We start from the raw sequence: 55,409 nt of genomic DNA on the forward strand, positions 1-55,409 counted from the left end.
GGCCCCCGTACTCCACAGCGCCCAAAGCACCAGCACGGGCTGGAAGAACAGCCGGATCAGCCGGCTCTGGTCGGTGTCCAGCCCGAAGGCGTCGGTGCGGGTCAGGTACTGCGACACGTTGCCGGGAAACACGGCCACGAAGAAGGCGGCCAGCACCCAGCCCAGCGTGACCCTTTGGCGGCGCAGGAGCAGCAGCGCCAGCCCCAGGGCGATCTCCACCACGCCGGACGCGAGAACGACGAAATCTTTGTCCAGCGGGAGCCAGTCGGGCACCTGGGCCTGGAAGTCCTGGCGCAGAAAGGTGAGGTGGCCGCTGCCCGCGAAGACCAGCGCGGCGCCCAGCAACACCCGCGCGGCCGTCTGGAGAGGGGACGTGGCTGGGGCTGGGCCGGTCAGGCGGGTCATGGCTTCAGGGTAGGCGGTCAGGGGGCCCGGTGCCGCCCTACCGGTGGGGCGTTGTCTTGACCAAAGTCATGACCCGGCTTGAGTTCGTGCAAGTCGCGGAGGGTCAGGAGATCGGGTCGGCGTGCTCAGTCCTACTGCCTGAGCCCTTCGCGCGCGTGGGCCTGAGCACCGGAGTACAGGGCACCCGTCAACGGATCGACGGACTGCTCCTTGCGCTCCAGCGTGGGCCGTAGCTTCACGAACTGCCAGAGCAGCGCTGCGGGCACGCCGATCAGGGCGGCGAGGATCAGGAGGTCAGCCATCCCCGGTGGTACCGCGGCGCCTCAGCCCAATCGAAGACCAGCCTGGCTCAGCCCTTCTCCACCACGCAGAAGCGGTTGCCATCGGGATCGGCCAGAACCACGTCATCGGCATCCGGGCCGTACGTCCAGTCCACCCGCACGGCGCCCAGCGCCAGCAACCGCTCGACCTCGGCGGCCTGAGGGGTGGCATAGAGGTCGAGGTGATGCCGCCGGGCCTGGGCGGACGTCACCCGTTTGAGGGCGATCTGGACGCCGGAACCTTCGTTGGGAATCAGCACCGCCCAGTCGTCCTCGGGGTCCTCGCGCGGGCGATAGTTCAGGGCCGCCCCGGACGATGGAACCGATCCTCGGCACCGGTCGAGTCTGGCGGGGCGCCCGGAAGCCTAAGCAAGACGTGGATGTGCGCCCAGGCCCCCCTGCCCTACCCTGAACCCATGAGCGACCTCACCAGCAAAGCCCGCACCCTGCTCGACCTGCACTCCGCGCCCGAAATCCTGACCCTCGCCAACGTGTGGGACGTCGTATCGGCGCAGGTGGTGGCCGGGGTGCCCGGCGTGCGCGCCCTGGCGACCGCCAGCCACTCCATCGCCTCGACCTTCGGCTACAAGGACGGCGAGAACATCCCGCTGGAGCTGCACCTGGACATGGTGCGGCGGATCGTGGAGGCGGTCGATCTGCCGGTGAGCATGGACTTCGAGGCCGGCTACGGCAACGCGGGCGACACCGCGCGGCGGGCCATCGAGGCCGGCGTGGTGGGCGGCAACCTCGAAGACCAGATGAAACCGCTGGACGAGGCGGTGGCCGCCGTGAAGGCCGTCATGGAAGCGGGGCGCGCGGCGGGCATCGAATTCGTCCTGAACGCCCGCACGGACGCCCTGGTGCGGGCGGAGGCGGGCACGCCCAGAGCGCAGGTGCTGGACGAGGCGATCCGCCGGGGCCGGGCCTTCCTGGAGGCGGGCGCCCCGGTGGTCTTCGTGCCGGGTCTGGTGGCCCGCGAGGAGATCCAGCAGGTCGCGCAGGCGCTGGGGCCGCAGAAGCTGACGGTCATCAGCGTGCCGGGCGTGAGCCTGCCGGCGCGCGAGCTGCAGGCGCTGGGCGTGGCGCGGGTCTCCACCGGCCCCTTCACCCAGCGCGTGGCCCTGACCGCGCTTCAGGACGCGGCGACCGAACTCGTGGCGGGCGGCGGACTGCCGGCGGGGACGAGAGCGCTGAACTGAGGGCAGGAGAGCCGGAAGGGTCAGCCGTTCTCAGCCAGCACAGTCTCGATCTGACGCCGCGAAATGGCAGCCAGTTCTGGATTCGTGTGCTGGTAGTACGGCAGCGCCGCCAGGCCGACTGTCAGCGCCCAGCCGCGCCCGCGCGCCCAGGTGGATCCGTCCACGTTCAGGGCGGCGCGGAAGGTCGTGCGGGCCGGCGCGTCCAGCAGATTCCAGGCTGGCAGCAGATCCACCGCCGGGTCGCCCAGGGTGAGGCCGCCCCAGTCGATCACGGCGCTCAGGCGACCCTGCCGGGCCAGCAGGTTGCCGGGCTTCAGGTCGCCGTGTATCCAGACCGGCACGCCGTCCCATGCGGGCGCTGCCAGGGCCGCCGCCCAGGCGGCCGTGACCTGGGCGGGGTCGAGCAGGCCCGCACAGGCGGCGATGGACTCACGGGCGCCTTCATCGCGGTCGTGCAGCGTGCCGCTGCGTGACCCTTGCGGCCCAGGCCCGTCAGGCGTCGGCACACGGCGCAGCGCGGAAATGAAGCCGCCAAGGTCGCGCGCCAGCTCATGCCCGTCGGTCACGTTGGTCAGCGTGGCGTCCTCGCCGGGCAGCCAGCGGTAGACCGCCCACGGATACGGAAAATCCTATGTGGGCACCCCCAGCGCCAGCGGCTGGGGCACCGGCAGCGGCAGGTGGGGGGCCAGGCGGGGCAACCACGCGGCCTCCTTGTGAATATCGTCCACCGCCCAGCCGATCCGGGGCAGACGCACCACGAACGTCTCGCCAAGGCGGTACATGGCGTGATCCGTGCCGGCCGAGCGCACCCGTGTCACGGACAATCCGGCCCACCGGGGCTGTTGGGCCGCGATCAGGCGCGAGACGAGGGCCGCGTCGGTGGTCACTTCGTCGGCGTGCATCTGTACAGAAGGGTCACTCATTCCTCGCCACCGTATCCGGCCAGCCCCCGCCCGCGCATGGGCCAGAGCACCTATCGCGTCCCCGGCGGGTCAGACCTACACTGCCCACATGCTCGAACTCCGACCGATGGACGCCGCCGCCTTCGAGCGGTTTGTCGCGCATTCGGCCCCCCAGTACGCGGCCGAAAAGGTCGCCAGCGGCGAGTGGACACCTGAGGAAGCGCCGGAGCGCGGCGACCGCGAGTTCAGGGAGTTGCTGCCTCAGGGGCCGGACACGCCGGCAAATGTCCTGTACCACCTGCACGACTCGCAGGAGGGCGCGGACGTGGGTGTGCTGTGGTACGCCCTCCAGACGCGCGGGGGCGCCCGCACCGCCTTCGTCTACGAGATCGAGGTCTACGAACCCTACCGGCGGCGCAGCTACGCCACCCAGGCCTTCAGGGCGCTGGAGCACGACGCTGCCGCTCGGGGGGCCACCAACATCCAGCTCCATGTGTTCGGCCACAACACGGGCGCACGGGCGCTGTACGAGGGTCTGGGATTTCAGACCACGAACGTGATCATGAAGAAGGATCTGGGGTGAGGGATCGTCACGCCGCTCTCTTCACCCTCACCTTCAGCGCCTTCTCGCTCTCCAGCAGCCGCTTGAGGGCCGCTTCACTGCGCGTCAGGCCGTCCAGCCCGGCCTCGCCCCGGCCCAGGCGGGGTTCGTAGTCGTCGAGCACCTTGCCTTCCAGGTAGCGGTCGAAGATGACCGGGCAGATATATGAACTGCGCGTCACAGCGGGCGTGTTGCCCAGGTCGGCGGCGACGTACTTGACGCACTCGACCAGGGTTCTGCGGGCGGCGCGTTCGCTCTCAGCCACGCCGGCTTCGGCCAGGAACTCGGCGGCCAGCAGCGTGCCGCCCCAGGTGCGGAAATCCTTGGCGGTGAAGGGGCCGATAACTTCCTTCAGGTAGGCGTTCAGCTCGCCGGAGCGGATGCGGCGCCGCGCACCCTCGGCATCAACCGTCTGGAACAGGAACGGGCCGGGCAGTTCCAGCAGCCGGCCGATGTTGCCCGCCAGGGTGCGGTCGGTGGTCGCCTTGTGCTGGGAGATGCCGTGCTTGCCCCGGAAACTGAAGGTGACGGTGTTGCCCTCGACCTTCACATGCCGCTGGCGCAGGGTGCTCAGGCCATAGGTCTTGTGCTGCTGAGCGTAGATGTCGCTGCCCACCCGAAAGCGCGCGACGTGCAGCAGCCGGGTCATCAGCGCGGCGACCTTGCGGGGCGGCAGGCCGCTGGCGCGCAGGTCGGCGCCGGTCACGGTCTTGAGGGTGCCCAGTGCGCCGGCGAAGCGGGTCAGGCGCTGCCACTTCTTCAGGGCGCCGGCCTGCACGAAGTCCGGGTGGTAGCGGTACTGGAGTCGCCCGGCGGCGTCGCGCCCGAAGGCCTGCAGTTCGGCGTCGGCATCGGGCGAGACGTACACGTTCTCGTAGGCGGGCGGCACGGCTAGCCTGCCGATGCGCGTGAGGCCGGCCTCGTCCTCGTAGGGGGCGCCGTCGGGCCAGAAGTAGCTGAAGGCTTTCGGGTCGCTGCCCTCGCGGCGCAGGTACTCCTCGGCGAGCAGGTCGGTGCGGGAGGTCATTCCTGCACCTGGGCCGGCAGCTGCCAGTCGATGGCCCCGCGCCCGGCCTCCTCCAGCGCGGCGTTCACCTGCGAGAAGGGGCGGGAGCCGAAGAACTTGGCTTCACTGAGCGGACTGGGGTGCGCGGACTCGATGACCACGTGCTGCGGCCCGGTGATCAGCTTCTTCTTCTTGCGGGCGTAGGCGCCCCACAGCACGAAGACCACCCGCTCCTCCTTCGCGTTCACGGCCCGGATCACGGCGTCGGTGAACGCCTCCCACCCTTTGTTGGCGTGGCTGTTCGCCTGCCCCTCGCGCACGGTCAGCACCGCGTTCAGCAGCAGGATGCCCTGCTCCGCCCAGGCTCTCAGGTAGCCGTGACGCGGCAGCGTGAAGCCGGGGATGTCCTCGCGGAGTTCCTTGTAGATGTTCCGCAGAGAGGGCGGAATGGGCACGCCGGGCCTGACCGAGAAGCTCAGGCCGTGCGCCTGGCCGGGGCGGTGGTAGGGGTCTTGCCCCAGGATCAGCACCCTGACGTCCTCCAGCGGCGTGAAGCGCAGGGCGTTGAACACGTCGGGCGCGGGGGGGAAGATGGTCTGCTCGCGGCGCTCGGCCACCAGAAAATCCTTGAGCTGGTGGAAGGAGGGCGCGGCGAACTCGGCGCCCAGCGCCTCCTGCCAGCTCTGGGGCAGGCCGGCGGGCATGACGGCCTTTGGTGGCTCGGTCACGGGGTTGAGGCCAAACAGATCGGGCTGGTCGGACATGGGGGGTCTCCTTTTGACCTGAGTCTGAGGGGTGGGGCGCGGCGGTTTTTCAGGCAGACCCTGGGCTTTTCTTTCGGCGCGCATCGCCGCCTTCTTGCGGCTGCCGTGCCGCTCGTAGATGCGCCGCGCCTCGGCCTCGAACTCGGGCGCGGCGCGGGCAGCGGAAATCCGGGCGCGGGCCAGCCGTCCGGCCTCCTGCTCGTTCACGACCGGCGGCGGATAGTTCAGGCGGCCCGCCCCCGTCCACTCCCAGGGCGCGTGGATAAAATCGCCGGGCACGTCCCCGAGTTCGGGCACCCAGCGGCGGATGAAGTCGCCGCTCTCGTCCTGCTCGCGGGCCTGGCGGGTGGGCGAATAGATGCGGACGCGGTTGATGCCCACGGTGCTGGACTGCATCTGCATCTGCGACCAGTGGATGCCGGGCTCGTTGTCGAGCCACTCGCGCGCCAGGAACAGCCCCGGCGTGCGCCAGTGAAGCCAAAGGTGCTGCGAGGCGAAGGACACCAGCATGGCGCGCATCCGGAAGTTGAGCCAGCCAGTCTCCCGCAGCATCCGCACGCAGGCGTCCACCAGCGGAAAGCCGGTCTGGCCGTGCGCCCAGCGGTCGAAGTGCTCCTGGTTCCAGTGGTCTTCCCGCAACCCGTCCAGCGCGCGGTTCAGGTTGCGGAACTCCATCTGCGGCTCGGATTCCAGGCGCTGTAGAAAATGGCAGTGCCAGTGCAGCCGCGACTCGTAGGAACGCAGCGAGCGCACCCAGCGCGGGTCGGCGTTCGGGTCACCCTTGACCTCCGCCAGCCGCTGCCGGGTCGCCTGCACGACCTCTCTCAGCGAGACCGTGCCGTAGGCCAGCGGCGCGCTCAGGCGCGAGCAACTGGTCTCGGCGGTCACGGGGCTGCTCATCTCGCGCATGTAGTTCACGCCGCGCACGGCCAGGAAGGAGGCCAGCGTGGTCTGGGCCTCGGCCTGGCCGCCGTGGGGAATGGTCTTGGCATTCGCCGGAACGCCCAGGTCGGCGTGAGAGCGCACTCCGCCGGGCTCGGCCCCGGTGCCCTGCAGACCCTCGGGCACGGGCACGACCGGCGCGCTCAAACGCTCCTCCCAGGTCGCCGCCCAGCCGTCGCGGTTGGTCATGCGGCGGATCACGCCGTTCTGCGGCAACTCGGTCAGGGGCAGGCCGCGCTCCCGCGCCCAGGCGCGCACCCGGCGGTCGCGGGCGTAGCTCACGCCGTTACCGGTTTCCTCGTGCGCCCAGACGGCGCCCACGCCATATTCCTCGCGCAGTTCCTCCAGCACGGCCACCGCCTCGCCGTGCCGGATGACGAGCCCGGTGCCCAGCGCCCGCAGCCGGAGGTCGAGTTCGCTCAGGCAGTCGTTCAGGTAACTCAGGTGGTGGCCGGCGAATTCCTCGTGCCCCAGCTGTTCGGGCTCGTAGATGTAGAGCGGCAGCACCGGCCCGCGCCGCGCGGCCTCCAGCAGCGGGGCATGGTCGCGCACGCGCAGATCTTTCTTGAACCAGACGAGTTGAACGCCACCGAACACAGGAGGGAGTCTTCCCTACCCGGGCGCGCAGAACGGTGGGAAGTCCCGCCCACTCAAGGAAAGCTAAACGGGCTCAGCTCACCCGAACCCGGTAGGTCAGCTTCAGGGTCTCGCCCGCCTTCAGCGAGCTGATCGTCCAGCGGACGTTGGTCACGTCGGTCAGGGCCGCCGCCGCCTTCTTCACGGCCGCCTTGCCGTTCTCGGTGACGCTGCTGATGCGCTGGGGAGCGGTGGAGTAGGTTCGGCCCCCGTCAGTGCTGTAGCTCAGGCCCACGCGCTCCAGCTTCGGCGTAATGGCGCCTGTGAACACGGTGCCCTCGGGCACAGGCATACTCACCACCACCTGCGGCAGGGTCGCGGCGCCGACGTTCTGCACGGTCACCTCCTCGCTCAGCACATCGCCGGGCACCACGGTCAGCGGGCTCTCGACCAGCTCCTCGGCCGACTGGCCGTTTACCGCCGAGACCTTCACGAGCTTCTGGACGGCCGTGTATTTCACGTTCTGTTTCACGGCCGCCGTCTGGGCCAGCACGGACGAAGCCAGCACAGAGGAGGTCAGCCAGAGGGCCGTCAGCAGGCGATTCATAGAGGAACCGTAGCGCAGGGTGGTTAGAGGAGTGAAGGGCGGGGGCGGAGTTGACCATGCGGCCCCGCCGATCCCCTCCAGACCCCTAGATCCCCAGCCGACCCGCCGCCGCCTTCTGCACAGGCGAGCCGTTGCCGCCGTCGAAGGCGTCGATCTCCTCGATGAAGCGGTCGAAGAGGTAGCGGCTGTCGTGCGGGCCGGGGCTCGCCTCCGGGTGGTACTGCACGGAGAACACGGGATAGCGGCTGTGGGCCATGCCCTCCAGCGTGCCGTCGTTCAGGTTGACGTGCGTGGCGACGAAGGCGTCATTGGGAATGGACTCGATGTCCACCGCGTAGCCGTGGTTCTGGGCGGTGATCTCCACGTTGCCGGTCAGCAGGTTCTTCACCGGCTGGTTGCCGCCCCGGTGGCCGAACTTCATCTTGAAGGTCTTGCCGCCGGCCGCCAGTCCCAGGATCTGGTGCCCCAGGCAGATGCCGAAGGTGGGCAGCAGGCCCATCATCTCCCAGGCGGTCTTGTGGGCGTATTCCAGCGGCGCGGGATCGCCGGGGCCGTTCGACAGGAACAGGCCGTGCGGCTGCAGCGCCATAATCTGCGCGGGCGTGGTCTGGGCCGGCACCACGATGGGCTCGATGCCCACCTCCGAAAGCCGCTCGATGATGGTGTGCTTGATCCCGAAGTCCATCAGCACGACGCGCTTGCCGTGGCGCAGGGTCGGGAAGGCATAGGGCAGCGGCGTGGTGACCTCTCTCGTCATGTCGTGCCCGTCGATGTCCTGGTGATCCCTGGCGCGCTGCACGTAGACCTGTTCCTCGGCGGGCGTGAACTCGCCGTAGGAGTCGTCCGGGTGGGTAAACGAGCGGTGGGCGATCACGCCCTTGACCACGCCGCCCTCGCGCAGCCGCCGCACCAGCGCGCGGGTGTCGATGCCCTGGATGCTCACCACGCCGTACTGCTGCATGAACGCCTCGAGCGACTGCTGGGCGCGGTGATTGGAATAGTCGCCGGAGAATTCGCGCGAGATGAAGCCGCGCACGTACGGCTTGTTGGACTCCATGTCGTAGATCGCCACGCCGTAGTTGCCCACGTGCGGATACGTGATGGTCACGATCTGCCCGTTGTAGCTGGGATCGGTCATGATCTCCTGGTAGCCGGTCATGGACGTGTTGAACACGACCTCGCCCACCGTCTCCCCGCGGTGCCCGAAGGCGTAGCCCCGGTACACCGTGCCGTCTTCCAGCGCCAGAATCGCGCGTTCTTTCCTGATCATGGTCAACCTCCGGCCATCGCCGCCTCACGGGACGGCATTCATGGCGTGTGCAGGGTCGCCTGAGCCGGCGACCTCCTGGCCCACACAATAGCCGACGTGCGGGCCGCACAAAGAGAGGTCGTCCGCGCAGTAAGGCCGGACAACCTGAGAGTGCATGGTTATGCGGAGACCTGAATAGCCATACGGATCGACGCCCCCTTTCATGCCCTGCGTGGTGCTGGCCTTTTCCGCCGGAGGAGGCCCGAACTGATGCGGGCCAGGGCGCCCGAGCCGGTATCAGGCTGACCCGATACCCAACCAGAGGAGTTCCGAACCATGTCGTGAGGGGGCGGCCGCGCGGTTCAACCGGTCAGACGCAGTCCGTCCGATCCGCGCACCGCTGGGGGACACCAGAACCGCGTCCCTCTGCCGGGCTCAGCATCGGCAGGAGTCCTGACCGCCGCCGGATCCGCCGGGCGTGCCCGGCACTATTCCCGAGTGTTACGGTGGGCGCACACCCCATCGCGTTGTCCGGGCCTATTCGCAGGGAGGGATGAAATGACAGGACAGTTGCTTCAGTTCGGGCGCTACATGTTGACCGACGGTGGACTGGAGACCGACCTTCTCTACAACCGGGGGATCGATCTTCCCTGCTTCGCCTCGGTCGTGTTGCTGCGCACCGCAGAGGGACGAGCGGCGCTGGAGGCCTACTACCGCCCCTATCTGGAGCTGGCCCGGCGGGTCGGTGCCGGGTTCATCCTCGAGAGTGCCACGTGGCGTGCCAGCCCTGACTGGGCGGCGCCGCTCGGACTCGATCTGGCCGAGCTTGACGGACTGAATGTCGCTGCCATCGAGCTGGTGCGCCGCCTGAGAGCCGAGTATGAGAGGAGCATGCCCGAGATCGTGGTCAGCGGCTGCATCGGGCCTCGGGGCGACGGCTACGACCCCGGCGAGGTCATGAGCGCCCCGGAGGCGACCGACTACCACACCCACCAGGCGCGCGTGCTCGCCTCGGCGGGCGTCGACATGATTTCGGCCATCACCATGACGAACGTGAACGAGGCAATCGGCATCGCGCGGGCGGCACAGATGGTCGGCGTGCCGGCGGTGATCTCATTTACCGTGGAGACGGACGGGCGACTGCCGACCGGTGACACGCTGATGGACGCGGTGATGGCGGTGGAGGCGGCAGAGGGCGCCTCCGTGTCTTACTACATGGTCAACTGCGCCCATCCCGACCACTTCGCCGCCGTCCTGGGCCAGCGTGCGGCCTGGACACAGCGCATCCGTGGACTCCGCGCCAACGCCTCGCGCTGCAGCCATGAGGAGCTGAACGCCATGACGGAGCTCGACGCGGGCGACCCGGCCGAACTCGGGCAGCTCTACCGCGCCCTCCTGGCCACCCAGCCGCAGATCAGGGTGCTCGGTGGCTGCTGCGGCACCGACCTGCGCCACGTCACGGCCGTCGCTCAGGCGTGCATTCCCCCGGCGTGACCGAGCCCAGCAGGACGCGCGCACGTTCGGACCCTGAACGGTGGTGGGAAGAACTGAGCTTCAGTCGGGAGCGCGCACCTCAACACCCCTGAAGGCCGGCACCGACCGGGAGGACGCGAGGCGGACGTTGGGAGATGGACGGATTCCGGAACGGCGCTGGAGGTTTGGAGAGCGCAGGAGGAACCGCTGCCTATTCCCAGCGGTACCGGACGCTCGACTTGCTGAGGATGAGGCTGCCCTGCACGCTGCTTTGCGATGTCAGGCCGTCGTAGCGGTTGATGAGATCCGTGGTCACGGTGCCGATGGTGACCAGCGCGCCGTCCAGACCGGCCGCGCCCCCGGATGTCGTGGAGGGCAGAGCCTTGAGGGCTTCCAGCATGGCCCGTTCCTCGTCGCTCATGGTCGCGTCCGTCTCGTCCGTGCCGGCTCCCGAGTCCAGCCCCGCGCCCTTCAGGGAGTCGGCCAGCGCCGCCTGGAAGTCCTCGACGCTCAGATCCGGCAGGTTGCCCTGGTACCGCCAGCCCGCGCCGCTCATGCTCAGGCCCGCCCCCTGGAAGTCGGCGCTCTGCGCCAGGGTCTCGCCGCCCTCGGCCAGCGCCGCCTGGAGCGCCTTGTCGCTGAAGGCGGTGATCAGGTAGTCCCCCCGGAAGGCGTAGACCATCTTCATGCCGGCCAGCAGCTCCTGCAGGGGCTCCAGACTCTGCCCCAGGCCCTCTGAGAGCTGCTCGGTGCGGGCGCTGCCCAAGTCCCTCAGCTCAGCCGGCAAGGCCCCCGTCAGATCCGGCCCGCCGGCCCTGATCAGCGTGCCGAGGCTGTCCCCCAGCCCCGCGATGGCCGCGTTCACGCTCGCGGCGTACTCGGGCAGGTGCTTCTTCGCGGCGTCCATGTCCCGCACGCGCTGGTACGACACCGAGGAGTCCAGGCTCGCCAGCGGGTTGCTGCTGTCCAGGCCGGCCTTCATGCCGCCCGCCAGGGTGACCTGCGCGCACTCGCTCCCCAGGTAGGTGCCGGCGCGTTCCAGGTGGTGGGCAAGCTGGCTGTCGCTCAGGAAGCCCAGCGGATCGAAGAGATCCAGGCGGGTCAGCCAGCGGGCCGTGTAGGCGCCGGATTCCGGGGCACAGGCGCGGGCGGCCACGGCCTCGACATCGGCGGGGATGATGTCCTGCACCTTGAAATCGGTGGTGTGGGTGAGCAGGCGGTAGAGCGGCTGATCCTTGCCCTGCGCGTTCGCGGCGTGCGCCGAGGCGGCGGTCAGTCCGGCGTCCGTGGTCGTGAAGCCCGCCGCGTACTGTCCCAGCGTGTCGATGGCGTCCACGACGGGCGAGAACAGCCGGGGCAGGGCCACCCTGCCCAGATAGCCCCGGATGACCTTGGCGGTGGCCGAGAAGTTCACGAACAGCGACAGCTCCTGCGCGCCCACCGAGCGCGTGGGCCGGGTATAGGCCACCGAGTTCACCAGCCTGGGCGCGTCCTTGCCGCTCAGGCGGCCCAGGTAGCCCATCAGCAGGCCCTTGTCGGTGGAGACGTAGACCAGACCGCCCGCCATGCCCGCGAACACGTCGCCCTGCCGCGAGAAGGTGTAGACGCCGACCCGCGCCGCCGGGGCCTTCTTGAAGAGACTGCCGAAGAATTCGCCCGACAGCTCGTCCACGCGCGACACCGCCAGCACGTGCGGCGTGAAGGTCTTGCCCGCCGTACCCACCGTGAAGACGCCCAGCGCCGCCTCCTTGCCCAGCGAGCCCTTCAGGAGTTCCTGCATCCCGTCCAGCGTGCCGGTCATGTCCTCGTTCTCTTCACCCCCGACCGCGTTGACCACGTTCCCGATCAGGCCCGACAGCCGCTCCAGCGCTCCGCCCGCGTCGCGGGTCTCCAGGGTCAGGAGCGCCCCGGCGGGGAGCTGTTCGCTCAGCGAGGCGGCCCGGGCGCCCGGCGCCAGCATGGCGAGGCCCAGGGTGATGGTCAGGATCGGTTTCACTCCCAGATCATAAGGGGGCCGGATGCAGGGGGCGCCCGCAATCGCGTCCAGCATCTCTGTCCAGCATCCCGAATCGGCCGCAGGGAGAAGAGTGAGCCGACCTCGCCGCCGAGACCGGCTCCTATGGTCTTCAGCCGGGTGCTCCGGCCAGCGCCCGTTCCGCCTGGGTCAGCGCCTCCGGCGTGTCCACGTCCAGCAGCAGCGCCGCCGGGAATTGCCGCACCTGCGCCTGGTGGCGCCAGGCCTGGATCAGCTCTCGGGGGCCGTGGTCGGCGTCGGGAACGGCGCGCACGCCATCGAGCAGGTCGGCGCGCAGCAGGTGGGGTGGGGCGCGCACGGCGTCCGGCCCCGGGCCTGGCCCGTCGCCGTATGTGGCCAACACCACGGGCGCCCCGGACTCTCGGAAGGTCTGCAGCAGGGCGCGGTGAAGCTCCGCCGTCACCAGCGGCATGTCGGCCAGGGCGAAGTTCGCGCCGGCCAGCCCGGCCGGGAGCGCCGCCACGGCCACCCGGAACGAGGACGCCAGCCCGCGCGCCGGCTCCGGATTGACCACGAAGGCGAAGCCCAGTCCGTCCAGCGCCTGCCGGATCTGCGCCCCGACCTCCCCGGGCGGGATCACCGCCAGCAGGGGGTCGTGCCCGGCGCCCGCCAGGGCCACAGCCGCGTACCGGCACAGCGGCCGGCCCGCCAGCAGCGCCAGTTGCTTGGGGCGGCCCATACGGGTGCTGAGCCCGGCGGCCAGCAGCACGCCGGCGATGGGGCCAGTCGGCGCCGCCGGGCCCTGGGCAGCGGGGAGGTTCGCGGTCATTTCCGCACTGTAGCGTTCGCATTCCAGACGCTCCGCGGGGCGGCTCGCCCCACCAGCGGCCAGCGGGGCCGCTCCTGAGAAAAACGCATTACCAGATGACCGGCCGCTACAAAGTCATCAATCTGACAGTCTGTGATACGGCGGTGAGGCTTCGTCCGTAGACTGGAACCTGGAAGAGACCATCTCCGTGGCCCTGACTCCCCAAGGTTCCTGTATGTCCATGTCCCAGACCCCCACCCTGCGTCCTCCCCTGCCCCCGGCCACGACCCTCCCGGACGTGCTCGACCGCGCCTGGCAGCAGCGCCGCAGCGACCCACGCGGGGCGATCCAGGTGGCGCGCACCGTGCTGGCGGGCACTGCGCTGGCGGGCACCACCGCTGGAGCCCCCCCCTCGCCCCGGGACGAGGCCAGGGCGCGCCTGTGCCTGGGCTATGGGCTGCTGCGGCTGGGCGAGTTCGCGGCGGCCCGCGACGAGGTGGAGCAGGCCGTCGCGCTCTTCACCGGGCTGGCCGATGTGCCCTGGCGCCGCACGGCCCTGAACATCCAGGGCATGCTCCAGGGTGAGCGGGGCGCACTGGTCGAGGCCCTCAAGACCTTCGGGCTGGTCCGGCAGCTCAGCGCCCAGCTGGGCGAAATCCAGGCCGAGGTCGAGGCGATCAACAACACCGGCACGGTCTACGTCAACATGGGGGATCACGCCGGCGCGCTGGAGCATCGACTGACCGCCCTGAGGCTGTGCCGGGAGCACGGTCTGCGCGGAGTCGAGCGCGAGGCCCTGGTCAACCTCAGCGTCGATTATCACGAACTGGGGCAATACGAGGCGGCGCTGGAGGCCGCGCAGGCCAGCTGGGCCGCCGGGGACGCCCAGGAGGACGAGATCGACCCCTACGTCCGGGCGATGGGACAGCACCAGGCGGCGCGGGCCTGCTTCGGGCTGGGCCGCTACGAGCAGGCCCTGGCCCTGAACCACGAGGCCCTGGCTGCATTCGGCGCCCAGGGTGATCAGGCGAGCAGTGCGGAGGTGCACGCCGAACTCGGGCGGCTGGCCGAGCAGCGGCGCGACTACGCCGGAGCCGGCCAGGCCTACCGGCTGAGCCTGCTGCTCCGCAGGCAGACCGGCGACACGCGGGGCGAGGCCGAAAGCCTGCTGCAGGTCGGCCAGCTGCATCTCCTGATGGATGAGCAGCAGGCGGCGCTGGATACGCTGCACCAGGCCCGTACGGTGGCCGAGGCCGCCGAGGCCCGCAGCGAACGGTGCGCCGCCGATCTGGCCCTGTGCCGCGCCTACCGGCAGGGGGGCCAGCACCGCGAGGCCCTGCATCATCTGGAGCAGCACCTGCAGCTCAAAGAGCAGCTCTTCAACGACCGCTCGGCCCGGCGGCTGCAGAGCCTTCAGGTGCAGTACGAACTCGGGCTGGCAGAAGAGCAGCGGGCCCAGGCCGAGCGGCAGAGCGCCGAGTTGCGCCAGCTCAACGCGCAGCTGGAACAGAGCAACCAGGAACGCGAAGCGGCCCACGCCGAGACCTCGCGGCTGCTGGCCCAGGTGGAACGTCAGGCCAACGAGGACGCGCTGACCGGACTGGCCAACCGCCGGGCCTTCGACCGCACCATCGAGCGGCTAGTCCGGGGAGCGCAGCTCTCGGTCATCGTGTGCGATATCGACCACTTCAAGTCCGTGAACGACCGCTTCTCCCATCTGGTCGGCGACGAGGTGCTGCGGCAGGTAGCCCGGCTGCTCAGAAGCGGGCTGCGGCAGGGCGACCTGCTGGCCCGCTACGGGGGCGAGGAGTTCGTCATCCTGATGCAGGGTACGGATGTCCAGACCACCGTCCAGATCGCCGAGCGGCTGCGCAGACTGGTCGAGCAGTATGCCTGGACGTCCATCCGGCCTGGACTTCACCTGACGCTCAGTCTGGGCGCGGCCACGACCGATGGCGAGCGCTCGGTGGCCGAACTGGTCGAAGGGGCGGATCTCGCCCTGTACCGCGCCAAGGCCGCCGGCCGCAACCAGCTGTCTCTGGGCGAGAACACGAACTGACTGTGCCCTCCGCCGGGGTTCGCGGGCCGGGCCGGAGAGCTGGGACACCCGACGGCAACGCCGAGCGAATTCCGGACAGGACGGGGCTCGATCCGGCAGAGAGCCTCCCAGAGATGCCCCGTACCGAAGGGGAAGGCGAGCGGACGGGCGATGGGCGAACATCCGGCGCTTCTCCGGGTGCCCGGGAGTCAGCCCAGTTCCGAATGCCCTGGGTTCTGTGTTCAGCATTGGTCTGACTGATATAGGACTCAAGTGATGGCAAGACCTGGCGGAGTCGCTATCAACAGACCCCTCACCCCAATCCTCTGCTTCGCCGCTCTGCGAGCCTCCCCAGGGGAGCGGGAGTCGAGAACCTGCGAAGCAGAGTCGAAGATCTGCGAAGAAGAGGGAGCCGCACCGCGGCGCAAGGGTGAGGGGTCTCGGATGTCGCAGGAGCACTTGAACTTCGTATGAAAGGACTCGCAGAGCGGCGAAGCCGGGAAGGAACACGGACAAATTTCGCCGCAGGCGAGGAACACCCGGTTCTGCTCTGGGTGTTTCGGAATGGAGCGGCAGTCCGTGTCACGGCGGTCGCCAGACCACGGGTTCGGGGCGAGCGGACGGGCACCGCTCCGCAGGAGAGCGAGGAGCCGCCCTGCACAGCGGCTGCAGTGGAGCCCAGGGGGGTGCTGTCTACCCGGAGGCGCAACCCAAGGCCGCTGTCAGACCGAAGGCGTGCCAGGTGTCCAGAGACCGCCGTTTCCCGCTGCCCCTTTATTGTCCCTCCAGTCATTTCCGGGTGAGGGTGGGCCGGGTACCGTGGAGGCAGTTCGGATCGAACGGGGTACAGCGCAGACGCCGCGGCTGACCTGATTCCCGGTCACTGCTGGCATGTTCCTGAGCTGGAGGCTCCCTCATGAAACCACTTCGACCCCTTGTCCTGACCACCCTGGCGCTCGCGCTGGCCGGGTGCGGCCTGTCCACGCGTGAACTCCCTGCCCAGGAGACGGCCACGGCACAGCAGCCCGACCGGGTGCAGACCATCCGGATCGGCGCCGACGCCGCACGCAGCACCTACGAGGCCACGCCCGGCGTGACCGTGCTCGCCTGGCAGCCCGACGCCGGCTTCGCGATCCTTGAGCGCTCCGGGGCTTCTGCCGGTGCGCCGGCACTGAGCGCCCTGGGGCTGGGCAGCAGTGAGCCCAGCGCCAGCCGCTACACCCTTCCCGAGACGCAGGCCAGCGGACTCCGGGCCGGCTCGCGCGGCCTGTGGTCCGGCGGCAACGGCGGCTGGACAAAGGGCCCCGGCGCGCTGAGGGCGTCTCCACGCAACGGACGGGGCTGGGAGCAGATCGATCTGGCAGACGCCAGACTCCTGGCCAGCCGGCTCGGCAAGGGCGTCAAGGTGGCGGTGATCGACACGGGGGTGGATCTGAAGCACCCGGCGCTGGAGGGTCACCTCTCTCCGGCCTCCGAGTGGAAGGACTACGTGGACGGCGACGCGGTGCCGCAGGAGATGGACAGCTCGGCTGGGGCGTATGGCCACGGTACCGGCGTGGCCGGCATCATCCTGCAGGTGGCGCCCGAGGCCACCATCCTGCCGATCCGGGTGCTGCGGCCCGACGGCTCGGGCGACCTCTCGGCGCTGGTGCAGGCCATCGGCTGGGCCATCGACCGGGGAGCCGACGTGATCAACCTGTCGCTGGGCTCCGATACGACGTCGGCCGCGCTGAGCAACATGCTGGGGCTGGCCACGACGCGCGGGGTCTTCACCGTGGCGTCCAGCGGCAACACGGGCGGTCAGAACGTCACCTACCCCGCCGCCGATACCGCCCTGAAGGCGGCCGGCACCTACCTGATCAGCGTCGGGAGCGTGGACGGCAGCGACTCGCTCTCCAGCTTCTCGAACTACGGCAAAGCGCTGGATCTCCTGGCGCCCGGCGAGAACGTCGTGACGGCGGCGCCGGACAGTCAGATCGCGGCCTGGAGCGGCACGTCGTTCGCGGCGCCGCAGGTCACGGGCGCGCTGGCGCTCGCGCTGGGTCAGGGCTTCAGCCCGGCACAGCTGCAGAAGAAGCTGCTCGAAGGCGCCGACAATGTCGAGAAGGCCACGGCGCGCAACGCCAGTTTCAAGAGCCTGCTGGGTCAGGGCCGCCTGAACCTGGGCACCTTCCTGGGCAAACTGAAGTAACCGCCTGAAGGAGCCGCCACCTCCCCCCACAGCCCACAAGCCCACAGAATGACGGCCGGAAGCACCGACGCTTCCGGCCGTCTCGGCTTCCCGGGAACGGACGTCCCACCCTCGGCGCAGCCCCGAGGGGTCGGCCAGGGCACTCCCCCCACCCCCCCCCAATCATTCCCAAACCCCGGGGCGCTTACAATCAGGGGGCTTCTGACAATCCAGTGCTCCCGAGGTGACACGTATGAAACTGAATTACTCAGGTCAGGAAAAGGTGCAGGCTCCCCCCGCCGTGGTGTGGGCCTTCGTGCAGGATCCCGAGCGGGTGGCGCGCTGCCTCCCCGACGTGCAGGAAGTCACGGTGCACGACCAGACCCATATGGACGCCGTCGTGCAGGTGGGCGTGGGCATGGTGCGCGGCAAGTTCAAGTTCAAGATCGAGGTGCTGCCGGACGAGGCCGCGGGCCGCGTGAACGTGAAGGTGCAGGGCGGCGGCCTGGGCAGCGTGGTCGACCTCACCGCAGGCGCCAACATCGTCGACAACGGCGACGGCACCACCATGCTCGACTGGACGGGCGACGCCACCATGCGCGGCCCGGTCGCCACCGTGGGGGGCCGGATGCTGGACGCCCAGGCCCAGAAGCTGATCTCCAAGACCTTCGAGAACATGGGGGCGCACATCGGGGCCTCGTCCGGCACGCTGGCCTGAGCCGGACTGAGACTGGAGGGCCGACACAGGGCCCGGGCGACTCCGGTCTCTGCTGTGGGCAGGTCGGCAGGGCTGTCCAACCCGCCGTCCGGCCTGCTCAGGCCCGCTCCTCTCCTCAACCCACTCCAGTTCCGTGTGAGCTGACTGGGGAATGTAAGCCCACGGGGCGCGGCCCGGCGAAGGCGCCGGCCTCAGCTGCCGGGCAACGCCGCGGGGGGCGCGGGCGGCAGCGTCTGCACCGCCGTGATCACGCCATGCGGCGACACGGCCAGCACCCGCCCCTCGGCCAGAGTCCAGAGCGCCCGGTGGATCGCCATCTCGGCCGCCGGAGTTCCGCCCGGAGCCAGCTCGTCGAGCAGCGCGGTGTAGCGCACGCTCGCCGCCTCGCCGCCGGCCCAGGGCGTGGCCGCCGCGACCAGCGCCAGGACGCGGCGCTGGTCGTCGTTCTGACCGTGGGCCAGCAGGGCCTGCCGGGCGCGGCGGCGCTCCAGCTTCGCGTCGCGCTCCTGGCGGCGCCGGTCGAGCAGCGCGGCGACCTCGTCCGGGGGGGTCTCGCCCCGGCGGGCGCGGGCCTCTCCGATCAGGGTCTCCAGGCGCTGGTCGGCGCGGGCACTGGCCTCCGCGCGCAGTTCCTGCAGCTGGGCGGCGGCCCCGCGCAGCCGTGGATCCAGGGCCACCCGCTGGGCGGCGCGGCGGGCAGCCTCGCTCAGTCCGCCCCGGCGGTCGCCCGCCTCGGGGGCCGGCTCGTCGCGCAGCGCCTTGCCGACGCGGATCAGGGTTTTGACGGTACGGGCGGTCTTGCTCTCGGGCGGCATGGGCTCTCCTCCGGGCGCGGTCGGTCACTGGGGGCCCTATGGGCGCCGAGCGGCGAAGCTCCTGCTTGGCGGCCCCCAGCGCAGACCCGGCGCCGCTCTGGTTATACCGGAGGACGATGTGAGCTGCCGTCCACCGAAAGTCCCAGCGGGCGCCGCGGGGCGTGGCCGGGGCAACAGAAGGCCCGGCCAGACGCGGCCGGGCGATGGAGCGGAAGTGGGGGCGGGCAGCGGAGCCGCGAACGCTTGTCAGGCGGCCTGGGCGGTGGGGAGCACCACGCTCTCGGGCTGGGCCTCGGCGGGCGCCGTGACCAGCGGACGAACCGGCAGCAGGGCGCCCAGGGCCAGCCCCGCCATGCTGCCGGTGGCCACGATCATCCACATCATGCCGGTCTGGCTTTCGTCGAGCAGCACGCTCAGCACCATCAGGGCGGCCGAGACCGCCATGTGGGCCAGGGCGGGGATCAGCAGGTTGCCCCCGCGCAGGTGGGCCTGCAGAAACCCGCGTCCGAAATGGAGGCCGGAGGTCACGGCAATCAGGGTGCACAGGAGCAGGGGGATGGTCATGTGTGTATCGTACCTGCCGGCCTCTCACGCCAGCCTCACGGCTGCGGGGCCCCGTCACGCATTAAGGCCCGGCGGTCTCGGTGCCCCGTGTGGGCAGAACCCACGTTCTGGAGGACGAAATGACGATTTGTAAGAGTTCGGGCGACGGCGAGACGGGCGGCATGGGCCGGCGTACAGTCGCGCGCCGCCCCGTCCGTGAATACTGGGGGTCTATGACCCCTCCCCCGTCGGCCCGTGGCGCCCCCCTCCGGACGTGCAGATGAGCGCCGCCACCCCCGCGCCCAGCGACCTGCAGACCCTCTTCCGCGAGCGCGGCTACGTGGCGGGCGAGGCCCTGGCGACCTCGCTGCGGCTGGTCGTGGCCCTGGGCAAGCCGCTGCTCCTGGAGGGCCCCGCCGGGGTCGGCAAGACCGAGGCCGCCAAGACGCTGGCGCTGGCCCTGAACACCCGGCTGATCCGCCTGCAGTGCTACGAGGGGCTGGATGCCCAGGCCGCACTGTTCGAGTGGAACTACGCCCGGCAGCTGCTCCACCTGCGCGCCGCCGAACTGGGTGGCCACGCGGTCGGCGACGACGAGCTGTACGGCGAGAAGTTCCTGCTGGCGCGCCCGCTGCTGCAGGCCATCCGCGAGGACGCCTCGCCGGTGCTGCTGATCGACGAGGTCGACCGCGCCGACGACGCCTTCGAGGCCTTTTTGCTGGAACTGCTGGCCGAGTGGCAGATCACCGTGCCGGAACTGGGCACCCTGCACGCGCGCAGCCGCCCGCACGTGATCCTGACCAGCAACCGCTCGCGCGAACTGAGCGACGCCCTGCGCCGGCGCTGCCTGTACCACTGGGTCGAGTACCCCACGGCGCGGCAGGAGCTGGAGATCGTCCATGCCCGCCTGCCCGGCATGAACGAGGCCCTGGCGCGGCAGGTGACGGCGGCCGTGCAGACCCTGCGCGCGCTGCCGCTGGGCAAGCCGCCGGGCGTGGCCGAGACGCTGGACTGGGCGGCGGCGCTGGTCAGCCTGCACCGCGACCATCTGGACATGGGCGCCATCGAGTCCACGCTGGGCGCGGTTCTCAAGCTGCGCGAGGATCAGCTGCTGGCCGCGCCCACCCTGCAGCAGCTGGCGAACAAGGCCACCGAACACCTGTCGGGCGAGCGCGCGGCGGCCGAACGGCCGTGACCGGGCCGGGCGCCCCCGTTCCCGAGCCGGCCGCCGACCTGACCTCCCGCGTGACCGCCTTCGTGGCCCGCCTGCGCGTCCGGCACGGCTTTCTGGTCGGCCCCGGCGAGGCCGCCGACGCCCTGCGGGCGGCGGGGGTCGTGAACGTGCTCCGCAAGGCCGAGCTGCGCGACGCCCTGCGCGCCGTGCTGATCGCCGGCCCCGAACAGCGGCGGGTCTTCGACCTGGAATTCAACGCCTTCTTCGTCCGGGACGACCAGGCGCCGCCGCCCACCCTGCCGCCCCTGCTGCCGCAGACCGAGGCCCCCGGCATCGAGCAGGACACGCCGCCGCTCCCCCAGAACAGGGAGGAGGGCAAGCCGTCCCCGAAACCCGCCCCGCCCACAGACGACGAGGGCGAGGAGGACGGCGACCCCCAGACCCTGCAGGCCCAGCCCCTGGGCGAGGGCGAGGACGGCCCGGATGACCCAGATGCGCCCCTGCAGACGGTGCAGACGAAGCTCAGCCCCAACGCCTCGGGCGGCGGGGAGGTCGAGGCGGGCGGCGGCGACCTGCCCGATCTGCTGCGCGCGGCCTCGGCTCTGGTGCGGGCCGTGTCGCTGGGCCGCTCGCGGCGGCTCAGGCCACAGGCCCGGGGAAACAAGCTGGACGCCCGGCGCACCCTGCGCGCGGCGGCCCGCACGGCGGGCGACCCCACCGAACTGAGATGGCTGGGCCGCCCGCGCCGCGCCCCGCGCTTCCTGCTGCTGCTCGACGGCAGCCGCTCGATGGGCCGCGACGCCACGTTGCTGCTGCGTTTCGCCCACGCCCTGCACCTGCGCTCAAGGCGGGTCGAGGTCTACGCCTTCTCCACCGGCCTGACCCGCCTGACCCCGCTGCTGCGCCACGCACCCCTGGGCCAGCCGCTGCACCTGCCGGATCTGGGCGAAGCCTGGGGCGGCGGCACGCGCATCGGGGAGAACCTGCTGAAGCTCGCCCGCCAGGAGCGCGACCGGGTCAGCCGCGACACCCTGGTCATCATCCTGAGCGACGGGCTGGACACCGGGCACATGGGCGAGCTGGAACGCGCCATGCGCGACCTGCATCGCCGCGCCGGGGGCGTGGTGTGGCTCTCGCCGCTGGCCGCCACCCCCAACTACCAGCCGGTGCAGCGCGCCATCAAGGCGGCCCTGCCCTTTCTGGACGCCCTGCTGCCGGCGGGCGGTGTGGACGATCTGCACGCCCTGGCCGGGCGGCTGCGGCGGGTGACGCTGGGGTAGTATTGCTCGCTGACCCGTATTCGTGCCGCGCTCCAGCGTGCGTGCGGCACCGATGACGGCCAGGGCGGCCGTGAGCCAGTCGGTCACCGAATACTGATGTGACCCCGATAGATGTAACTTACGGAGCTTCCAGCCACGATGTCCTTGAAGTCGACGCGCCCGGTGGCACCCGCGAAACCGCCCGTGCCGCTGCCCGCCACCAGGGGATGCTCGCAACGTCCATGGATTTCCGTGCCGTCGGGATTGAACTTACCCTCGAATCTGTAGCCCGTCGTGAACGTGCCGCTCTGTCCACCATTCAGGCTGCCGACGAAGACCTCCCGACCGGTTTCCAGGTAGACACCGCTCGGTGTCGTCTTGACGGTGTCGATGTCCGTGTACCAGCAGCCCTGCAAACTGCCGCTCAGAAGGAGCGGCGGGTAGTCCTCGAAGCCGGGAAAGAGCGGGCAGGTGCTCCCGATAGCGACGAAGGCCCCGGTTCCCGAGATCTGGAGGTTGTTGACCCCCAGGGCGGTCAGGGCAGACGAGGCCGACGGCACCGCGAGTTCGGTGCGGGCACAGGCGGTGAGAGCGAGAGCGAAAGCAGCGGCGATGACAACGCTTCCTTTCATACATCCCCCCTATCCAGTTGCTGGTGAGGCCTCCACCTTACACCCTTTTAATGACCTTGAGTCATTCTGTGGCAGATGGAGCCTGGTGATGGTCAGTGTGGCGATGAGCGTACGATTCTGTGCTCCGCCTGACTTCTCAGGGAAAGCGTGCTGGGCGTCTCTCCCGCCGCTCAGGGCGTGCCGGCCAGTTCGTTCCAGCGCACCAGGCCAGCGAATTCACCTGCCGAGAAGGCGTTGCCTGAGTCCTGCCAGCCGGCGACCGCCAGAACGGTCGTGTGGTGTTCCGGGTGGTACCAGCGCGCGATCATGGTGGTGCCGTCGAACAACCGCGAGCGCATGGGGCCGTAGCCCGCCTTGCCGAGCATGGTGCCCAGCCTCTGCATACGCTCCTGACAGCTGGCGAGCATGAGCCCGCTGCCGGACAGGGCGCTGAGTTGAGTGCCCATGGAGTCGGGCGCATCGGCCTGCCGGGCGAAGGAGCCAGAACCTCCCAGCAGGGCCACCGTGAGCAGCGCGAATGACGTGCGGCCGGTAACGGTACGGAGCGTGGGCATGGGGACGCCTCCAGGGCAGGCCAGACCTGCCACCGCGCCCCTGCGCCCGCAGCGGGACGGAGGGCAGCGCTAAGGGAAACGGGTGAACGGGGGCCGCAGGCCGGGCGGAGGACGCGGTGCGCTGCGCCTGTCCGCCCATCAGCGCTAGGCTGATGCCTCCAGGGTGCGCGTTGCCGGGAGAAAGCACATCCCCAGAACTGCGAACAGCCCCGGCCGGAGACCCTGACAGGAATACGTACGCCGCGGCTCCAGGTGTGGGAGGCCGTGACGGGGCAATCCGCTTGCGAGCCCATCCAGAACGGGCTTTTCTTGCCTGCTCTCCTCAGCGCGGTCAGTCGTCAGGGGGAGCGGAGCCAGTCAATCTCCTGAGCGGAGCCTGTGACGCCGTAGGCGCTGAACCGTCCGGCGGACTATGCTCGAAGGCCCATCGGGTCAGTTCCACGCGATTGCGCAGGCCCAGTTTGCCCAACAGGTTGCCCACATGCTTGCTGGCCGTGGCGGGGCTGATCCCCAGGAACTTGGCCACACGACGATCCGGATGCCCCTGCGACACCAGGGCCAGCACCTCCCGCTCGCGGGGCGTCAGGTCGGAGTGGATGTGGATGGCCGGCAAGAGTGGCACCTGAGCTAGCCCCTCGGCCAGTTCCAGGACGTCCGGCATCTGGAGCTGGCGGCCGGTCGTCCAGGCCAGCTGATAGGCGGCCTCACCCAGTTCCTCACGGGCACGGGCAAAGTCCAGGCGCATCCGGCGATCTGGCGCGCCCTGTGCGCGTTCCCCGACAGGATCGTTCAGAAAGGCGGTGAGCTGCACCAGGGTGGCCCACTCGCGCAACTCGGCCGCCAGGAAGATCAGGCCCCAGCGCAGGACGTCATTGGTTGCGCCCTGAAGGCCCCTGTCCACCGCGTCGTGCAGGCAGGCCAGCAGCACCGTACGGGCCTCGGGCAAGCGGCGCAGACGCACCAGCACGTGGCCCGCCATCGACCGACACACACGGTAACCGGACTGATGACCCGCTTCCAGGAATTGCTGGCCGGCCAGCTGGGCGGACTCCAGAGCCTCCGCGTGCTGTTCCAGTTCCAGCAGATCATGGCACGCCGCTAGGTAGACATTGGCCTGGAGAAGCCGCTGCTCGCGGGTCGGAGGGTTGTCACCCACCCGCTCCCGCAATTCGCGGATGAGCCGTTGCGTGATCGCCCAGGCCCGTTCCCACTGGCCGGCGTCACGCACCACCGCCGCCAGCTGGAGGCTGGCCCTGGCCTCGCCCTCCACGTCGCCCAGCTCGCGGTGCAGCGCCAGAACCTCGCCGAGCCGCGCCTCGCTGGCCTGCAACTGACCGCTGTAGTCCAGACAGCTCGCGCTGACTTCCAGCGCCCGGAGCAGCGTGACGCGGCTTTCAGGTTGGGGCAAGGTCAGCACCCGCTCGGCCAGCGGCGCTTCCTGAACCATCAGCCCGAAGGGCCCCCACAGAATGCCGGCCGCGCCGAGAAAGCGGTAGGCCAGCTCCGACTGGGGCTGATCCACCGTCCAGACCAGGCCGGCCCGGATGTCGGGGTAATGCGGCAGGTACGCCGCAAAGTTGTCCAGGCCGTCGGTCTCCCAGGGGCGCTGGTACTCCTCTACCATCTCCAGAAAATGCAGCGCATGCCGCTCGCGCCACACGGCCTCCTGCGGGTGGCCATCCAACTTTTCCACGGCCAGTTCCCGCAGTGGCTGGAGCATCTTCCAGAGGGTCTCCGGGGTGTCCTGGCGGCGCAGGAAACTTTGCGACAGCAGCGACTCGGCCCGGTCGAGCACCTCTCCGGAGCCCCAGACGGCCGCCAGCGCATCCGGTGTGAAACTCCCCTCGAAGACCGCGCAGCACTCGAACACGGCCCGGTCCAGGTCGTCCAGCAGGTCGTAGCTCCACTGCACGGCGGCCCGCAGCGACCGCAGGCGTTCCGGGCGATCCCGGAAGTCGGCTTTTAGCACGTCCAGGGGATGCTCCAGCCGGGCCAGCAGATCAGAGAGCGAGAGGCTGCGTGTGCGCACCGCCGCCAGTTCCAGCGCCAGTGGCACGCCTTCCAGCACTTCGCACAGCCGCGTGACCTGCACCGTGTTCCCGGCGTGCAGGGTGAACGAGGGCTCCAGCGCCTGCATCCGGCCCACAAACAGCTGCACGGCGGCGCTGGACGAGGCGAGGCGGGCGGATTGAGCCAGGGCCAGCGGCCCCACCGGATACTCGACCTCATCGTGCAGCCGCAGCGCGGCCCGGCTGGTGACCACCAGGCGCAGGGTGTCACTGGCGGCCAGCACCTCGCCCAGTGCAGACGCGGCGGGCAACAGTTGCTCGAAGTTGTCGAGGAGCAGCAGGGTGCGCCGACCGGCTGCGAAGTTCTGAATCTGCCGTTCCGGTTCTCCCATGAAGGTGTCCCCAGGCAGCGACGCGGCGATGATCCCCAGCACCTGCTCGGCTTCGCGGACGGCGCTGAGGTCGATGAACTGGATGTGGTCGAACGGTAGGTCGGTGCTCTGACGCAGCGTGTGAAGCAGTCGCAGGGCCAGGGCGGTCTTGCCGATGCCGCCCGGCCCGCGCAGGGTGAGCAGCCGCACGCCAGCGCGCAGTAGGGCCAGCACCTGGCCCAGGTCGTGCTCGCGGCCGTACAGCGGGGCGAGCGCGGCCAGCCGCGGCGACCCCGGCGGGCGATCCATGGGTCAGTGTAGACCCGGCGTGGGGCGACGGTAGGCGACAATACGGGGCGCCGACCGGAAGTGGAATCCTACAAGTCCCGCCGGCTGAACCGCCACATGGCCGCCGCTACCGCCAGCACGGTCAGCGCGGCGGCCCAGGCCACCAGCCCCAGCGGAATGGGCGTGGACGACACGAAGGGGTTGGCGCCCCGCGTGACCGTGCTCACCTGCAACATGAATTCGGGTTGCAGATGGTAGCTGGCCCCCAGCCACAGCGCGTTCGACGGCATCAGGGCGTTCGCCACCCGCCCCAGCGTGACCAGCGTGGGCGTGTCGGCCAGCGAGCCGATGGCGCTGAGGATCCCCCCGGTGAAGCCCACGCCGTACAGCACGAACACGCCGATGCCGTTGGCCAGGGTGGTAAAGAGCGTGCTGCCCAGCAGGGTCAGGGCCGTGAGCATGGCGACCGCCAGCAGCACCAGCGCCAGCGCCTGCCCCGGCGCCGGGGGCACATATCCGGTGATGAAGTACACGCCGGCCAGCAGCGCCGTGCCCAGCAGGGCCACGTAGACCACGTTCACGGCGCCGAAGCCCAGGAAGCGCCCCAGCACGACCTGAGCGCGGCTAATCGGCCGGGCGATCACGCTCTGCATGACGCCGTTCTCGATGTCCGCACTGACCGAGCCGACCGTAGAGAGCACGGCCATCAGCGAGCCCAGGAAGTACACGAGGTACATGCCGAACAGCGCCGAGGAGATGACCGGGATGTTCCCGGCCCCGGTCGCGCTGCGGCCCTCCAGCCCGGCATCCACGGCGCGCTGGTCGAGCGTCTGCTCGAGGCGCAGGATGCCGTACAGGAAAAACCCGATGAACAGCACGCTGAGAACCACCAGCACGCTGACCAGCCGTTTGCGGAAGGCCTCGCGCAGCGAGAGTTCGGCGATCAGCAGGGCGTTACGCACGGGCGGCCTCCGGGGCGGGGGCCGAGCGCTGGGCCTCGGGCGTGTCCTCGATCAGGTCGAGGAACAGCGTTTCCAGGTCGGGGCGGCGCGGGGTCAGGGCGTAGAGCCGCGCGCCGCTGTCCAGCACGGCCTGTGCGGCGGCCGGAATGGCGTCCTCGTGTTGCAGCCACAGTTCGATGTCGGCGCGGCCGGGCGTGTTCGTGTCGGTATGGCGCAGCTCGCCCAGGCGCGAGAGGGCGTCCAGCAGACCGGGGCGCAATTCGTCCACGCGCACGTCCAGCGGCAGCACGCCGCCCATCAGGTCGCGCATGGATCCCTGCAGCAGCACGCGACCCGCCTTGACGAAGGCCACGCGGTCGCAGACCTGCTCGACCTCGCTGAGCAGGTGCGAGTTCAGGAAGACGCTCACCCCCGCGCCGCGCAGCCGCTCGATGATCTCGCGCACCTCGACCCGCCCGATGGGATCGAGCGCGGAGGTCGGCTCGTCCAGAAAGACCAGCGCCGGACGCGCCAGGATCGCCCCGGCCAGCCCCACGCGCTGCAGCATCCCCTTGGAGTAGCCGCCCAGCACCTCGCCGCCGCGGGCGCCCAGGCCCACTTCCTCCAGCACGCCCGGAATCCGGGTGCGGAGCTCGGCCGCGCTCAGACCTGCCAGCCGCCCGTGGAAACGCAGGAACTCGTGCCCCGTCATCCAGGTCTGGAAGCGGAACTGCTCGGGCAGGAAGCCCAGCCGGGCGCGCACCGCCGGGCTCGACGGCGAGCCCCCCAGCACGCGCAGCTCGCCCGAGGTCGGCAGCACCAGCCCCAGCAGCATCTTCAGGGTGGTGCTCTTCCCCGCTCCGTTGGGCCCCAGGAAGCCGAAGACCTCGCCGGGCTGCACGCCGATGCTCAGGCCATCGACCACGGCGCGGCCGCCATACACCTTGCGGAGCTCTCGGGTCTCGATAGCGGGTGGGGAGGCAGTCATCCGGGCAGCATAGACGCGCACCCCTGGGGGGGCGTGCGCCGAAAGTTGCAATGTGGCGGTGGGGAGGGAGCTATGAGCTCTGGGCTATGAGCTCTGAACCAGCGTTCTGCTCATAGCCCAGAGCTCACAGCTCAGAGCGATCAGCCCCTCAGACCGGCCGCAAGATCTCTTCGATCCGGCGCTGCACGTCCGCGTCGAGCTTCACGCCCGCCGCCTTCACGGTGTCGGTGATCTGCTCGACGCGCGTGGCCCCGGTAATCACGCTGCTCACGCCCTTCTGGCGCAGCGCCCAGGCCAGCGCCAGCTGGGCGCGGGTGATGCCCAGCTCGTCCGCGATGGGTTTGAGGTCGCGCACCTTCTGGATGTTCTCTTCGGTCAGGAAGTTCTTGCCCCAGCTCTCGTTCTCGCTCAGGCGGGCGCCCTCGGGCTTGCCGGCGTCGTATTTGCCGGTCAGCAGGCCCATCGCCAGCGGGCTCCAGACCACCAGGCCCACCCCGGCCTTCTCGGTATACGGCAGGATGTCTTTTTCCACGCGGTCGCGGTTGATCATGGAGTACTCGGGCTGCTCCGTGACCGGGCCGTGCAATCCGTGCGCCTTGGCGAACTCCACGGCCTCGGCGATCCGCGCCGCCGGCCACATCGAGGTGCCCCAGTACAGCGCCTTCCCGTCGCGGATGACCTGATCGAAGGCCATCACGATCTCGTCCATGGGCACGTTCTCGTCGTAGCGGTGGGCGAAGTAGATGTCCAGGTAGTCGGTGCCCAGACGTTTCAGGGAGCCGTTTACACTCTCCAGGATGTGCTTGCGGCTCAGGCCCTGGTCGTTCACGTGGTCGCTCATCGGCCAGTAGACCTTGCTGGAGACCACCAGCGTGTGCCGGGGGAACTCGCGCAGCGCGGCGCCCATCAATTCCTCCGACCTGCCCTTGGCGTAGATGTCGGCCTGATCGAAGAAATTCACGCCCTGGTCGTAGGCGGCGGTCACGATCTCGCGCACCATCGATTCGTCGTTGACGCTCTGGCCGAAGGTCACCCAGCCGCCCAGCGACACCTCACTGACTTTGAGTCCACTTCTGCCCAGGTTCCGGTAATCCATGCGGGACACTTTAACTCTTAAAGCATCGGGGGGCAGTCAGCTTCAGATCGGGTGAAGGCCCGGGTCAGGCCCCCGCCCAGCGCTCCGGCAGCGTCGGCGAGAGGATGTACCCGCCCTCCAGCGTGCCGAAGATCTCCGTGCGCGCCGGCCCCCAGTGCCACGCATACAGCGCGATATAGGCACAGAACACCGCGTCGATCCGATCCTCGTGGTTTTTCAGACTTCTGCCGCGCAGGGGGGTGATATCGGTGCCCAGCAGCGTGTCCAGACCGTGCAGAGGAGGCTCGGCCGTCTCCAGCGCCTTCAGGTGGGCGTGCAGCTCGGCCCAGGCGCCATGCAGGATCACCTTGTCCTGGCCCTTGTTCTTGTATTTCAGGGTGCGGGCCAGCCCGAACAAGGAGACCATGGCCGGGTGCGGGTAGACCTCGACCACGCGCCGGGCCTGCTCGCCCGCCACCAGACGGGGGTCGTGCACGAAACCGCGCTCCTCCAGCGCCGCCACCAGCCGCTCGCCGCGCACGCTGCCCGAGGCGTCGCCCACCCGCCGGCGGTTGGTGGGGTGGGCGCCCGCCTGAAAGCGCCCGAAGACCGCGCCCAGGTCGGCCTCGGCTGGTCGCCGCCCGGTCTCGTTGGGCACCCTCAGCGGCGCGTCGATAGCGACGATACAGCCCGGCCCCGCGTGCCGGTCGAGGAAGGCCAGCACCTCGGCGTCATCGCCCAGCAGGGCCGCCTCGCTCAGGCGACCACCCCCACCCTCCAGCGCGACCACCGCGCCGCCGGAAGGATTACGCACCGACCACGCCAGATCCAGCCCGATGAAGTTCAGTCCGGCTCCCACCCCGCCGGCGCCAGCTCGAAGCCGCTGAAGCGGAAGCCGGGGGCCACCACGCAGCCCACCAGCGTCCAGTCGCCCAGCGGGCGCGCACTCTGCCAGGCGTGGGCCGGCACGATGCCCTGGGGCCGCTCGCCGCTCAGGAGGTCGGGGCCCAGGCGCACGGTGCGAAGCTCTCCCCCCTCCCCGATCGACAGTTCCAGCGCTTCGCCCGCGTGGTAGCTCCAGATCTCGGTGGCATCGACCCGGTGCCAGTGCGAGACCTCGCCGGCGCGCAGCAGGAAATAGATGGACGTGCAGACGGGGCGGCCATCCACCACCCGCTCGTCCTCGTGGATCTGGACATAGTGGCCACCTTCCGGGTGGGGCTGCATGTGCAGTTCGCGGATGATCTCGTCGGGGGTCACGCTTTCTTCCGCCACTGGTTCGCCCGTTCGTTCCGGGCGGCCTTCTCGGCGGTCTCCAGCACCCGTTTCTGTCGGGTGCCGTCGGTCTTGGCCTGCACGATCCATTCCAGGATGCCGCGCTGGGCCGAACGGGGAAAGGCGTCCCAGAAGGCTTGGGCGCCGGGCCGGGCGTCCAGCGCCAGACGCAGATCCGGCGGCACCTCCAGCGCGTCCACGGCGTCCAGCTTCGTCCACGAGCCGTCCCGGATGGCCGCGTCGATCTTCGCCTGCCCGGCGGGCGCCATCAGGCCCGCGGCCTGCAGCCGCCCGATCTTCTCCTTGTTCACCGCGCTCCAGCCGCTGCCCACCTTGCGGGGCGCGATATACAGCCCCGTGCGCTGGTCGTCGATCTGGCGGGGTCTGGAGTCGATCCAGCCGAAGCACAGCGCTTCCTCCACCGCATCGGCCAGACTCAGGTTGGGCACCGGCGCGGCCTTGCGGCGCAGCACCAGCCACACGCCGCCGGGCCGGGTGTGGTGCGCCTGCAGCCAGGCCCGCCAGGCGGCGCGGGAGTCCGGCTCGAAGTGGTCGTCCGACAGCGGCGCGCTCATGCCTTCAGGATGCCACTTCAGTCCGGGCGGACGGGTCTGTAGGTGCTCTGCACGAAGCCGCTGGGAAAGGTGCGGGTGTCGATATGCTGCAGCCATAGATCCGCGTCCAGGGCGCCGAACAAAGGGAGGCCCGACCCGATCAGCACCGGAATCCGCGTGACGATCAGTTCATCGATCAGGCCCGCGCGCAGAAAGGCCTGGATGGTCTGGCCGCCGTCCACGTAGACGCCGCGCGCGCCCTGCAGCGACCGGGCCAGCACCTCGACCGGGCCGGGATGAATCTCCACGGGCTGGCTCAGGGTGGCCGCGTCCAGCGTGCGGCTCAGGACGATCACGCGCTTGCCCGCGTAGGGCCACGGCGAGAAGTCCCGCGCGGTGTCGAAGGTGCCGCGCCCGATGACCATGGTATCGACCCGCGCCATGAAAGCGTCATAGCCGTGATCCTCGCCCACCGGCGGGGGCGGACTTGTCGGCTCTGCGCCGGGCAGCCAGTCCAGTTCACCGCCCGGCCGCGCGATGAAGCCGTCGAGCGAGGTCGCGATGTAGACGAGGAAGGGCATGGAAGAGTCTAACCATCCAAAGGTCAAACCGTATAAAAAGAGTGGCCTCAGCCCTATTCGACGGTTCGACCCTTAGACGGGCCCGCAGAGCCCCTAGATCGAGCCCTCGAAACGGTCGCGGTAGACCACGTAGGCCAGCCCCAGGGTCGCCAGGGTGCTGACCAGACTGCTCAGGCCGTAGCTGATCAGCGGCAGGGTGATGCCGGTCAGCGGCAGCACGCTCAGGGCCGCGCCCACGTTCTCGATGACCTGAAAGCCGATCTGCCCGAGCACCCCGGCGAAGAGCAGCTGATCCTGCAAGCGGGGCGATTCGGCCGCCATGCCCGCCAGCCCCCAGAACAGCAGGGCGTAGAGCGCGAGCACCACCACCCCGCCCACGAAGCCCTGCTCCTCGGCCCAGGTGCTGAAGGCGAAATCCGTGTGCGCCTCCGGCAAAAAGCCGTTGTGGGACTGGCTGCCCTGTTTGTAGCCCTTGCCCTGCAGGCCGCCCGAACCCACCGCGATGGTGCTCTGGATGACCTGATAGCCGGCCCCGCGCGGGTCTTTGTAGGGATCGAGGAAAATGGTCAGGCGTTTTTGCTGGTAGGGCTCCAGGTGCGGGTAGAGCACGGTGGGCACCGCCGCGCCGACCACCAGCAGGGCCACCGCGGCGTGCCACCAGGGAATGCGCGCGGCCAGCATCATCACGCCGAACATCACGCTCAGCACCAGGGCGCCGCCGAAATCCTGGAGCACCACAAGCCCGACCGCCGGCAGGAACACCGCGAACGCACGCAGGTAGGTACTCAGCCCCTTGTAGCCCTCGTGCAACGCCGCCGCCAGCATCAGGATCAGGGCGAACTTGAGGATTTCCAGCGGCTGGAACTGGATTGGCCCCAGCAGAATCCAGTTCTGTTGCCCGTTCACCTCCTTGCCGATCACGAAGGTGCTGGCCTGGAGCAGCAGCGCCAGCCCGAACAGCCACGGCGCGAAGCGGTAGATGCGGTCGCGGCCTGCCCACCACAGCAGCGCGATCGGCGCGGCCGCCAGCACCACCCCGACCAGCTGCTTGGTGAAAATGCCGCTCGACGCCCGGGGCGACAGGGCGGCCGTGCTCACCGTCATCAGGCCCACCACCAGCAGGGCGGCGATGACCAGGGGAAAGCGGAGATCGTATTTCATGGGGCGATCCTCAGGATCTGTGTCCTGGGGAGCCGGGCGAGGGAGGCGGTCACCCCTCCAGGCTAATTCAGACGGCCATGAAAAGCGTCAACCCTCAGGTGGAGGAACCGGCCTCAGCGGGGCCGGGGCGGGGTACCGCGCTCGTCGAGCGGGATGTTCGCCATCAGCACCATCACGTCGCCGCGCTGCTCGATGTCGACCGAGGAGTTGCCGGTGGGGAAGTAGCGCTTCACCACTTCCAGCAGGTCGTTGCGCAGGGCGTCCACCTTGCCGGGCGGAATCTGCGCGCGGTCGTAGGCCAGCACCAGTTCGAGGCGGTCTTTCAGGGTTTCCTTGGTGCGCCCCCGCTTCATCCAGGAGAACATGTCAGGCGCCCCCGAACCAGCGGCGCAGGGTGGCCATGAAGCCGGCGTCGTCGTCGAACTTGGGATAGGGCACGTCCTCGCCCTTCAGGCGCCGGGCGGTGTCCAGGAACGCCGCGCCGGCGCGGGTCTTGCCCAGCACCGCCGGCTCGCCCACGTTGGTCGAGACGATGATGCCCTCGTCCTCGGGCACGATGCCGATAGGCTTGACCCCCAGGATGTCGAGGATGTCGGCCTCGCTGAGCATGTTGCCCGAGGCGACCATCTTGGGCCGAAGGCGGTTGATGACCAGCCGGATCTCGTTGACCTGCTGCGCTTCGAGCAGCCCGATGATGCGGTCGGCGTCGCGCACCGAGGAGACCTCCGGGTTCACGACCACCAGCGCGCCCTCGGCGGGGGCGGCGGCGGTGCGGAAGCCCGACTCGATCCCGGCCGGCGAGTCGATCAGGATGCGGTCGAAGCCCTCGGTGGCGATCAGGTCACGCACCACGCCCTTGAAGACCTCGGGATCCAGGGCGTCCTTGTCGCGGGTCTGGGAGGCGGGCAGCAGGAACAGGTTCTCCACGCGCTTGTCGCGGATCAGCGCCTGACTCATGCGACATTTGCCCTCCAGCACGTCGATCAGGTCGAAGACCACGCGGGATTCCAGGCCCATGACCACGTCCAGGTTCCGCAGGCCCACGTCCACGTCGATGACAGCGACCTTCTCGCCCAGTTTGGCCAGCCCGGCCCCGATGTTGGCGGTGGTGGTGGTTTTCCCCACGCCACCCTTTCCCGACGTGACGACAATGACCTTCGCATTCATGATGCTGGGCAGTGTACCGCGTCCGCGCCGCAGACCCCGGCGCCTGACCTATGCCTCTGCCGCCGGTGGCCGCCCACCGGCGCTGGGCAGCGCTGCGCGCCTCGGGACGTCCGGCACTCAGAAGGCCGGGCTTCAGACGTCCGGCAGCCCCCGCACCACCAGATCCGGGGGCGGGATGATCAGCAGGCGGTCGATGCGCTGGCCGTCCACATCCACGACCTCCATCTCCCAGTCCTCCACCCCCATGGTCGCGCCCACCTGCGGGAAGTCGCCCAGCAGCTGCAGCACGTAGCCGGCCAGCGTGCTGAAATCCTCGCGCTCCAGCAGCGGCAGTGGCAGCGTGCGGCGCAGCTCGTGCATGGGCAGGGCCGCGTCCACCAGGAAGGAGCCGTCCTCACGGCGGATCAGCGCGTCGGCGTCGGGGGACGCGCTGTCCACGCCGGACAGTTCGGAGAGCAGGTCGGAGATGGTGAGCAGGCCGCTGAAATCCCCGTACTCGTCCACGACCACCGCCAGCCGGACATGCCCCTCGCGTTCCATGCGGGTCAGGGCGTCCTCGGCCCAGGCGGACTCGGGCAGGTACAGCGCGGGCCGCACCAGCCCCTCCAGCGGCTCGCCCGTGTGCAGGGCCCGCAGCACGTCCTGCACGCCCAGGTAGCCCATGATCTCGCCCGTCTCGTCGCGCACCGGATAGCCCTCGTGCCCGCTGCGCAAGACCTCGGCGGCGGCGTCCTGGGCCGAGCCCCGCAGCGGCAGGGTCACGGCGTCCACGCGCGGGGTCATCAGGTCGCGCACCCGGCGGTCGTTGAAGCGAAGCACAGAGGCGATGCGTTCGCGCTCGGTCTCCTCCAGCGACCCGCTCTGCGCCGCCTGCGACACGATGGCGCGCACGTCCTCCTCGGTGATCACCTCGCGGGTCTCGCCGCGCATCCCCAGCAGCGCCAGCAGGCCGCGCGTGGTGATGTCCAGCAGCCACACGACCGGCCGCGCCACCCGACTCAGCCCCGCGAAGAAGGGGGCCACCCGCGCCGCCAGCCCTTCCGGGTCGCGCAGGGCCACGGCCTTGGGGGCCAGTTCACCCAGCACCAGCGACAGGAAGGTGACCATCAGCACGACCACCACGCTGGCGGCGGTGGGCGCCGCGCTGCCCAGCAGGGGCCTGAGCAGGGTCTCCATGTAGCTCGTCAGGGTGCCGCCCGCGAACACGGCGCTGATGGTGCTGATCAGCGTGATGCCGATCTGCACGGTCGCCAGGAAGGCGCCGGGCCGCTCGCTGAGGCCCGCCGCTACCCGCGCGCCCCGTTCCCCGCGCGCCGCCGCCGCCTCCAGCCGGGAACGCCGCGCCGAGACCACACCCAGCTCGGAGGCCGAGAAGAAGCCGTTGAAGACCAGCAGCAGCACGAGAATGCCGAATTCCAGCAGAGGATTGCCCACGGTTCAGAGTGTACGGGCGGTGCCCGGGCAGCCCGGAGGTTCCTCAGGATTTGGGAAAGGCGGAGGTCACCACGGCCGGACAGGGGGGCGTGTGGAGGTTCGGGTGGATGCCCTTCCGGGCGGATGTAACTTCAGTCCTTCCCTGCCCCGCCCGCACCCTGTACACTGGCCGGCTGGAACCTCCAGGCCCTCAGGGGCGTGTCGACGGGTCATGGCGCGCCCCCGCGTGCCGGGGAGTAACGATGACGGACGTGGTAACAGAGCCCGCAGCAGTGGGCACGCAGCACAGTGGCAGACGGGTGGGCTTCATCTCCCTGGGCTGCCCCAAGGCCCTGGTCGATTCCGAGCGGATCCTGACCCAGCTCCGTTTCGAGGGTTACGAGGTGGCGCCCAGCTACGAGGACGCCGACGCGGTCATCGTGAACACCTGCGGCTTCATCACGCCGGCGGTGGAGGAAAGCCTGAGCGCCATCGGCGAGGCGCTGGAGGCCACCGGCAAGGTCATCGTGACCGGCTGCCTGGGCGAGCGCCCCGAGAAGATCATGGAGCGCCATCCCAAGGTCGCGGCGATTACCGGCTCGGAAGCCGTGGACGACGTGATGGGCCACGTGCGGGCGCTGCTGCCCATCGACCAGGGCGCCTTCACGGGCCTGCTGCCGGTGGCGGCGCCGGGCATGCGGGCGGGCGCCGGGCAGCCCACATCGCAGCCGGAGCGTGAACTGACCAAGCACGGCGACGTGTTCGCCCCCTCGGTCAAGCTCACGCCCCGGCACTACGCCTACGTGAAAATCGCGGAAGGGTGCAACCACACCTGCTCGTTCTGCATCATCCCCAAGCTGCGCGGCCTGCAGGTCTCGCGTGACGCCGGCGCCGTGCTGTACGAGGCCTACCGCCTGATCGCGGGCGGCACCAAGGAGCTGATGATCATCTCGCAGGACACCAGTGCCTACGGGGTGGACGTGCGCTACCGCGAGTCCGAGTTTCAGGGCGGACAGGTGCGCGCCCACCTGAGCGACCTGGCCGTGAAGCTGGGCGAGATGGGCGCGTGGGTGCGGATGCACTACGTCTACCCCTACCCGCACGTGGACAGGATCGTGGAGCTGATGGCCCAGGGCAAGATCCTGCCGTATCTGGACGTGCCGCTGCAGCACGCCTCGCCGAAGATCCTGAAAGCGATGCGGCGGCCCGGCGCGGGTAAACAGCTCGACACCATCCGGCGCTGGCGCGAGATCTGCCCGGAACTGGTCATCCGCTCGACCTTCATCGTGGGCTTTCCCGGCGAGACCGAAGACGATTTTCAGGAGCTGCTGCAGTTCCTGGAGGACGCCCGCCTCGACCGCGTGGGCGCCTTCACCTACTCCGACGTGGACGAGGCCGACGCAAACAAGCTGGCCGACCCGGTGCCGCAGGAGGTCAAGGAGGAGCGGCTCTCGCGCTTCATGGAGATCGCCCAGCGCATCTCCGCCGAGAAGCTGGCCGAGAAGGTCGGCACGGTCATGGACGTGATCATCGACGAATTCAACGATGAGGAGGACGACGCCCCCGGCACCCGCCTGATCGGCCGCACCAAGGGCGACGCGCCGGGCATCGACGGGCAGGTCTACCTGTTCGCGGGCGAGCTGGCCGGGCAGGTCAAGATCGGCGACATCGTGAAGGCCCGGATTGAAGACAGCGACGAATACGACCTCTACGGCGAGGTGGTGGAGAAGCCCGAGTGGAGCCCCAACGTGCCGCAGCTCGGGCACTTCGGCGGGCATTGAGCCGGCGGGGAGTAATGTCGGCGCGGCGCGAACCCCTCAGTCACACCTTCGGTGCCAGCCCCTGGGGGGGCACCAAGGGTTACTCTCGGCTCCCCTCAAGGGGAGCTGGCCGCGTAGCGGACTGACTGGTACAGCTGCGGAGCAGAGGGGTCGCCTTCCGCGCAACCGTCGACCACCCCTCCTGCTCCGTCCGCCCCCCAACCCCCCGCAAGCTCCCTGTAAGGCCGCCCCCTCTACACTCCCTGGGTGACTCCCGACGCTCTCCTCGTGATCTTTGCCGGCGTCTTCGGACTGCTGGTGGGGTCGTTTTCCAACGTGCTGATCTGGCGACTGCCGCGCCGGGAGAACATCGCCTTTCCGCCCAGCCACTGCCCGAACTGCGACCACCGGCTGGGTGTAAGCGACTTGGTGCCGGTCTTCTCCTGGCTGGCGCTGGGCGGGAAGTGCCGCTACTGCCGCGCGCCCATCAACAGGCGCTACCCGGTCGTGGAACTCCTGACCGGGCTGGGCTACGCGACCATCGCCGGGCTGTTCCCGCCGCTGACGGTGGGCTGGGGCGCGCTGGGCCTGATGCTGCTGTTCACCCTGCTGCTGGTGAGCAGCGCGATCGACCTCGACACCTACACCATTCCCGACGAGCTGACCCTGCCGGGCGTGGCGCTGGCCCTGGGCTTCGGCTTCCTGAACGGCCGCGCCGGGGCCGAGGGCCTGCCGGACTTCGCCGGAGCGGTGAACGGCGCGCTGCTGGGGGCCGGGCTGCTGGTCGCCATCAATCAGTTCGGTTCGTGGGTGCTGCGGCGCTTCCGGGAGCGGCTGTACCCGGAATTTCCCATCGGTTACCAGCAGATCAGCCTGGGCCTGCTGGCCGGCGCGTGGCTGGGGCCGTGGTGGGGGGCGGGCGTGGGCCTGCTCTCGGCAGGGCTCAATCTGGCCCTGCGCCGGGTCATCCGGGTTCCCGAAGCGCTGACCCTGGGCGGCCTGCTCCTCACCCTGGTGCTGGGCAGCGCGGGCATGGGCCCCGGCATGATCCTGATGGTGCAGGGCGCCCTGGCCGCCGCCGGCGCCGTGTCGCTGGTTGCTGGCCTGTACTGGTGGCTGCAGCGCGAGCCCGAGGCCGAAGAGGACAGCGCCCACACGACGGTGGACGACCGCTACGACGCCAGCGCGATGGGTTTCGGCGACGTGAAGCTGGCCGCCGTGATCGGCGCCTTCCTGGGCTGGGAGCGCCTGCTGGTGGCGCTGGTGGTGGCGGTCTTCGCCGGCGCGATCCTGGGCCTGCTCCAGCTCGCCCTGAAGCGCGAGAACCGCGTGAAATTCGGCCCCTACCTCGCGGTGGGGGCCGTGGTGGCGCTGCTGTGGGGCCAGGGCTGGATCGAGGGCTACCGGACGATGCTGGGACTGTAAGGAGCAGATGGCTCAAGGCAGATGGCAGATGGCTAAAGCTCTTAAAGCCATCTGCCATCTGCCCTCTGCTTACATCATCTTGACAGCGGTGCAGCTCACGCCCGCGTCGGCCGGGGTGCCGTCGGCGCCGCTGGCGGTGTGGATGTTGAAGTAGGTGGCGTTCATGACGTCGGCCGCTGCGACGCTGCCGCTCAGGGTAACCATGCCCGCGGCGTCGGACTGGGCCACGATCTTGGAGCTCATGATGGGCGCGCCGCCCGAGGCGCAGGGGTCAGTGCTGGCCGCGCCCTGCACGTGGTAGTGGGCCACGTAGTAGGTGTTGGGGGCCAGACCCATGACCATCGCCTTGGTCATGACCATGGTGGCATCCTTGGTCACGCTGACGGTGCCGCTGGAGTTCAGGGCGCCGCCTGCGGGCTGCTTGGCCAGGGTGTAGTCCATGGGCTTGGCCATCATGGACATTGAGCAGGCGCTCAGGGCGACGGCGAGGGCGGACAGGGACAGGATTTTATGCATGGTGACCTCCGGAAAAGAGTCGGGTGACGCGGCGTTGAATTGTGAACAGGTGAACGTCTGGCAGTGTGGCCTCGGCCCCTCCCTGGGAGTGTTCGCCCGCTCGCTTTGTGACGGCTTGCTGAATGAACGGTGCAGGAGTCGGCCCCCACGCGGGCCGCCGGAACGCGGCCACCCAGCGCACACCATGAGGACAGGAGCTGGTGGTTATACTCGGTCTAATCTTCAGTTCCCGAGTTCCCCGTGAGGTGTCTATGGCTCCTGCTCCACCCGTTTCCCCCGAGATCCAGGCGCTGCTGGACGCCCAGCGGGCCTGGCGCTGGTCGGCGGCCCAGACCACCGCGCCCCAGCGGCAGGCCATCCTGCGCCGCCTGCACGACGCCGTGAAGGCCCACCGCGCCGAGCTGGCCGGCGCCCTGCAGCGGGATCTGGGCAAGAGCCGCGCCGAGGCCGAACTGACCGAGATCCATCCGGTGCTGGAGGAGATCCAGCACATGATCCGCCGGCTGCCGCGCTGGATGGCCCCCCGGCGGGTCGGTACCCCGCTGATGCTGGTGGGCTCCAGCAGTGAGGTTCGCGCCCAGGCGCGCGGGGTCACGCTGATCCTGAGCCCCTGGAACTACCCCGTGAATCTGGCACTCTCGCCGCTGGTCGCCAGTCTGGCGGCGGGCAACACGGTGGTGCTCAAGCCCAGCGAGAAGGCGCCCCACGTGGCCCGCGCCCTGAACGCCCTGCTGAGCAGCGTGTTCGAGCCCAAACTGGTGGGGGTGGTGGAGGGCAGCGCCGAGGTGGCCCAGGCGCTGACAGGGTGGGGGTTCGACCACATCCTGTTCACTGGCAGTGGCGCGGTGGGCCGGCAGGTCATGGCTGCCGCCGCCCGGAACCTGACCAGCGTGACCCTGGAACTGGGCGGCAAGAGCCCGGCGATCATCGACGCCAGCGCCGACCTGCAGCTCAGCGCCGAGCGGATCGCCTGGGGCAAGCTGCTGAACGCCGGCCAGACCTGCGTGGCGCCCGATTACGTGCTCGTGCCCGAGAGCCTGCAGGGCGCCTTCGTGCTGGCGATGGGCAGCGTGATCGCGCGGCGTTTCGGCGACACAGCCTGGCTGCGCGCCGGGCCGGACTACGGACGGATGGTGGACGAGCGCTCGGTAGAACGCCTGGAGGCCCTGACCCGAGAGAGCACCGAGCAGGGGGCGCGGATCGTGCTGGGCGGCGAGTTCGACCCGGCAGGCCGCTTTATCTCGCCGACCCTGGTGGCGGATGTTAGCGACGAGATGCCGTTGATGAAGGAGGAGCTGTTCGGCCCGGTGCTGCCGGTGCTGACCTACCGCACGCTGGACGAGGCCCTGGAGCGCGTGCGCCGACGCGACCCGCCGCTGGCCCTGTACCTGTTCGCGCAGGACACGGGCGTGATCGAACGGGTCAAGCAGCAGACGACCAGCGGCGGCATGGTCGTCAACGGCACGGTCATCCACCTGACCAACCCCAACCTGCCCTTCGGCGGGGTCGGCCCGAGCGGCATGGGCGCCTACCACGGCGAGACCGGCTTCCGCGCCTTCTCGCACGAGCGCTCGATCATGCACGAGGGCCGCGCGAGTTCGGTGCGCTTCACCTACCCGCCCTACGGCCGCCCGGTCATGCGGCTGGCCGCCTGGGCGCTGCGGGCCCTGGAACGCCAGACCGGCCCGCGCGACTAGTGCAGAACCTGACAGGTGCCATCACGGCCGGGGGCCAGTCGCGCCGCTTCGGTTCGGACAAGGCGCTGGCGGTGTGGCAGGGAAAGACGCTGCTGGAACACGCCGCCGCCAGCCTGGAGGGATGCGCGCCGAAGCTGTTGATCGCCCCGCCGGGAAAGTACGAGCTGAGCGGCTGGACGACCATCCCCGACACCCGCCCCGGGCAGGGCCCGCTGGCCGGACTGGAAGCGGCCCTGACCCACGCCCCGGACGGCTGGGTGGCGTTCGCCGGGGTGGACATGCCGGGGCTGACGCCGGGGTACTGGGGGGCGCTGGCGGGGGCCCGGACGGACGGGGCGCAGGCGGTGCTGGCGCTGGATTCGGATGGACGGGCGCAACCACTGGCGGCCCTGTACCACACCGACCTTCTGGGTCACGTCACGGCGTTGCTCGACAGCGGGGAACGCCGACTGAATCTGGCGGCGCCGGAGGGGCAGACGGTGCGGGTGCCGGGGCTGGCGGCCGGGTTCTTCCGGAACGTGAACCGGGTGGGGGATCTGAACGGATCGGCGAACGGCTGATGTGAGGAGGGGCGGCATGGAAGCGCCCCCTACACTGCTCCTATCCACCCCGGAGGTTCCCCATGACACGAGCTACTCCCCTTGCCCTGAGCCTGTGCCTGCTGCTCGCCTCCTGCGCGCCCGCGACCGTCCAGACGGCGGCGGGGCCGCAGACCATCTCCGTGATCGGCGGGGTGGGCTACAGCCTGTCGAACCGCGTGGCGCTGGAGAATCTGACGTCCGAGACCCCAGACGACGCGGCCATCACCTTCACCGCCTGCCAGGGCGGAGCGATCCGCGCCGCCGACGTGCGGAAGTACGGCGCCGAGGTGGCCCTGAAGGCGTGTCAGCAGGCGGTTCAGCGCTCGACCGATGCCCAGACGGGTTTCCAGACGGTCAGCCTGATCCTGGCCCCGGTCGTCGTGGTCGGGACGTACTTCATCTTCAAGGCCCTGAGCTGCGTGTTCTCGTTCGGCAGTGCCGGCATCTGTAAATAGCGCCCCTCAGTGCGGTGTCCCGGGCTCACCGTCCAGCTTCGGCAGCCCGTACAGGTGCCACAGGGCGTCCACCCGGCGCACCACGTCCGCGTCCATGACGATCTTGGGCGGCCAGGGGCGCACGAAGCCTTCCTCGGGCAGCTTGCGGGCGCCGTCCCAGGCCAGCAGGGCGCCGGTCTGGATCACGTCGCGCTCGGGGTCGATGTTGTTGAGGATCGTCCACCACACGTCCTGGATGTTCTCTACGTCGGTCTGGTCGTCGCAGATCAGCAGGTGGCGGATACCGGCGGCGGCCGGGTGCGCGGCGAAGGCCTGGGCGAGGGCCTGGGCCTGACCGGGGCGGGTCTTGTGCAGGGCCACCAGCCAGTAGCCATCCGGGGTCTGGCGCTGGGCCAGCACGCCCTCGAAGGTGGGCAGATCGGCGCTGGCGTGCGGGGTGAAGACCTCCGGGGCGAGGTCGCCCGCCTGGTCTTCCCGGCTGCTCTGGGCGCCGCCCACCTCTTCCGGGCGCTTGGTGGTCGCGTCGATGATCAGCTTGCCGCCGTAGCCCCAGCCCCGGCTGGAGTGGTCGAGCACGTCGGTGGGGCCGCGCGTGACCAGGGTATCGCGGCCCGGCACGGCCCTGGCGCTGACCTCGCGCCACACGGCCCCGAAATCATTGACCTGCACCCCCTCGTCCACGACCACGATCACCTTGGCGAACATCATCTGTCCCAGGCCGAACAGGCCGTTGGCGACCTTGTAGGCCTGCCCCGGATAGCTCTTCTTGATGCTCACGAACACGAGGTTGTGCGCGACCCCGGCGGGCGGCATGTGGTAGTCCACGATCTCGGGGATGATCAGCTGCGCGGCGGGCAGGAACAGCCGCTCGGAGGCCTCGATCAGGTAGGCGTCCTCCATGGGCGGGCGGCCCACGATGGTCGCCGGATAGACGGGATGTTCTCGCATGGTCACGGCGGTGACGTGAAACTGCGGGTACAGGTCGGGCAGGGTGTAGAAGCCGGTGTGGTCGCCGAAGGGGCCTTCCACCACCCAGTCCTCGGTGGGGTCGACGTAGCCCTCCAGGATGAACTCGGCGTTGGCGGGCACGTCCAGACCCACGGTGATGCCTCTGGTCACCGGGTAACGCTGGCCGCGCAGGTAACCGGCCAGGGCGAACTCGTCCAGGCCCGGAATGGGCGGCAGCGGCGCCGTGGCGGCGTAGATCAGCGCTGGATCGCCGCCGATGGCGACCGCGACCTCCAGGCGCTGGCCCAGCTTCTTCGCCTTCTCCAGATGCTTCGTGCCGGTCTTGTGGCGCTGCCAGTGCATGCCGGTGGTGTTCTTTGTCATGACCTGCACGCGGTACATGCCCATGTTGCGCTCGCCGGTCTCGGGGTCTTTCGTGATGACCAGCGGCAGGGTCACGAAGGGGCCACCGTCGAGCGGCCAGCACTTGAGCACCGGGATCTTCGAGAGATCGACCTCGTCACCGCGCCACACGACCTGCTGCACGGGGGCGTTACGAACCCGCCTGGGGGGCAGGTTCATGGCGTCGCGCAGCTTGGGGAGGTTGCTCAGCATCCCGCCCACGCCGCCCGAGCCCTTGAGGTCGATGAGCGCCCGCACCTTGGCGGCCAGATCGTCGAGATCAGAGACGCCCAGCGCCAGGGCCACGCGCTCGCGGGTGCCCAGCAGCCCGATGACGACCGGATAGTCGCTGCCCCGGACGTTCTCGAAGAGCAGGGCCGGGCCGCCTGCCTTGACCATGCGGTCGGCGATCTCGGTGATCTCCAGTTCGCGGCTGACCGGGGTCGCCACCCGCACGAGTTCGCCGCGCTCTTCGAGCAGGCGCATGAAGGACTGAATCTCCGGGAAGGCCATGCCCGGAGTCTAGGGGCGGGGGGCCGGGTCAACCGTACCGGAGGCTGAGATCGCTCGGAGTGGCCACCCCGTCAGACCAGCGCGGGGGGCGAGTCCTGGGGCGCCGGGCGCGCGGCCGTGAGTTCCCGCAGCACCAGCACCCGGCGCAGGAAGGTCGCCGTGTCCACGGTCTTGCGCATGGGGGCGGGGCCGAGCAGGCGAATACCCAGCGGGGTGCGCCGCAGCCGGCCCAGCGTCTGGCGCGCGGCGGCCCGCCAGACCACCCCCCGGGGCGTGGGGGTCAGGCCCATGAGCAGGCCGTGGATGACCTGCGGGGGGATCAGCTCGTCCAGCGGGCTGGACTGGGCCTGCACTGCCTCCCACACGACGCCGCGCTGCCGGATCAGCTCCAGCTTCCAGTCGGGCACGTAGCCCAGCGAGCGGGCCAGCGGCACCTGCATCAGCTGTGGATCGAGCTGCTGCAGGGCCCGCCTGAACAGCATCTTGCGGGCCAGCAGCTCCAGCGGAATGCGCCCGATGAAGTCGAGCAGGGCGCCGTCCAGGTAGGGCAGATGCACCTCGGCAAGGTGGCCGGCATAGCGGTCTCGCCAGGGCAGCAGCGAGTGGGCCACGTTCACGTCCAGCATCAGCGCGACCTCCAGCTGGTAGCCGCCGGGACACCGCCCGGGCCCGGCGCCGGCCTGCACGCGCATGGTCTCCAGCGTGGCGTTCCAGGAGTCGCGCAGCGCGGCGTAGGTCGGTTCCGGCAGGCTACCCCGCAGCCAGGACAGCACCTCGAAGGACGGCGGCACCTTCTGGCGCAGGAATTGATCGGCGCGCCCGGTGAGCGGATGTCCACTGAGGTCGAAGGCGTGATCCCCGACAAACACGTCGCTGGGGTTCAGGGCGGCGAACTCGGCCCAGGCGTCGGCCTCGTCGCACAGGGGCGCGCCGCCGCCGCCCCAGGCCACGTTGCGCCGCAGGTGGGCCGGCAGGTCGCCCCGGTAGGCCTGCAAGACGGTGTGCTGCACGCCGTACTGGGCGGCCAGCCGCGCCGCCACCTGCGGATCGCTGCCCGCCGCGCGCCGCGGCAGGGCGTAGGAGAAGGTCTGGAACTCCCGGCCGCTGTCGGCCATCAGGCGCAGCAGGCCGCGCGAATCGTAGCCGCCGCTGAGCGACAGGAAGGGGCGCGCGCCGCTGGCCGCCATGCGGCGTTGCGCGGCGCCGCGCAGCAACTCCACGAGTTCCGCCTCCAGCTCGGCGCTTGGGCGCAGGTCGGTCGCCTCGCCCATGTTCAGGGGCCAGTATCCGTGCGCGCACAGGCCCTGGGGGCTCAGCTCGTGCACGCAGGCGCGGCGCAGGGTGCTGACCCCTTCGTAGAGGCTCAGGCCGGTGGTCAGGTTGCCCTTGGTCAGAAAACTGCTGACCCCCGCCACGCTCAGCGGGCGCTCCCGCAAGGGCGTCCAGTCGGGCCGGGTCGAGATCAGCACCCGCTCACCCTCGTGGGCTGCGTAGAGCGCGTGAGACCCCGTGCGGTCGGTCACGGCCAGTACCCGTCCGGCGCGTTCATCGAGCAGCAGCGCGGCGAACGAGCCCTCCAGGTGGCGGGGGAACTCCGCGCCGTGGCGCTGGTACAGGTCGAGCAGGCCGCCGGGGCCGGTGCCGTACAGACTGCCCTTGAGCAGCACCAGCAGGCCCGCCTCCGGGCGGCCGAAGACCGCCGTGTCCGCCGCCCGGAAGCGCACCTGCCAAGGCCCGACTGTCCGGGCCAGCGGGGCGAAACCGGGCGCCTCAGGCCAGGGAGCGGGCGGGTCGCTTCTGTCCAGGCTGGCGAAGAAGTCAGTTCTCATTCAGGGCACCGGGCGGGCCAGCGGAGCGGACGGCACGGTCGTCAGGGACAGGGGACGTGGGCAGGCGCTCCCGACCTTCCCGGTGAGGATGGGCCAGCCGGAAGCCACCGTGACACTGGGTTCATTCATGGAACACCCCCGGCGGCCAGCCCTGGACAGAAGTGGGCACCCGGGGCGCGATCCTCCTCCCGGAGCCCTCAAGACCTCTGAACTTCCTGAGCAGGCGGACGGATCTGGTAGTCGATGGGCCCGAAGCTGCCGTTGTTGCTGCCCTCCGCCGAGCAGGCGGTCAGGCCCACGATCAGATCCATCTCGGCGCGCAGTTCCAGGCGCTGGCCGGCGGTCGAGCGCGGCGGGCCGATCCTGAGCCGGCCACCCTCTCCGACCACCACGTTCATGAAGATGTTCAGGGTGGTGGGGATCTGATCGGGCTGAATGCCGAAAGGTTCAAAGGCCCGCAGCAGATTGGAAAAACAGCTGGGATGCCCGTCGGCGGTGCCCGGCGGGTAGAGGATCTCGAAGGTCTCGGTCGAGCAGGGCGTCAGCAGGAAGTCGTGCTGGCCGACATCGTCGCGCAGCAGCGTGAACATGGGCCGGCTGCGGTTGGAGTACAGGACGTGTCCAGTGGTGAGGGAGATGGTCTCGTTGTAGTCGAAGGTGCGCCCGGAGGACAGCCATTCGCTGGGGGTGTCGGCCGCGAACGCCATCAGGTCGGACACCTGCTCACCCTGGGGGTCGATGACCGCCAGCACCTCGCCGCGCTTCAGGGTGAAGCCGGCGCCACTCTGTTTCGGGATGCGGTACACGGGGGGCTCAGGGATCATAAAAGGTCGAGGGTCATGGAGGCTCCGGGGTCATGGGGTGGGGGCTCAGCCGTGGCCGAAGGGGCAGCGGGCGCCCGGGGGGGACTCCGGGACAGCCACGGGCTCGTCGGGAAAAGGCGCCACCCAGTCGGCCTCGACTGCCCGCCCGGAGTACTGCCGGGCCTCGGAGGCCTCGCCGTGGTTGGCGAGGGTGGGGTTCAGGCTGCCCTGCAGCCGCAGTTCCCGGCGGCGCACCGCCCGCTGCAGCAGCTCGAAGCGGCCCCGGTCACGCAGGGCCTGGAACTGCCGGTGGGCGTTGAAGACCAGCGCCGGGTACGCGAAGGTGCGCGCCACGCGGCTGCTGTGCGGGTGCAGGCCGATCACGAAAAAGCCCCGGCCGTTGAACGAAAACCCGAACTTCGGATCGGTGGGGTCGGCGCTGATTTCGGAGCTGTAGGGCTGGGGGTCGTGGGCGTGCAGGGCCCGCAGCTGCGCCCAGAGCCGCTCCTCGAAGCCGTGTTCGTCAGCGGGCACGCGTCCGCCGAAGACGGCGATCATCGAGGTGAAGCCGGACTGCATGGCGTCCTGATGGCCGCAGAAGCGCGCGAGGTCGCGGGCCAGGGCGGCGCCCGCCTCCGGGCTGCCCAGTTCCCTATAGCAGCCCAGCGCGTAGGTGCTCGTGTTGAGGGCCGCCCTGGCCGCCACGCAGGAGAAGTCCGGCGCGAGGATCGTCGCGAGCAGGGCGCGGTGAACCTGCCGGGCGAAACCGGTCACCGGGCCGTGGTCAGCCTGCAGCCGGCCGCCGCGCACCAGGTGGTAGGAGCTGGGCCGAGGATCGGCAGGGGTTCGAGCGTTCGTCATGAAACACTCCGGCAGGTCGAGGAGCGGCGACTGAAGGCCGCTGGTCAGGCTCCGGAACCTGGGAGCTGTGGCCCTGTCATCTGCCCATCATAAGGGAAATGACAGGCAGGTGAGAGACCGCTCAATACCGAACCGGCGGCGACAGGCATGGAACGGCAGGCGGGTCAGGCTCCGGCGCGTCGTTCCGTCAGGCCGTCCCATCTTCTTTCGCCCGGATGCCTCTTGCCGCCCCGGCGCCGGCGGGGGCGCTCCGGCTCACGACCAGCAGCCAGCCGGCCCCCAGCACCGCCGCCAGCACCGAGGCGATCAGGATGCCCAGCTTGGCCTGGGTCAGCAGCGCGCCGCCCTCGAAGGCCAGATTGGACACGAACAGGCTCATGGTGAAGCCGATGCCGGCCAGGATACCGGCGCCCACCATCTGCGGCCAGGTCACCCGGCGGGGCAGGGAGGCGACCCCCAGGCGCACCGCCAGCCAGGCGCCCCCCACGACCCCCAGCGGCTTGCCCAGCAGCAGCCCCAGGACGATACCCAGAGAGATCGTTCCCAGGCCGCCGGCCGTGACGGTCACCCCCGCGTTCATCAGGGCGAAGACCGGCAGCACCGCGAAGGTCACCACCGGGTGCAGGGCGTGTTCCAGGCGGTGCAGCGGGCTCTGGGCGCGTTCCAGCAGGTCTTCGAGGTCACGCAGGCGGGCCCCGACCTGTTCGCCCCGGCCGGGCCGGGCGGCGTCCGTCAGCGAGGCCAGGTAGCCGGCCGGTTCAGGCCGGCGGATGGGAATCGCCAGCGCCAGCAGCACCCCGGCGATCGTGGCGTGCAGCCCGGACTGCAGCACGAACACCCACAGCAGCGCCCCCAGCACCCCGTACACCTTGAGGCTGGAGACCCCCCGGCGGCCCGCCAGCAGCGCCGCGCCCCAGGTCAGGGCCGCCAGCGCCAGCGCGCCCAGGTTCAGATCCGAGGTGTAGAACAGCGCGATCACCAGCACCGCGCCCAGGTCGTCCACGATGGCCAGGGCGGTGAGAAAGACCTTGAGGCCCAGCGGAATGCGCGAGCCCAGCAGCGCCAGCACCCCCAGCGCGAAGGCGATGTCGGTGGCCATCGGCACGCCCCAGCCGGCCGCCCCGGGGCCTCCCGCGTTCAGCAGGGCGTAGAGGCTGCCCGGCACGAGCATTCCGCCCGCCGCCGCGCAGGCCGCGAGCGTGGCGCGGCGGCGCGAGGCGAGTTCCCCGATCAGCAGTTCGCGCTTGATCTCCAGGCCCACCAGCAGGAAGAACACCGCCATCAGGCCGTCGTTGACCCAATGTTCCAGCGAGAGCCCCAGGCGGGCGTCTCCCAGGCTCAGGGTCAGATAGGTCTCGCGCAGGGTCTGGTAGGCCCCCTGCGCCGGGGAATTGGCCCAGACGAAGGCGATCAGGGCGGTGCAGACCAGCAGCAGGCCGGCGAAGGCCTCGCTCTGGACGAAGCGGGCGAAGGGCGAGGCGGCGGGAGTGGGGGGGGACATGAGACCTCCTGGGAAGACGGGGGGACATAAACAGGATGGAGCCCGACATGCGGACTCCACCAGGTCAGCGTATGGTCGCTGGAACCGGCCGCTCACACGGCCTTCTTTGGAAGGAGTCTAGCACGGGTCACCGGTCGCCGAAAGTCGTTGCTCTTGACAACGATCCTCACCCGAGCTTAACGTGGTGCCATGACCGTTGTCACGGACAACAATACGACCGAGCAGACGACCGGCGAACTCCTGCGCTCCGTGACCCGGCTCTTTTCCACGCTGCAGCAGCAGAACTTCGCCTGCTGCGACGTGAACTCAGCGACCCAGTGCTCCATTCTGACCACGCTGCGGCGTGGGGGCGGGCAGACCCTGAGCGGCCTCACGCGCGCCCTGAACCTTGATAAAGCCTGGCTGAGCCGCAGCACCGACGATCTGGTCACGCAGGGACTGATCGTGAAGGCCCCGCATCCCAGCGACCGCCGCGCGCTGCAGCTGGAGCTGACGGAGGCAGGCCGGGACGCCGCCCGTGAGCTGGACGACACCCTGAACGCTCAGGCCGCGCGGGTGCTCTCCCGGCTGGGCCCGGCGGATCGGCCCCAGGCGGTGCGGCTGCTTGCTGCCCTGGCAGGCGCCCTGCAGGCTGAGCTAAACGGCCCGGACGCTCTCACCTGCTGCGCCCCAGAGAGCTGAATGCGTGCCCTGACGTCCACTGACCTGGGCGCTACCCAGGCCCTGCTGAGGTCACTGAACCTGCCCACCGTGGGCGTGCAGCCGGAGGGCTTCGTGGTGGCCGAAGAGGACGGTGAAGTGGTCGCGCTGGCCGGGCTGGAGGTTCACGGCAGGGTCGGTCTGCTGCGCTCGGTGGCGGTGCGGCCGGAGCAGCGCTCGCGGGGAGTGGCGCGGCGTCTCGTGGAGCACATCATCCAGCGCGCCCGCGACGAGGGTCTGGGCGACCTCTACCTGCTGACCACGACCGCCGCCGGCTATTTCCCCCGCTTCGGCTTCCAGCCCCGGCCGCGGTCCCTGGCCCCCGCCGCCCTGAACGCCTCGCCCGAGTTCCAGGGCGTCTGCCCCGAGTCCGCCACGCTGATGCACCTGCCCCTGGAGGAGATCCCCATGCCCGCGAACACTGCGCCCGCACCCGTCCAGCCCATCCCCGGCCTGAATGAGGGCCTGAGCACCGCCGACCTGCTGGACGCCCTGCGCGCGGCGCCCCAGCGGCCCCTGGAGTTCTGGCTGGAGGGCCGGCCCCTGGTGCCGCCCGGCTACCACACCACCGAGATCAAGGCGGTCACCATCGAGGCGATGGACTGCGGCGGCAGGGCGGCGGCCTGGCGCGAAACGGTGATTCAGCTGATGGACGGCAGCGCCGAGGAGGCGCGGGCCGGGTTCATGTCCACCCGCAAGTTCCTGGCAATCTACGACCGAGTGGCGAGGCACATCCCGGTAAAGGGCGAGGCCGAGGTGCGCTTTGAGTACGGCAACGCCCTCTCCCCCGCCCTGCAGTACCACGTGCTGCGGGTCGAGGCCCAGCTGGAGCGGGTGGTGGTTCACCTGCGGACACCGGGCGTGCAGTGCAAGGCCCAGGACGCTTGCGGGACGCCGGCCAGCGCCCAGGCCGGGGCAGCACAGGCCGGAGCCGACGCCTGCGCGCCCGACACCGGCTGCTGCGCGCCGCAGAGCCCCGTCCAGCTCGGCTGAGCCGGCGATGCTCCGCCGCCACCCGGAGAGGCTCCGCCAACACGGGGCAGCGGTCTGGGCGCTGGCCGGGCTGAGCACCGTGGGCTACGGGGCGCTGTACTACGCCCAGCCGCTGCTGGCGCTGGCGACCGAGCAGGAACGCGGCTGGACGCGGCTGCACACGTCCTCGGCCTTCACGGGGGCGCTGCTGGTGACCGCGCTGGCGGCCCCCCTGGTCGGACGTCGCCTGGACCGGCGGGGCGGCCGGAGCCTGCTGGGCGGCGGGGCGCTGCTGGGGGCGCTGGCCCTGGCGGCGCTGACCATGCACCTGCCGTTCGGGCTGTTCCTGGCCGCCTGGGCGCTGGCCGGGCTGGCGATGGCCCTGAGCTTCTACGAGGCGACCTTCACCGTGCTCCGCCAGGCGCTGCCCCCCGAACGGCGCAGCGCCGCCACCCTGACCGTGACCCTCGTCGCCGGACTCGCCAGCACGGTCTTCGTGCCGCTGACGATGTGGCTGCTGGGCCGGGTGGGGCTGGACGGCGCCCTGCTGGGCCTGAGTGGCCTGCTGGCCCTGGCGGGGATGGCGTGCTGGCTGGCGCTGCCCGCCGGGGCTCCCCTTCGACCCGGCTCGCCCCCACCCAGTCCGCCGCCCGTTCAGGACGCAGCGGCCCTGCACGCTCCCGGCGCCACCTTCCAGCGGCTGGCCCTGGCCTTCACGGCGGCGCGGATCGCCTCCGTGGGGGTCGGCCTGCAACTGGTGCCCGCGCTGCTGGCCGCCGGCCATGCGCCGGCCCTGGCCGCCGCGCTGACCGGGCTGATGGGTCTGGCCGCCCTGCCCGGCCGCCTGCTGTTCCTGCCGCTGCTGCGCCGCCTGGGCAGCGGGCCGCTGACGGCCGCCCTGCTGCTGGCGATGGCCGGCGCCGCCGCGCTGCTGGGCTCTCAGCCATCCGGGCCGGACACCGCCCCCTGGGCGCCGGCCGCGCTGGGCATCCTGGTCTTCGGGATGGCGAACGGCGCCCTGACGCTGGCCCGCGCGGAGCTGCTGGCGCAGCACTTCCCGCCGGAGCAGTTCGGCACCGTGAACGGCCGGCTGGCCCGCCCGGTCAATCTGGCCCAGGCCTTCACGCCGCTCGGCATGGGGGCGCTGTTCAGCCTGAGCGGCGACTACCACGCGCCCCTGCTGCTGTGCGCCGGCCTGGCCGGCTGGGCGGCGTGGACGCTGCGGCCGGTGCGCCGACCCACGCTGGCAACTGCCCCTGCGGAGTGAGCGGACGCTACACCAGGGCACAGCGATGCCGTCCCACACGCATCCGAGCGTCCGCCGGCCCCGCTGACCCCCAGCTGACTTCAGGATGAATGAACGGCGTGGGCCCTGCTCATCTCAAGTTGACAAGTTTTGTATACTTTTAAACCATTGTGGGCAGCAGACGACCGCCCCCCGTTCCCAAGGAGTACGACTCATGACCAGACACCTGATCCTGCGGGGCGCCCTCGCCCTGAGCACCGCCACTCTGGGCAGCACCAGCCTCGCCGCCGCCCCCACCACGCTGACCAAGGGCACGCTGAAGATCGGCATGGAGGGCACCTACGCGCCCTTCACCTACAAGGACGAGAGGGGCCAGCTCACCGGCTTCGACGTGGACATCGCCCGCGCGGTGGCGGCCAAGCTGGGCCTGAAGGCCGAGTTCGTGCTGACCGAGTGGAGCGGCATCCTGGCCGGGCTGCAGGCGAACAAGTACGACGTGATCGTCAATCAGGTCGGGATCACCGCCGAGCGGCAGAAGAGCATCGGCTTCAGCGCGCCGTACGCGTACTCCTCGCCGCAGATCATCGTCAAGAAGACCGGGGCGGCGTATGGGAGCCTGGCCGATCTGAAGGGCAAGCGCGTGGGCGTGGGTCTGGGCAGCAACTTCGAGAAGCAGCTGCGCGACGCGGGCGGCATCAACGTCGTGACCTATCCCGGCGCCCCCGAATACCTGGCCGACCTCGCCGCCGGGCGCCTGGACGCCGCATACAACGACCGCCTGCTGGTGGGATACCTGATCAAGTCCCAGAACCTGCCGGTGCGCGGCGCGGGCGTAGTGGGCGATCCCGAGCCCGTGGGCATCGCGGTCAAGAAGACCAACACCGGCCTGAAGACGGCCATCGACCGCGCCCTGCTACAGATCAAGGCCGACGGCACCTATGCCAAGATCAGCCGCAAGTGGTTCGGGCAGGATGTAAGCAAACCCTGAGGGCTGTGAGCTATGAGCTCTGGGCTATGAGCAGAGAGGATGTTCCTCAGAGCTCATAGCCCAGAGCTCATGTGCCGCCCGGAGGGGGAATGAACACCGAACAGCTTCAACTCGTGCTGCAGAGCGCCGTGCAAGCCCTGCCGACCCTGCTGGCGGCCACGCCGGTCACGCTGGGCTACGCGCTGGCGGCCATGCTGTTGGGGCTGCCGCTGGGCTTTCTGGTGGCCCTCTCAAGGCTCTCGCGTTTCGCGGGCCTGCGCGGGGCCAGCAGCCTGTTCGTGTCGTTCATCCGGGGCACGCCGCTGCTGGTGCAGATTTTCGTCATCTACTACGGCCTGCCCAGCCTGGGGATCACGCTGAATCCGGTCGCGGGGGGGATCATCGCGCTGACGCTGAACGCCGCCGCTTACCTCTCGGAAACGATCCGGGCGGCCATCCTGAGCATCCCCAGAGGCCAGCGCGAGGCGGCCACCAGCCTGGGCCTCAATCCGTCCCAGACCATGCGGCTGGTCGTGCTGCCGCAGGCCGCGCGGGTGGCGCTGCCCAGCCTGAGCAACACGCTGATCGGGCTGGTGAAGGACACCTCGCTGGTTTCGGTGATCACGGTGGTGGAGCTGCTCAGAAGCGCCCAGCTCGTGATCGCGCGCACCTTCGAGCCCTTCGGGCCGTACCTGGCCGCCGCGCTGATCTACTGGGCCATCAGCTCCCTGCTGGAAGTGGTGCAGCGCGTGCTGGAACGCCGCTTCGCGCGGGGCGGCTGAGGTCGTATGGAGTCCGTCCTTTCTTCTGCTCTGCTTCGCCGCTCTGCGAGCCCCGGTCGAACCCCAGACCGACGGGCCTTGAGCGGAGTCCCTCTCAGGTGCCGGGTTCGAGCGGGACGGGCTCCACCCGACGCTTCCCCTGCGCCATCCAGGCGCGCAGTTCCGCCAGTCCGTCGTCGCTGAGGTCGCCCGTGGCCCGTCCGCCCGCGTCCACCGTCCACCCGCGCCGGTTGGCGTCCTGTGGCAGCCCCTCCAGGCGGTAGCGACCGGGTTCCACAGAGCCGCGCAGGGTGGCCGTGACGACGTTCGCATAGAACTCCTGCTCGAAGCGCCGGCGCATCCGTTCCTCGCGGCCGTGATCCGTGCCGGAGATGCCGAAGAACAGGAAGAAGGCCCCGAAGTCGATGAAAGGCCGCAGGCGGCGCCGCCGAACGGTGATTGCGCTGAGTTCCACGGTCGGTTCCACAGACGGCATGGGGCCGAGTGTATCCGTCCTGCGCAGACGCCTGCCCTTCCCCGCCCCGGAACGTGAGCCCGCTCCCTCTTAAGGCGGACGCCGCCCCGGACACGGTTCCCTAAGGTGCGGGCATGACCTCCGAGGCGTCCGGTTCCAGCGCAGGCCCCCTCCTCCTGACCCCCGCCCCGCCCACGGCGCACACCCTGCCCCGTCCGGCGAAGCGGGCGCTGCCGCTGGGGCTCGCGCTGGGGCTGGCCGTGGCGGCGCACGGGCTGACCCGGGGCGCGGGGCCGGCGGGGCTGAACCTGCCGCTGATCATCCTGCTGTTCTCGGGCGTGGCCCTGTGGGGGCTGCGGCGCCGACCCAGTGATCTGCCGTCCGCCGAGCCCTTTCCCCCCGCCACGCCCTCCCCCGAGGGGCTGCTGCTGCTGGGCACGGCGCTGGCCTTCGGGGTGGGCTTCACGCTGCGCGGCGTGCCGGAGACGCTGGGGTTCCTGAACGCGCTGGCGCTGGGGCTGTGCCTGCTGCTGGGCGCGGCCTTCCTGCGTTTTCCGGGGCTGAGCGGTGCGGGCGTGTGGGGCATGGTCGGCGCGACTCTGGGCGGCGCCTTGCGGCTGATCTACGGGCCGCTGGCCCTGCTGGAACGCTTTCCCTGGGCCCGCCTGCAAGTGGCGCGCGGCACCGGCCTGTCCCGCGCGGTGGTCGGGGCGGCGCTGACCCTGCCGGTGCTGCTGGTGTTCGGGGGGCTGCTGGGCCGCGCGGATCAGGGCTTCGGGCAGCTGCTGGCCGGGCTGCTGCACTGGCAGATGACGGGCCTGATCCAGCACACCTTCACCCTGGTCTGGTGGGCCGCGCTGATGGGCGGGCTGCTCTACCCCGCGCTGATGGCCCTGCGCCCCACGCCCTTCCCTCCGTCCGGCATCGTGCTGCCGCGCCTGGGGCTGATCGAGGTCGGGCTGCCGCTGGGCGCGCTCTCGGCCCTGTTCGTGGTGTTCGTGCTCACGCAGCTTCCCTATTTCCTGAGCGGCGGCACCCTGCCGGACGGCCTGACCTTTGCCGAATACATCCGCAAAGGCTTCGGCGAACTGATGACCGTGGCCTTCCTGAGCCTCATGCTGCTGTTGAGCGCCTTCGCCCTGACCCGCCCGGACGTGCGCGCGGGGCTGCCCTACCGCCTGCTGAATCTGGCCGTGCTGGCCCCGCTGGCGCTGGTGATCCTGAGCGCCGCCAACCGCTGGCAGCTCTACACCCAGGCCTACGGTCTGAGCGAGATCCGCGTGCTGGGCGCGGCCTTTCTGGTCTGGGTCGTGCTGGCGCTGGCGGGCCTGACCTGGGCGCTGTGGCGGGGCGAGGTGCGGCGCTTCGCCTTCCCCGCGCTGCTGCTGGGCTGCGCCACGCTGCTGGGCACCACGGCGCTTGACCCCGCTGCACTGATCGCCCGCGTGAACATCGCGCGGCAGACGGCCGGCACCACGAACGCCCTACGCTCGCAGCCCCAGAGGGCAGACGTCGCGGAACTCCTTAGGCTGGGGCCGGGTTCGGTGCCCATGATCGTGGCGAACCTGGACACGCTGGCCCGCGTCTGCGGCCCGGCCGAGGACTGCGCCGACCCCCGCGCCCGGCAGCGGGTGATCGACCAACTACACGACCGCTACGACGCCCCCCGCGATCCCCGCGTCTGGAACCTCGCCTATGCCCGCGCGCACTCGCTGGTACAGACGCTGCCGCCGCGCTCCCCGTCTGGAGACCGATCCAGCCACCCGTCCCTGGACTGACGGTTCACGCCCTCAATTCAGCGAGGTGGGCGCGACCTCCGCGCTCCGGCCCGCCAGCACCGTCCCGTCCGCAGGCCAGGGATCACGGCGCCAGGGGCTGTCGGCGTTCTCCAGTAGCCACTGAATCCCTTTGACATATCGCTTATTGCGCGCCCCATCCACCAGACCGCCCGACTTCCAGAACTCGGCCCCTGCCAGGAAGCTCTGGCCGTACAGCGCCCAGCCGGCGTTCTCCTCTCCGCTGGGCCGGGGAAAGCCGTCCAGAACCATCTGGCGGCACTGGTTCAGGATCTTCCAGCACTGCGCTTCACTCAGGTAGCCCAGCGCGCACGACTGCGCCGCCACGTCCACCGCCCGCGCCAGATCGAAGGCCAGGGCGCCGACCTCACCCACCTGGGCCTCCCACCGGCGCACCACGCCCGCTTCCCGCTTCAGCTCGGGCAGCGGCTCGCCGGCCAGCACCGCCGCGCGCACCAGCGCGTACTGGGAACGGTGGCCCCCGCCCAGCAGCCACGCCAGACTGGACATGGCCGAGGCGTGATCCATGATGTCCCAGCCCTCATCCAGCGACTCCCTCAGCTCCGATTCCTTGCCGGCGGGAGGCGTGAGCCGGTAGAACATCTCCAGTGGGCGGCCCATCTGCAGATCCTCGAAGATGTCCGTCCAG

General features: G+C 70.1%; 53 protein-coding genes and 1 pseudogene (2 of these 54 cut by a window edge). 19 read left to right on the plus strand and 35 right to left on the minus strand.

Annotated features, from left to right (window positions below):
• The 3 genes from CVO96_RS05475 to CVO96_RS05480 all read right to left on the minus strand — a co-directional run.
• On the minus strand, positions 1-405 hold the 5' portion of the coding sequence (locus tag CVO96_RS05475; RefSeq protein ID WP_103311208.1) for a DoxX family protein. 18 nt of this gene lie to the left of the window's left edge; the window shows 405 of its 423 coding nt (coding positions 1-405); its start codon is at positions 403-405; its stop codon lies off the left edge, out of view.
• A 131-nt stretch (positions 406-536) separates the two neighbouring features.
• A complete protein-coding gene (locus CVO96_RS21015; RefSeq protein WP_165795213.1) occupies positions 537-707 on the minus strand; it encodes a hypothetical protein in 171 nt (56 codons plus the stop codon).
• 47 nt (positions 708-754) lie between these two features.
• Positions 755-1,027 carry a VOC family protein gene (locus CVO96_RS05480; RefSeq protein WP_103311210.1) on the minus strand — a complete coding sequence of 91 codons (273 nt, stop codon included), beginning with the start codon at positions 1,025-1,027 and terminating at the stop codon, positions 755-757.
• Between the two features lie 114 nt (positions 1,028-1,141).
• Here CVO96_RS05480 and CVO96_RS05485 point away from each other — a divergent pair, with 114 nt between their 5' ends.
• Positions 1,142-1,924: an isocitrate lyase/PEP mutase family protein gene (locus tag CVO96_RS05485; RefSeq protein WP_103311213.1), complete on the plus strand. Its 783-nt coding sequence runs from the start codon at positions 1,142-1,144 to the stop codon at positions 1,922-1,924.
• A 20-nt stretch (positions 1,925-1,944) separates the two neighbouring features.
• Here CVO96_RS05485 and CVO96_RS05490 read toward each other — a convergent pair.
• Positions 1,945-2,847, minus strand: a pseudogene (locus CVO96_RS05490) (aminoglycoside phosphotransferase family protein).
• Between the two features lie 88 nt (positions 2,848-2,935).
• Here CVO96_RS05490 and CVO96_RS05495 point away from each other — a divergent pair.
• Positions 2,936-3,409 (plus strand): GNAT family N-acetyltransferase, encoded by a 474-nt coding sequence (locus tag CVO96_RS05495; RefSeq protein WP_103311216.1) that lies wholly within the window; start codon positions 2,936-2,938, stop codon positions 3,407-3,409.
• A 7-nt stretch (positions 3,410-3,416) separates the two neighbouring features.
• Here CVO96_RS05495 and CVO96_RS05500 read toward each other — a convergent pair whose 3' ends face one another.
• The 4 genes from CVO96_RS05500 to carA form a co-directional block, all read right to left on the minus strand.
• Positions 3,417-4,454 (minus strand): DNA topoisomerase IB, encoded by a 1,038-nt coding sequence (locus tag CVO96_RS05500; RefSeq protein WP_103311219.1) that lies wholly within the window; start codon positions 4,452-4,454, stop codon positions 3,417-3,419.
• A complete protein-coding gene (ung, locus tag CVO96_RS05505) occupies positions 4,451-6,736 on the minus strand; it encodes a uracil-DNA glycosylase (RefSeq protein ID WP_103311222.1) in 2,286 nt (761 codons plus the stop codon). Before ung ends, CVO96_RS05500 begins: the two co-directional genes overlap by 4 nt.
• Positions 6,737-6,809: 73 nt before the next feature.
• A complete protein-coding gene (locus CVO96_RS05510; RefSeq protein WP_103311225.1) occupies positions 6,810-7,322 on the minus strand; it encodes a hypothetical protein in 513 nt (170 codons plus the stop codon).
• 85 nt (positions 7,323-7,407) lie between these two features.
• Positions 7,408-8,592 carry a glutamine-hydrolyzing carbamoyl-phosphate synthase small subunit gene (gene carA, locus CVO96_RS05515; protein WP_103311228.1) on the minus strand — a complete coding sequence of 395 codons (1,185 nt, stop codon included), beginning with the start codon at positions 8,590-8,592 and terminating at the stop codon, positions 7,408-7,410.
• Positions 8,593-9,129: 537 nt separating this feature from the next.
• On the opposite strand from carA, the gene CVO96_RS05520 reads away from it, so the two are divergent.
• Positions 9,130-10,065, plus strand: coding sequence for a homocysteine S-methyltransferase family protein (locus tag CVO96_RS05520; RefSeq protein WP_103311230.1), 936 nt, complete (start codon positions 9,130-9,132; stop codon positions 10,063-10,065).
• 190 nt (positions 10,066-10,255) lie between these two features.
• On the opposite strand, the gene CVO96_RS05525 is transcribed toward CVO96_RS05520, so the two are convergent.
• A complete protein-coding gene (locus CVO96_RS05525; protein ID WP_243398176.1) occupies positions 10,256-12,040 on the minus strand; it encodes a hypothetical protein in 1,785 nt (594 codons plus the stop codon).
• A gap of 130 nt (positions 12,041-12,170) precedes the next feature.
• Positions 12,171-12,848, minus strand: a complete 678-nt coding sequence (locus CVO96_RS05530; RefSeq protein WP_103311233.1) for a nucleotidyltransferase family protein — start codon at positions 12,846-12,848, stop codon at positions 12,171-12,173.
• A 220-nt stretch (positions 12,849-13,068) separates the two neighbouring features.
• Here CVO96_RS05530 and CVO96_RS05535 point away from each other — a divergent pair, with 220 nt between their 5' ends.
• The 3 genes from CVO96_RS05535 to CVO96_RS05545 all read left to right on the plus strand — a co-directional run bounded on the left by CVO96_RS05535 (position 13,069) and on the right by CVO96_RS05545 (position 17,753).
• Entirely contained in the window at positions 13,069-14,886 is a 1,818-nt protein-coding gene (locus CVO96_RS05535) for a diguanylate cyclase (RefSeq protein WP_103311235.1), read from the plus strand.
• 895 nt (positions 14,887-15,781) lie between these two features.
• Positions 15,782-17,056, plus strand: coding sequence for a S8 family peptidase (locus tag CVO96_RS05540; protein WP_103311237.1), 1,275 nt, complete (start codon positions 15,782-15,784; stop codon positions 17,054-17,056).
• Between the two features lie 232 nt (positions 17,057-17,288).
• Positions 17,289-17,753 (plus strand): SRPBCC family protein, encoded by a 465-nt coding sequence (locus tag CVO96_RS05545; RefSeq protein WP_103311239.1) that lies wholly within the window; start codon positions 17,289-17,291, stop codon positions 17,751-17,753.
• Positions 17,754-17,944: 191 nt separating this feature from the next.
• Here CVO96_RS05545 and CVO96_RS05550 read toward each other — a convergent pair whose 3' ends face one another.
• Together CVO96_RS05550 and CVO96_RS05555 are read right to left on the minus strand one after the other, a co-directional pair.
• A complete protein-coding gene (locus CVO96_RS05550) occupies positions 17,945-18,568 on the minus strand; it encodes a hypothetical protein (RefSeq protein ID WP_103311242.1) in 624 nt (207 codons plus the stop codon).
• A gap of 246 nt (positions 18,569-18,814) precedes the next feature.
• On the minus strand, positions 18,815-19,132 hold the full coding sequence (locus CVO96_RS05555) for a hypothetical protein (RefSeq protein ID WP_103311245.1): 318 nt from the start codon (positions 19,130-19,132) through the stop codon (positions 18,815-18,817).
• Between the two features lie 259 nt (positions 19,133-19,391).
• Here CVO96_RS05555 and CVO96_RS05560 point away from each other — a divergent pair, with 259 nt between their 5' ends.
• The gene (locus CVO96_RS05560) at positions 19,392-20,306 is read left to right on the plus strand and encodes an AAA family ATPase (protein ID WP_103311248.1); all 915 of its coding nucleotides are present in this window, start codon (positions 19,392-19,394) and stop codon (positions 20,304-20,306) included.
• The gene (locus CVO96_RS05565; RefSeq protein ID WP_103311251.1) at positions 20,303-21,565 is read left to right on the plus strand and encodes a vWA domain-containing protein; all 1,263 of its coding nucleotides are present in this window, start codon (positions 20,303-20,305) and stop codon (positions 21,563-21,565) included. The genes CVO96_RS05560 and CVO96_RS05565 overlap by 4 nt, the downstream gene beginning before the upstream one ends.
• Positions 21,566-21,648: 83 nt before the next feature.
• Here CVO96_RS05565 and CVO96_RS05570 read toward each other — a convergent pair whose 3' ends face one another.
• The 14 genes from CVO96_RS05570 to CVO96_RS05635 form a co-directional block, all read right to left on the minus strand.
• Complete coding sequence (locus CVO96_RS05570; RefSeq protein ID WP_103311254.1) at positions 21,649-22,176, minus strand: hypothetical protein; 528 nt, start codon at positions 22,174-22,176, stop codon at positions 21,649-21,651.
• Between the two features lie 170 nt (positions 22,177-22,346).
• The gene (locus CVO96_RS05575) at positions 22,347-22,730 is read right to left on the minus strand and encodes a hypothetical protein (protein ID WP_103311256.1); all 384 of its coding nucleotides are present in this window, start codon (positions 22,728-22,730) and stop codon (positions 22,347-22,349) included.
• A gap of 331 nt (positions 22,731-23,061) precedes the next feature.
• A complete protein-coding gene (locus CVO96_RS05580; protein ID WP_103311258.1) occupies positions 23,062-25,419 on the minus strand; it encodes a helix-turn-helix transcriptional regulator in 2,358 nt (785 codons plus the stop codon).
• 68 nt (positions 25,420-25,487) lie between these two features.
• On the minus strand, positions 25,488-26,360 hold the full coding sequence (locus tag CVO96_RS05585) for an ABC transporter permease (RefSeq protein WP_103311260.1): 873 nt from the start codon (positions 26,358-26,360) through the stop codon (positions 25,488-25,490).
• A complete protein-coding gene (locus tag CVO96_RS05590; protein ID WP_103311262.1) occupies positions 26,353-27,327 on the minus strand; it encodes an ABC transporter ATP-binding protein in 975 nt (324 codons plus the stop codon). Before CVO96_RS05590 ends, CVO96_RS05585 begins: the two co-directional genes overlap by 8 nt.
• A gap of 148 nt (positions 27,328-27,475) precedes the next feature.
• Positions 27,476-28,423 (minus strand): aldo/keto reductase family protein, encoded by a 948-nt coding sequence (locus CVO96_RS05595; protein ID WP_103311265.1) that lies wholly within the window; start codon positions 28,421-28,423, stop codon positions 27,476-27,478.
• Between the two features lie 64 nt (positions 28,424-28,487).
• On the minus strand, positions 28,488-29,261 hold the full coding sequence (locus tag CVO96_RS05600; RefSeq protein WP_243398177.1) for a DUF429 domain-containing protein: 774 nt from the start codon (positions 29,259-29,261) through the stop codon (positions 28,488-28,490).
• Positions 29,246-29,662 (minus strand): cupin domain-containing protein, encoded by a 417-nt coding sequence (locus CVO96_RS05605; RefSeq protein ID WP_243398178.1) that lies wholly within the window; start codon positions 29,660-29,662, stop codon positions 29,246-29,248. Before CVO96_RS05605 ends, CVO96_RS05600 begins: the two co-directional genes overlap by 16 nt.
• Positions 29,659-30,252, minus strand: a complete 594-nt coding sequence (locus CVO96_RS05610; protein WP_103311269.1) for a YdeI/OmpD-associated family protein — start codon at positions 30,250-30,252, stop codon at positions 29,659-29,661. The genes CVO96_RS05605 and CVO96_RS05610 overlap by 4 nt, the downstream gene beginning before the upstream one ends.
• Positions 30,253-30,269: 17 nt before the next feature.
• Positions 30,270-30,812, minus strand: coding sequence for a dihydrofolate reductase family protein (locus CVO96_RS05615; RefSeq protein ID WP_103311271.1), 543 nt, complete (start codon positions 30,810-30,812; stop codon positions 30,270-30,272).
• Between the two features lie 93 nt (positions 30,813-30,905).
• Positions 30,906-31,973 carry an FtsW/RodA/SpoVE family cell cycle protein gene (locus CVO96_RS05620; protein ID WP_103311274.1) on the minus strand — a complete coding sequence of 356 codons (1,068 nt, stop codon included), beginning with the start codon at positions 31,971-31,973 and terminating at the stop codon, positions 30,906-30,908.
• Positions 31,974-32,086: 113 nt separating this feature from the next.
• Positions 32,087-32,338 carry a cell division topological specificity factor MinE gene (minE, locus tag CVO96_RS05625; protein WP_103311276.1) on the minus strand — a complete coding sequence of 84 codons (252 nt, stop codon included), beginning with the start codon at positions 32,336-32,338 and terminating at the stop codon, positions 32,087-32,089.
• Position 32,339: 1 nt separating this feature from the next.
• A complete protein-coding gene (minD, locus tag CVO96_RS05630; protein ID WP_103311278.1) occupies positions 32,340-33,140 on the minus strand; it encodes a septum site-determining protein MinD in 801 nt (266 codons plus the stop codon).
• Positions 33,141-33,272: 132 nt separating this feature from the next.
• Positions 33,273-34,574, minus strand: a complete 1,302-nt coding sequence (locus tag CVO96_RS05635; RefSeq protein ID WP_103311281.1) for a hemolysin family protein — start codon at positions 34,572-34,574, stop codon at positions 33,273-33,275.
• A 242-nt stretch (positions 34,575-34,816) separates the two neighbouring features.
• Here CVO96_RS05635 and rimO point away from each other — a divergent pair, with 242 nt between their 5' ends.
• A complete protein-coding gene (rimO, locus tag CVO96_RS05640) occupies positions 34,817-36,334 on the plus strand; it encodes a 30S ribosomal protein S12 methylthiotransferase RimO (RefSeq protein ID WP_103311283.1) in 1,518 nt (505 codons plus the stop codon).
• 246 nt (positions 36,335-36,580) lie between these two features.
• Complete coding sequence (locus tag CVO96_RS05645) at positions 36,581-37,738, plus strand: prepilin peptidase (protein ID WP_103311285.1); 1,158 nt, start codon at positions 36,581-36,583, stop codon at positions 37,736-37,738.
• Between the two features lie 69 nt (positions 37,739-37,807).
• Here the strand turns inward: CVO96_RS05645 and CVO96_RS05650 are convergent, their stop codons facing one another.
• Complete coding sequence (locus tag CVO96_RS05650) at positions 37,808-38,254, minus strand: superoxide dismutase (protein WP_103311287.1); 447 nt, start codon at positions 38,252-38,254, stop codon at positions 37,808-37,810.
• Between the two features lie 251 nt (positions 38,255-38,505).
• Between CVO96_RS05650 and CVO96_RS05655 the strand changes: the two genes are divergently transcribed.
• The 3 genes from CVO96_RS05655 to CVO96_RS05665 all read left to right on the plus strand — a co-directional run bounded on the left by CVO96_RS05655 (position 38,506) and on the right by CVO96_RS05665 (position 40,987).
• A complete protein-coding gene (locus tag CVO96_RS05655; RefSeq protein WP_103311289.1) occupies positions 38,506-39,951 on the plus strand; it encodes an aldehyde dehydrogenase family protein in 1,446 nt (481 codons plus the stop codon).
• A complete protein-coding gene (gene mobA / locus CVO96_RS05660; protein WP_103311291.1) occupies positions 39,951-40,511 on the plus strand; it encodes a molybdenum cofactor guanylyltransferase in 561 nt (186 codons plus the stop codon). The genes CVO96_RS05655 and mobA overlap by 1 nt, the downstream gene beginning before the upstream one ends.
• Positions 40,512-40,573: 62 nt before the next feature.
• Positions 40,574-40,987, plus strand: a complete 414-nt coding sequence (locus CVO96_RS05665; RefSeq protein WP_103311294.1) for a hypothetical protein — start codon at positions 40,574-40,576, stop codon at positions 40,985-40,987.
• A 6-nt stretch (positions 40,988-40,993) separates the two neighbouring features.
• Here CVO96_RS05665 and CVO96_RS05670 read toward each other — a convergent pair whose 3' ends face one another.
• From CVO96_RS05670 to nhaA, 6 genes are all read right to left on the minus strand, one after another.
• Positions 40,994-42,850, minus strand: a complete 1,857-nt coding sequence (locus tag CVO96_RS05670) for a menaquinone biosynthesis decarboxylase (RefSeq protein WP_103311296.1) — start codon at positions 42,848-42,850, stop codon at positions 40,994-40,996.
• A 71-nt stretch (positions 42,851-42,921) separates the two neighbouring features.
• Entirely contained in the window at positions 42,922-44,679 is a 1,758-nt protein-coding gene (locus CVO96_RS05675) for an asparagine synthase-related protein (RefSeq protein ID WP_103311298.1), read from the minus strand.
• Positions 44,680-44,808, minus strand: coding sequence for a hypothetical protein (locus CVO96_RS21575; protein ID WP_279326997.1), 129 nt, complete (start codon positions 44,806-44,808; stop codon positions 44,680-44,682). It abuts the gene before it with no gap.
• Positions 44,809-44,876: 68 nt separating this feature from the next.
• A complete protein-coding gene (locus tag CVO96_RS05680; RefSeq protein WP_103311300.1) occupies positions 44,877-45,503 on the minus strand; it encodes a DUF1989 domain-containing protein in 627 nt (208 codons plus the stop codon).
• 45 nt (positions 45,504-45,548) lie between these two features.
• Complete coding sequence (gntA, locus tag CVO96_RS05685; protein ID WP_165795214.1) at positions 45,549-46,343, minus strand: guanitoxin biosynthesis heme-dependent pre-guanitoxin N-hydroxylase GntA; 795 nt, start codon at positions 46,341-46,343, stop codon at positions 45,549-45,551.
• A 187-nt stretch (positions 46,344-46,530) separates the two neighbouring features.
• Positions 46,531-47,844: a Na+/H+ antiporter NhaA gene (gene nhaA, locus CVO96_RS05690; protein ID WP_103311302.1), complete on the minus strand. Its 1,314-nt coding sequence runs from the start codon at positions 47,842-47,844 to the stop codon at positions 46,531-46,533.
• A 189-nt stretch (positions 47,845-48,033) separates the two neighbouring features.
• On the opposite strand from nhaA, the gene CVO96_RS05695 reads away from it, so the two are divergent.
• From CVO96_RS05695 to CVO96_RS05715, 5 genes are all read left to right on the plus strand, one after another.
• Positions 48,034-48,525, plus strand: coding sequence for a MarR family winged helix-turn-helix transcriptional regulator (locus CVO96_RS05695; protein WP_103311304.1), 492 nt, complete (start codon positions 48,034-48,036; stop codon positions 48,523-48,525).
• Positions 48,526-49,536 (plus strand): arsenic resistance N-acetyltransferase ArsN2, encoded by a 1,011-nt coding sequence (arsN2, locus tag CVO96_RS05700; RefSeq protein ID WP_103311306.1) that lies wholly within the window; start codon positions 48,526-48,528, stop codon positions 49,534-49,536.
• Between the two features lie 7 nt (positions 49,537-49,543).
• Positions 49,544-50,782 carry an MFS transporter gene (locus CVO96_RS05705; RefSeq protein ID WP_103311308.1) on the plus strand — a complete coding sequence of 413 codons (1,239 nt, stop codon included), beginning with the start codon at positions 49,544-49,546 and terminating at the stop codon, positions 50,780-50,782.
• 193 nt (positions 50,783-50,975) lie between these two features.
• Positions 50,976-51,749 carry a transporter substrate-binding domain-containing protein gene (locus CVO96_RS05710; RefSeq protein ID WP_103311310.1) on the plus strand — a complete coding sequence of 258 codons (774 nt, stop codon included), beginning with the start codon at positions 50,976-50,978 and terminating at the stop codon, positions 51,747-51,749.
• An 89-nt stretch (positions 51,750-51,838) separates the two neighbouring features.
• Positions 51,839-52,510: an amino acid ABC transporter permease gene (locus tag CVO96_RS05715; protein WP_103311313.1), complete on the plus strand. Its 672-nt coding sequence runs from the start codon at positions 51,839-51,841 to the stop codon at positions 52,508-52,510.
• A gap of 94 nt (positions 52,511-52,604) precedes the next feature.
• Here CVO96_RS05715 and CVO96_RS05720 read toward each other — a convergent pair whose 3' ends face one another.
• Positions 52,605-52,985, minus strand: coding sequence for a hypothetical protein (locus tag CVO96_RS05720; RefSeq protein WP_243398179.1), 381 nt, complete (start codon positions 52,983-52,985; stop codon positions 52,605-52,607).
• A gap of 113 nt (positions 52,986-53,098) precedes the next feature.
• Here CVO96_RS05720 and CVO96_RS05725 point away from each other — a divergent pair, with 113 nt between their 5' ends.
• Complete coding sequence (locus tag CVO96_RS05725) at positions 53,099-54,742, plus strand: DUF4153 domain-containing protein (protein ID WP_103311317.1); 1,644 nt, start codon at positions 53,099-53,101, stop codon at positions 54,740-54,742.
• A gap of 12 nt (positions 54,743-54,754) precedes the next feature.
• On the opposite strand, the gene CVO96_RS05730 is transcribed toward CVO96_RS05725, so the two are convergent.
• Positions 54,755-55,409: the 3' portion of a DUF1266 domain-containing protein gene (locus tag CVO96_RS05730; RefSeq protein ID WP_103311319.1), read on the minus strand. It continues 260 nt past the right edge of the window; the window shows 655 of its 915 coding nt (coding positions 261-915); its start codon lies off the right edge, out of view; it ends in the stop codon at positions 54,755-54,757.

The organism is Deinococcus koreensis (genome assembly GCF_002901445.1).
Lineage (GTDB): Bacteria > Deinococcota > Deinococci > Deinococcales > Deinococcaceae > Deinococcus > Deinococcus koreensis.

What these genes read in the sequence shown, in the direction of transcription:
- nhaA (WP_103311302.1), bottom strand. Translation starts at nt 47,844, where the DNA reads ATGTCCCCCCCCACTCCCGCCGCCTCGCCCTTCGCCCGCTTCGTCCAG.
- CVO96_RS05575 (WP_103311256.1), bottom strand. Translation starts at nt 22,730, where the DNA reads ATGCCCACGCTCCGTACCGTTACCGGCCGCACGTCATTCGCGCTGCTC.
- CVO96_RS05665 (WP_103311294.1), top strand. Translation starts at nt 40,574, where the DNA reads ATGACACGAGCTACTCCCCTTGCCCTGAGCCTGTGCCTGCTGCTCGCC.
- CVO96_RS05695 (WP_103311304.1), top strand. Translation starts at nt 48,034, where the DNA reads ATGACCGTTGTCACGGACAACAATACGACCGAGCAGACGACCGGCGAA.
- CVO96_RS05580 (WP_103311258.1), bottom strand. Translation starts at nt 25,419, where the DNA reads ATGGATCGCCCGCCGGGGTCGCCGCGGCTGGCCGCGCTCGCCCCGCTG.
- CVO96_RS21015 (WP_165795213.1), bottom strand. Translation starts at nt 707, where the DNA reads ATGGCTGACCTCCTGATCCTCGCCGCCCTGATCGGCGTGCCCGCAGCG.
- CVO96_RS05650 (WP_103311287.1), bottom strand. Translation starts at nt 38,254, where the DNA reads ATGCATAAAATCCTGTCCCTGTCCGCCCTCGCCGTCGCCCTGAGCGCC.
- CVO96_RS05540 (WP_103311237.1), top strand. Translation starts at nt 15,782, where the DNA reads ATGAAACCACTTCGACCCCTTGTCCTGACCACCCTGGCGCTCGCGCTG.
- CVO96_RS05615 (WP_103311271.1), bottom strand. Translation starts at nt 30,812, where the DNA reads ATGCCCTTCCTCGTCTACATCGCGACCTCGCTCGACGGCTTCATCGCG.
- CVO96_RS05520 (WP_103311230.1), top strand. Translation starts at nt 9,130, where the DNA reads ATGACAGGACAGTTGCTTCAGTTCGGGCGCTACATGTTGACCGACGGT.
- arsN2 (WP_103311306.1), top strand. Translation starts at nt 48,526, where the DNA reads ATGCGTGCCCTGACGTCCACTGACCTGGGCGCTACCCAGGCCCTGCTG.
- CVO96_RS05485 (WP_103311213.1), top strand. Translation starts at nt 1,142, where the DNA reads ATGAGCGACCTCACCAGCAAAGCCCGCACCCTGCTCGACCTGCACTCC.
- rimO (WP_103311283.1), top strand. Translation starts at nt 34,817, where the DNA reads ATGACGGACGTGGTAACAGAGCCCGCAGCAGTGGGCACGCAGCACAGT.
- CVO96_RS05545 (WP_103311239.1), top strand. Translation starts at nt 17,289, where the DNA reads ATGAAACTGAATTACTCAGGTCAGGAAAAGGTGCAGGCTCCCCCCGCC.
- CVO96_RS05725 (WP_103311317.1), top strand. Translation starts at nt 53,099, where the DNA reads ATGACCTCCGAGGCGTCCGGTTCCAGCGCAGGCCCCCTCCTCCTGACC.
- CVO96_RS05570 (WP_103311254.1), bottom strand. Translation starts at nt 22,176, where the DNA reads ATGAAAGGAAGCGTTGTCATCGCCGCTGCTTTCGCTCTCGCTCTCACC.
- CVO96_RS05715 (WP_103311313.1), top strand. Translation starts at nt 51,839, where the DNA reads ATGAACACCGAACAGCTTCAACTCGTGCTGCAGAGCGCCGTGCAAGCC.
- CVO96_RS05710 (WP_103311310.1), top strand. Translation starts at nt 50,976, where the DNA reads ATGACCAGACACCTGATCCTGCGGGGCGCCCTCGCCCTGAGCACCGCC.
- minE (WP_103311276.1), bottom strand. Translation starts at nt 32,338, where the DNA reads ATGTTCTCCTGGATGAAGCGGGGGCGCACCAAGGAAACCCTGAAAGAC.
- CVO96_RS05655 (WP_103311289.1), top strand. Translation starts at nt 38,506, where the DNA reads ATGGCTCCTGCTCCACCCGTTTCCCCCGAGATCCAGGCGCTGCTGGAC.
- CVO96_RS05500 (WP_103311219.1), bottom strand. Translation starts at nt 4,454, where the DNA reads ATGACCTCCCGCACCGACCTGCTCGCCGAGGAGTACCTGCGCCGCGAG.
- carA (WP_103311228.1), bottom strand. Translation starts at nt 8,592, where the DNA reads ATGATCAGGAAAGAACGCGCGATTCTGGCGCTGGAAGACGGCACGGTG.
- minD (WP_103311278.1), bottom strand. Translation starts at nt 33,140, where the DNA reads ATGAATGCGAAGGTCATTGTCGTCACGTCGGGAAAGGGTGGCGTGGGG.
- CVO96_RS05680 (WP_103311300.1), bottom strand. Translation starts at nt 45,503, where the DNA reads ATGATCCCTGAGCCCCCCGTGTACCGCATCCCGAAACAGAGTGGCGCC.
- CVO96_RS05550 (WP_103311242.1), bottom strand. Translation starts at nt 18,568, where the DNA reads ATGCCGCCCGAGAGCAAGACCGCCCGTACCGTCAAAACCCTGATCCGC.
- CVO96_RS05510 (WP_103311225.1), bottom strand. Translation starts at nt 7,322, where the DNA reads ATGAATCGCCTGCTGACGGCCCTCTGGCTGACCTCCTCTGTGCTGGCT.
- CVO96_RS05495 (WP_103311216.1), top strand. Translation starts at nt 2,936, where the DNA reads ATGCTCGAACTCCGACCGATGGACGCCGCCGCCTTCGAGCGGTTTGTC.
- CVO96_RS05675 (WP_103311298.1), bottom strand. Translation starts at nt 44,679, where the DNA reads ATGAGAACTGACTTCTTCGCCAGCCTGGACAGAAGCGACCCGCCCGCT.
- CVO96_RS21575 (WP_279326997.1), bottom strand. Translation starts at nt 44,808, where the DNA reads ATGAATGAACCCAGTGTCACGGTGGCTTCCGGCTGGCCCATCCTCACC.
- CVO96_RS05720 (WP_243398179.1), bottom strand. Translation starts at nt 52,985, where the DNA reads ATGCCGTCTGTGGAACCGACCGTGGAACTCAGCGCAATCACCGTTCGG.
- CVO96_RS05670 (WP_103311296.1), bottom strand. Translation starts at nt 42,850, where the DNA reads ATGGCCTTCCCGGAGATTCAGTCCTTCATGCGCCTGCTCGAAGAGCGC.
- CVO96_RS05555 (WP_103311245.1), bottom strand. Translation starts at nt 19,132, where the DNA reads ATGACCATCCCCCTGCTCCTGTGCACCCTGATTGCCGTGACCTCCGGC.
- gntA (WP_165795214.1), bottom strand. Translation starts at nt 46,343, where the DNA reads ATGACGAACGCTCGAACCCCTGCCGATCCTCGGCCCAGCTCCTACCAC.
- CVO96_RS05535 (WP_103311235.1), top strand. Translation starts at nt 13,069, where the DNA reads ATGTCCCAGACCCCCACCCTGCGTCCTCCCCTGCCCCCGGCCACGACC.
- CVO96_RS05620 (WP_103311274.1), bottom strand. Translation starts at nt 31,973, where the DNA reads ATGAAATACGATCTCCGCTTTCCCCTGGTCATCGCCGCCCTGCTGGTG.
- CVO96_RS05560 (WP_103311248.1), top strand. Translation starts at nt 19,392, where the DNA reads ATGAGCGCCGCCACCCCCGCGCCCAGCGACCTGCAGACCCTCTTCCGC.
- CVO96_RS05595 (WP_103311265.1), bottom strand. Translation starts at nt 28,423, where the DNA reads ATGGATTACCGGAACCTGGGCAGAAGTGGACTCAAAGTCAGTGAGGTG.
- CVO96_RS05705 (WP_103311308.1), top strand. Translation starts at nt 49,544, where the DNA reads ATGCTCCGCCGCCACCCGGAGAGGCTCCGCCAACACGGGGCAGCGGTC.
- CVO96_RS05610 (WP_103311269.1), bottom strand. Translation starts at nt 30,252, where the DNA reads ATGAGCGCGCCGCTGTCGGACGACCACTTCGAGCCGGACTCCCGCGCC.
- CVO96_RS05590 (WP_103311262.1), bottom strand. Translation starts at nt 27,327, where the DNA reads ATGACTGCCTCCCCACCCGCTATCGAGACCCGAGAGCTCCGCAAGGTG.
- CVO96_RS05530 (WP_103311233.1), bottom strand. Translation starts at nt 12,848, where the DNA reads ATGACCGCGAACCTCCCCGCTGCCCAGGGCCCGGCGGCGCCGACTGGC.